This is a genomic window from Aeromicrobium wangtongii, from assembly GCF_024584515.1.
Lineage (GTDB): Bacteria > Actinomycetota > Actinomycetes > Propionibacteriales > Nocardioidaceae > Aeromicrobium > Aeromicrobium wangtongii.
Window position 1 is genome coordinate 1,458,432 of the sequence record NZ_CP102173.1, and the last position, 57,232, is coordinate 1,515,663.

Here is a 57,232-nt window from a genome sequence, read left to right on the forward strand (position 1 = left end):
AACAGCAGCACCACGGCCGCAGCGATCCAGTAGGCCGGGAGGATGCGGGTCGCCCGTTTGACGGCGTACGAGCCGAGCCCGGGCACACGGTCGCGATCACCGATGGCAGTCGCGATCCACGGCCTGAGCATCAGGAAGCCGGAGAGCGCGAAGAACAGCGCGACGCCGACGTCCATCCGGGCCACCAGGGCGCCGGTCATCGACGGACTGACCTCGCCGGTCAGGAACCCGACGTGGGTGAGCAGGACAGCGACCGCCGCGAGGGCGCGCACCCCGTCGAGGGCGGCGACGTGCCGGGGGCCGGGCGGATGGCTGCTCACGGCTCGAGCCGTCGGAGGAGGTGGTACGGGCCGGGCGACACTCGTTCACGGTACCGTGAGCGAAGCAACACGTCAGCCAATGCACCGGAGGCTCCCCATCGACGCATCTCAGCGTGTCCTGCGTGCCCGCGCACCCTTGAGGGTGAGCTTCGCGGGTGGTGGCACGGACGTGCCGCCGTTCCCGGAGCTCGAGGGCGGCGCGGTGCTCTCGGCGACGATCTCGAGCTTCGCCTACAGCACCCTGCGGCCCCGTCACGACAACCTGGTCACGGTGCAGTCTCTGGACTTCGGCCTGTCGGTCAACTTCGGCATCGACGATCCCGTCGTCTTCGACGGCGAGCTCGACCTGCCGAAGGCCGCGATCGCGCGAGTCATGGCGCATCCCGGCGCCCGCCGGTCGTCCGGCTTCGACCTGTTCCTGCACACCAACGCCCCTCCCGGTTCGGGCCTCGGCAGCTCGAGCGCGGTCGTCGTGTGCGTCGTCGGGGTGGTGGCGCAGCACTGCGGACTCGACCTGACCACCTACGAGATCGCCGAGATGGCATGTCTCCTGGAGCGTCAGGACCTCAACATCTCCGGTGGCCTCCAGGACCAGTACGCCGCGGCGTTCGGCGGGTTCAACTTCATGGAGTTCACGGCCGACGACGTCCTGGTCAACCCCCTGCGCGTGGCGGACTCGACGGTGCACGAGCTGGAGCACAACATGCTGCTGGCCTACACCGGCCGCACCCGGTTCAGCGACCACATCATCGAGGACCAGGTGGCGCGTTTCGTGGGAGGCGAGCCTGAAGCGGTCAAGGGCCTGCGGGCCCAGCGCGACCTCGCGGTGAGCATGAAGCGGCTCCTGCTGCGAGGCGAGGTCAACGAGTTCGGCGTGATGCTGGGTGAGGCCTGGCGCGAGAAGCGCCGGATGTCGGACCGCATCAGCACCCCCCTGATCGACGAGGCGGTCGAGGTCGCCCTCAACCACGGAGCCCTCGGCGGAAAAGTGACCGGTGCAGGCGGTGGCGGTTACATGCTGTTCTGCTGCGAGTTCGAGCGCCGGCACACCGTGGCCGAGCACCTGATCAAGCTCGGCCTGACCGTCTCGGAATTCAGTTTCAGCAAGGCCGGAGTGACAACATGGAGGGGACACGCGTGATGCGTTCGGGAGTGGTCCAGTCGATCCAGGAGTGGGCGGAGCTCACCCCGAGGCTGGTTGACGAGTCCTTGGTGAACGCGGTGGCGGCGGCCGGCGAGGCCATCGTGACGTCCCTGGCAGGCGGCGGACGGGTGCTGTTCGCGGGCAATGGCGGAAGTGCGTCGATCGCCTCCCACCTCGCTGCCGAGCTCGTCGGCCGATGCGTGCTGGACCGCCAGGCGCTGGCAGGGCTGGCGCTGGCCGACAGCGCGAGCACGCTCACCGCGCTGGGCAACGATCACGGCTACGACACGATCTTCGAGCGTGGTGTGAGCGCCTTCGGACGACCCGGAGACGTGCTCGTCGCGATGTCGACCAGTGGCTCGTCGCCGAACATCGTCCGGGCGGTGGCCCGGGCCCGCGAGACCGGGCTGGTGTCCATCGCGATGACCGGCGAGAGGGGCGATGCCTTCGCCGCATCGGCCGATCACGGACTCATGGTGCCGTCGGGATCGACCCAGCGCGTCCAGGAGGTGCACCTGATGTGGGGACATGCCTGGTGCGAGCAGGTCGACGTCCGCTGGCACGAGTCCGAGCGGCAGCACGCTCTCACGTCGTGACGCCTTGATGGGGCGGTCCGCCCGGATGGTGCTGCTCGATCGCGACGGCACGTTGAACGTCCGCAGGACGAGTCACGTCCATGACGTGCACGACCTCGAGCTGCTACCCGGCGTGGGTGAGGCGGTCGCCCTCGCCGCCGCGCTGGGTCGGGTGGTCCTGGTGACCAACCAGCAGTCGGTGGGTCGGGGTGACATCACGAGCGAGGGCCTGGACGCGGTCAACGCAGCACTGGTCCGACAGCTCTCCCTGACCCCGGGTGCCCGGGTCGACGCCATCTACGTGTGTCCCCATCTCGCCGGGACGTGCGACTGCCGCAAGCCCGGGACCGGTCTGTTCCTCCAAGCCCTGCGGGAGGCGCCGGACGTCCTGCCGGCGCACTGCGCTGTCATCGGCGACCAGCCGAGCGATGTCGAGCCGGGGCTGGCCCTGGGCATGCTGGCCTTCCATGTCGTCCACGAGGCGGAGTCGGCCGTCGCCACCCCCGCGGGCGCGTTCAGGGTCGGATCCGCGCTCGAGGCGATGACGATGCTCGCCGGACTGCCGGGCTGGGCGTCGTGAGAGGTCTGCGGGCGCGTGATGCACTGGTGGGCGTCACGGCCTTCGCGCTCGTCATGGCCGCGATGCTGTACGTGCTCGCCGAGCAGCGGTTCGCGGGGTCGTGGCCGACGGCCGACCGGACCGTCGTGGCGACGGCCGACGATGCGTCGTACCTGGACCTCGTGGACGGCACACAGCGGCAAGCAACCCTCAAGCGACAGCGCACCGTGCGCCGGACGTTCTCGACCGTTCCGGGAGCTGACGCCGTGCTGGTGTCCACGAACACCGTGACGGCAGACGGTGACGTCGTGAGCCGTCAGCGCTGGACGGCAGCGCAGCGACGGTTCACCGGCTCGGCGGTCGACTCGACCGCCAACGTCGAGAAGTTCGCCTCGTTCAACGAGTCGGGCGACGCGGTGGAGGAGGACCGGCAGCTTCGCGGCGTCCGGGGCATCCTCGTGCGGTTTCCCCGCGACACCCAACCGGTGACCTACCGCCGCTGGGACCCCGAGACGCGGCAGACCGGCGAGGCCGTCTTCCTGCGAACCGAACGCCTCCACGGCGCAGAGGTGCTGGTCTTCCGACAGGTCGAGAAGGCCTCGACCGACGCCGACGGCACCAGCACGCGGTCCGACACCACGCTGTGGGTGCGCCCCGAGGTCGGGGGAGTCGTCAAGACAGCCAGCCATGTCGTGGTTCGGGCGTCGGCCGACGGCCAGCCGACCCTGGACGCCCGGTTCGTCGACTCCGCGAGCTCGGTGCGCCAGGCCTCCCGCGACGTCGACCGCGAGATGGTCCGCCAGCGGGTGCGCAGCACCGTCCTGCCGGGAATGGCCGTTCTCGTCGGGATCCTCGCGGGTGTCGCGACCGTGATCATGGGACGCCCCGGTGGCTTCTCCTGGCGCCGGCGCCGGGCGCGGCAGTAGGGCGGTCGGCAACAATAGCGGGCAAAATGTGAGGGGCCTCACGTGTGACCCGAACGACTGTTACTCTCTGGTAATTCATGTCGTGGAGGGAGCCCACAGTGGCAAAAAAGTTGGGGACGGTTGCGCTGTTCCTGGGGACGTTCGTCCTGGTTCTGGCCGTGCTGTCAAAGTTCTACATGTACGACCGTCTTGCGGTCGTCCCGCTGAACCAGGACACCGTCAGTGAGGCCGCCACGGCCCCCGGCGCCGACGGGGAGTACCTCGACGTCGCAGCCGGCCTGAAGATCACGAACGGTCCGCTGAAGAACGTCAAGGCTGTCCGCGGTGACGTCGACGCGAGCAAGAAGGCCAGCAAGGAGCTCGGCAAGGACATCGCCGTCTGGGACATCTACGACTACACGGACAAGCCGACGTACGACCCCAACAGCGGCGAGAGCCCCTTGACCGGCACCAGCGACCGGATCGCCTTCGACCGCAACACCGGTGAGGCCGTCAAGTACGCCGACACCAAGTCCGAGGGTGACGGCAAGGTCGTCAAGCCCGCGGACATCAAGGGCCTGTACTTCAAGTTCCCGTTCGACGCCCAGAAGAAGACGTACCAGTTCTGGGACGGCACGCTGCGCAAGGCCACCCCGGCCAAGTACGTCGGCGAGGGCGAGGTCAAGGGCCTCAAGGTCTACAAGTACCGCCAGACGATCGAGCCGATCAAGACCGGCACGATCGACGTGCCCGGCGACCTCGTCGGCGAGACCGCGGCCACCGTCACGGCTGACCAGATCTACTCGAGCGTCACGAACTACAGCATCGAGCCGGTCACCGGCGTGGTCATCTGGGGCCAGACGGCCCAGGACAACTACCTCGAGCTGGACGGCGAGCGCGTCCTGACCACCACGAAGGCGACGCTGTCGTACACCGATGCCAACGTGACCAAGAACGTCGACGACTACAAGTCCAAGGCGATGCTGCTCACGGCCGTCAACACGTGGATCCCGATCGGCGGCGCCATCCTCGGTCTCCTCCTGATCGCTGTGGGCATCTTCGCCCGCCGCGACCGGTCGACCGACGGCACGCGTCGCTCGGACTCCAAGGACCTCGTCGGCGCGCGCTGACGAATCCGGCCACATCACCGCGGCACCGCAGCCCTTTGGGGTGCGGTGCCGCGGTGTTCTAGTCTGAGGAACCTGATGACCATCGCTTCCGCCGCTGATCTGTGCGCCTTCGTCGACCGCTCGCCGACTCCCTTCCACGTCTGCGCGACGGTGGCGGCCGAGCTCGACTCGGCCGGCTACCGCCGGCTCCTCGAGACCGAGTCCTGGCCGGCGGAGCCCGGGCGGTTCTACGTCGTGCGGGGCGGATCGCTGGTGGCCTGGTCGACCGAGTCCAGCAACGACCCGGCCGATCCCTTCCGGGTCGTCGGCGGGCACACCGACAGCCCGAACCTGCGGCTCAAGCAGCATCACGACCTGTCGCCCGAAGGGCTGGGCGTCGTCGCCCTGGAGCCCTACGGCGGTGCGTGGCTGCACTCGTGGCTCGACCGCGATCTCGGCATCGCCGGACGCCTGGCGATGCGCGACGGGAGCGAGGTGCTGGTGCACGTCGCGGAGCCGGTCCTGCGCGTGCCGCAGCTGGCGATCCACCTGTCGGCGGACCGCAAGGGTGTCGAGGTCGACCCGCAGCGGCACCTCAACGGCATCTGGTCGACGTCGGCCGGCTCGTTCCTGGACCTCGTCGCCGACCGTGCGCAGGTCTCGGTGGCCGATGTCCTGGGCTTCGAGCTGATGACCCACGACAGCCAGCCCGGCGCCCTGGTCGCCGGGGGAGAGCTGGTCAGCTCACCGCGCCTGGACAACCAGGTGACCTGCTTCGCGGGCACCCGGGCCCTGCTGGCGGCCCAGCCGGTGACCGGCGTGCGTCCGGTCCTGGTGCTGTTCGACCACGAGGAGGTCGGCAGCACCTCCGAGCGTGGCGCCCAGTCCGATCTGCTCGCGACGGTGCTGGAGCGCATCGTCATCGCCGCCGGCGGCACTCGTGACGACTACCACCGGGCCATTGCCGGGTCGGTCTGCGCATCCGGCGACATGGCCCACGCGACGCACCCCAACCACCCCGAGCGGCACGAGGTGCTGCACCACATCGCGATCGGCGGGGGACCGGTGCTCAAGCTGCACCCCAACCTCCGCTACGCCACCGACGCACCCGGCACGGCCCACTTCGCCCGCGCGTGCGAGCAGGCCGGCGTCCCGCTGCAGCGCTACGAGCACCGCGCCGACCTGCCGTGCGGCTCGACCATCGGCCCGCTCAGCGCGGCCCGTACCGGCATGCTGACCGTGGACGTGGGCGCTCCCCAGCTGGCCATGCACTCGGCCCGCGAGACGATGGGTGCGGCCGATGTCGATCCCTACGCCCGGGCGCTGGCGGCGTTCCTCGCTCCGGCGTGAGGTGATCCACACCCGAGACTGTGACCCGGCTATCGTGCCGGGGGCACAGTCGCGTAGGCTTGACAGTGCGCTGATGGCCTGTACGTACCTCGGACAGAGCAGGCCCGTGCTCGTGCTCCGCCAGGTGAATACTACCCGGCACTCCACGATCAAAGGGCTGTCAGACGTGCCCGACAATTCCACCCATCCATCGGAGCAACTCCTTTATGACAAGCAGCATCGCCCACGTGGCACCCCAGGTCGCAATCAACGACATCGGCTCTGAGGCAGACTTCCTCGCCGCCATCGACGCGACCATCAAGTACTTCAACGACGGTGACATCGTCGAAGGCGTCATCGTCAAGGTCGACCGTGACGAGGTCCTCCTCGACATCGGTTACAAGACCGAAGGTGTCATCCCCTCCCGCGAGCTGTCCATCAAGCACGACGTCGACCCCAACGAGGTCGTTTCCGTGGGTGACAGTGTCGAGGCCCTCGTCCTGCAGAAGGAGGACAAGGAAGGCCGTCTGATCCTGTCGAAGAAGCGTGCGCAGTACGAGCGTGCGTGGGGCGACATCGAGAAGATCAAGGCCGAGGACGGAGTTGTCGAAGGCACCGTCATCGAGGTCGTCAAGGGCGGCCTCATCATGGACATCGGTCTGCGCGGCTTCCTGCCGGCGTCGCTGGTCGAGATGCGCCGCGTGCGCGACCTCGACCCGTACATCGGTCAGAAGATCGAGGCCAAGATCATCGAGCTCGACAAGAACCGCAACAACGTGGTCCTGTCGCGCCGTGCCTGGCTCGAGCAGACGCAGTCGGCAGTTCGCCAGAACTTCCTCACCGAGCTGCAGAAGGGCCAGGTCCGCAAGGGCGTCATCTCCTCGATCGTCAACTTCGGTGCATTCGTGGACCTCGGCGGCGTCGACGGACTCGTCCACGTGTCCGAGCTGTCCTGGAAGCACATCGATCACCCGAACGAGGTCGTCCAGGTCGGCGACGAGGTCACCGTCGAGGTGCTCGACGTCGACATGGACCGCGAGCGCGTCTCGCTGTCGCTCAAGGCCACGCAGGAAGATCCCTGGCAGCACTTCGCCCGCACCCACCAGATCGGCCAGATCGTCCCGGGCAAGGCGACCAAGCTCGTCCCGTTCGGTGCGTTCGTCCGTGTCGAGGAGGGCATCGAGGGCCTGGTGCACATCTCCGAGCTCGCCGAGCGTCACGTCGAGATCCCCGAGCAGGTCGTCCAGATCGGCGACTCGGTCATGGTCAAGATCATCGACATCGACCTGGAGCGTCGTCGCATCTCGCTGTCGCTGAAGCAGGCGAACGAGACCGAGGCCTCGGCCACGGACGACTTCGACCCGACGCTGTACGGCATGACCTCCTCGTACGACGAGCAGGGCAACTACATCTACCCCGAAGGTTTCGATCCTGAGACCGGCGAGTGGCAGGAAGGCTTCGACGAGGCCCGCGCCGCATGGGAGAAGCAGTACGCCGAGGCGCACGAGCGCTGGGAGGCGCACAAGAAGCAGATCGCGGAGGCCGAGAAGGCCGGTCTCGAAGCTGCTGAGGCGTCCAACTACTCCTCGGACTCGACCGCTGGTTCGGACGAGGCTCCGCAGGAGGGCTCGCTGGCCTCCGACGAGGCCCTGCAGGCGCTGCGTGAGAAGCTCACCGGCGGCGAGGCGTAACAACCCCGTCCCCGTACAGGACCCCCGGCCACTGCGGCCGGGGGTTCTGTGTCTTCCGGGAGACAAGAGTCACTCCCGGTGGACGATGCGCAGACGCGCGTCCCGCGCCACGGTATGGTTCACTCGAACGCTGACAGACGTTGTCGATGCACTAGGTGGTACTTCGTGGCAGATCATCGCCACAGCAAGCACGCTGCGCCCCGCAGGCGCAGCCGCAGGTCCGTTTCTCTCCTCACCCGAGCCGTCCTCCCGACGGTCGGGGTGCTGAGCGTGGCCGTGGCCGGCGGAGCAGCGATCCTCCACGAAGGCAGCCCGGTCCGCACGGCCGCAGCCTCCACCAGCGCCAGTGGCGCAGCCTCGGTGGCCAAGCACAAGGACGTGTTCGCGGCGTCCGCCAGTCGCGGCCAGGTGCCGGCGACCGTCAGCCGCAGCGCCGAGCGCCCGCCGCTGCCCGATGTCGCCGCGGCCAAGAAGAAGATCGAGGGCCTGCGCTACGCGACAGGCGACATCAAGATCCACGCGGACGCCAAGACGTCCTCGCCCGTGCTCGCCACCGTCGAGGACGGTGACTCGGTCGACATCACCGGCGAGACCAACGGCAAGTGGGCCCAGATCGTGCACAACGGGGTCACGCGGTGGGTCGAGGCCAAGGCCCTCGCGGTCGAGGAGCCCATGGGCACCGCCCCGTGCCCGACCGGATCGGGTGTCGAGCGCGGTCTGCGTCCCGACACGATCAAGGTGTACCGCGCCGTCTGCGCCAAGTTCCCGTCGATCGTGAGCTACGGCGGCATGGCCGGTCGTGGCGAGCACGGCACCGGCCAGGCCCTGGACATCATGGTCTCCGGCGATCTGGGCAACGAGGTCGCCGCCTACCTGCAGGAGAATCGCGCCGAGCTCGGCATCGAGTACCTGATCTGGCGCCAGCGCATCTGGCGTCCGGCCACGTCGTCGGCCTGGCGCGGCATGAGCGACCGCGGCGGAGCGACCGCCAACCACATGGACCACGTGCACGTCACGACCTACGGCAGCTCCGCCACCCGCTAGGGGCAGATGTGTTGAGGGTCGGTCTCACCGGTGGTATCGGCGCGGGCAAGAGCACGGTCAGTGCCCTGCTCGCCGAGCGCGGCGCGGTCGTGATCGACTACGACCGGCTCGCGCGCGACGTCGTCGACCCCGGCACCCCCGCACTGGCCGAGATCGCGGCGCGGTTCGGCGACGGGGTCATCACCGCGGACGGGGCGCTGGACCGGCCTGCCCTGGGTGCCATCGTCTTCGGCGATCCGCAGGCGCTCGGCGACCTGAACGCCATCACGCATCCGGCGATCCGGGAGCTCGGGGCCGCGCGCGAGCGGGCCGCCGGTCCCGACGCGATCGTCGTGCACGACAACCCGCTGCTGGTCGAGATGAGGGCTGCGGCCTCGTGTGACGTCGTGATCGTGGTCGACGTGCCGGTCGACGTCCAGGTGGAGCGCCTGATGAGCAACCGGGGGATGAGCGAGGCCGACGCCCGGGCACGGATCGCCGCGCAGGCCTCCAGAGAGAAAAGGACCGGTGCCGCCGATCTGGTGATCGACAACACCGGTCCAGAGGACGAGCTCGCCCGCGCAGTCGGGGGCCTGTGGGACGAGCTCGTGTCCAGGGCCGCCGCCCGGTCAGTGCCGGGCGAGGGCTGATCTAGGCGGCCAGGTCCGGATCCGCGATCCGGCGCAGGGTGGCCAGTGCCTCGCGCTCGAGCTGGCGGACCCGCTCGGCCGAGATCCCGTGACGCTTGCCGATGTCGGCGAGCTTCTGCTGGCGTCCGTCGAGCAGACCGTAACGGGCCCGCACGATGTCGGCCTCACGCTCACCCAGGTTGTCGACCAGGTTGGCCACGAGGTGCCGTGACTCGTCGTCCAGCACCGCGAAGTCGGGGCCGGGTGCGGTCTCCCGGGCGATCAGGTCGCCCAGCGAGGTGTCGCCGTCGTCGTCGACGGGGGAGTCGAGGCTGACGTGATCGCGACCCCAGGACATCAGGTCGATGACGCGGTCGACGTCCATGCCCAGCTCGAGGGCGATCTCGGCGGGCTCGGGATCGTAGCCCAGTTGGCGCTCGAGGTTGCGGCGGGCGGCCGTGACCTGGTTGAGCTCCTCGACGACGTGCACGGGCAGGCGCACGACGCGGGCCTGCTGCGCGATGCCGCGGGTGATGGCCTGGCGGACCCACCACGTGGCGTAGGTCGAGAACTTGAAGCCCTTCGCGTAGTCGAACTTCTCGACGGCGCGGATCAGGCCGGTGTTGCCCTCCTGGACCAGGTCGAGCATCGGCATCGCGGAACGGCCGTACTTGCGGGCGATGGAGACCACCAGACGAAGATTGGCCTGGATGAACTCCTGGATCGCGCGGTCGCCCTCGTCGGCGAGCCACTGCAGCTCTTCCTCGGTGGCGTACTTCGGCGCGCCACCCTTCTTGCGGCCTACGCGGCCCTCCTCGAGCAGATGGCGAGCGAACAACCCAGCCTCCACCGTCTTGCTCAGCTCCACCTCACGGGCGGCGTCGAGCAACGGTGTGCGGGCGATCTCGGCGAGGTACATGCCCACGCTGTCCTTGCCCTCAACGTTGGTGTTGCCGGTTCTGGTGCTCACGGTGCGGCTCCCATCAGTGTGCTTGTACTGGTGACAACGCGCAGGTGAGCCCTAGGATTCCGCTCTCAGTCAAGTCTTAGGTCCCCCGTGCTATACGTCACGGGGGCACCGGGATCGGGCTACCGGGCGCCGGCCACGTCGATGATCCACGCCAGCTCCCAGGCGCGTTCCTTCCACGATGCGTAGCGTCCGCTGACGCCGCCGTGTCCGGCGTGCATCTCGGTCTTGAGCAGGAACGGTCCGCCGCCCGTCGCGGTGGTGCGCAGACGCGCGATCCACTTGGCCGGCTCGACGTACATGACGCGCGTGTCGTGCAGGCTCGTGACGGCCAGGATCGCCGGATAGTCGTGGGCGCCGACGTTCTCGTACGGCGAGTACGACTTCATGTAGGCGTAGACCTCGGGATCGTCCAGCGGGTTGCCCCACTCGTCCCACTCGATGACCGTCAGCGGCAGCGACGGATCGAGGATCGTGGTCAGGGCGTCGACGAACGGGACGGCCGCGACGATGCCGGCGAAGGCGTCCGGGGCGAGATTGGCGACGGCTCCCATCAGCAGCCCACCGGCGCTGCCGCCCTCGGCGACCAGCCGGTCGGTGGACGTCCAGCCCTCGTCGACCAGGTGACGGGCCGCCGCCACGAAGTCGGTGAAGGTGTTCTTCTTGTGCAGCTGCTTGCCGTCGTCGTACCAGTGCCGGCCGAGCTCGCCCCCGCCGCGCACATGGGCGATCGCGTAGACGAATCCACGGTCCAGCAGCGACAGCCGCATGACCGAGAACCCCGGGTCCATGCTCGCCTCGTAGGAGCCGTAGCCGTAGATCAGTGCCGGCGCCGTGCCGTCGCGGGGCGTGTCCTTGCGGCACACGATCGAGACCGGCACCCGCGTCCCGTCGTCGGCGACGGCCCAGCTGCGGTGCTGCTCGTACTGGTCGGCGTCGTAGCCGCCCAGGACGGGCGCCTGCTTGCGCAGGATGAGCTCCTTGGTCGCCGGGTCGAAGTCGTAGACCGAGGAGGGCGTCACGAACGAGCCCACCCCGACCCGGATGAGCGGCGGGTCCCACTCGGCGTTCGCGCCCACGCCGCTGGTGAACAGCTCCTCGCCGAAGTCGATCTCCTCCATCGCGCCGAGCCCGTCCGGGCCGACCGGCAGGATGCCGATGCGGGCCAGTGCGTCGCGGCGGTACGACACGACGATGTGCCGCGCAAAGACGTCCACGTCCTCGAGGCGGGTCGTGTCGCTGCCCGGGATGACGACCGTGGCAGCACCCAGATCGGGAAGGGGCAGCGTGTCGACCGGGACGGTGACCAGCTCGAAGTTGAGGGCGTCCTCGTTGTGCAGGATGACGAAGCGGTCCTGTCCGGCGATGACGGCGTGCTCGAGGGAGTACTCGATGCCGTCGCGACGGGGGAGCACGACCCGGAACTCGCCCTCGGGGTCGTCGGCCTCCAGCACGCGGTACTCGCTGGTGATCTTGGAGGACAGACCGATGACCAGGTACCGCTCGGAGTGGGTGCGTCCCACACCGATGAAGTAGCGCTCGTCGGCCTCCTCGTGGACGAGCACGTCGTCGGCCACCGTGCCGAGCCGGTGGCGCCACACGCGGTAGGGACGCCACGCCTCGTCGACCGTCGTGTAGAACAGGTGCGTCCCGTCGGCGGACCAGGTCGCGCCGCCGCTGGCGCCGGTGATCTCGTCGGGCAGCACCTCGCCGGTGCGCAGGTCCTTGACCCGGATCGTGTAGCGCTCGTCGCCCTGCACGTCGACCGACCAGGCCAGGAAGTTCTCGTCGTCGCTGATGCTGAACGCGCCCAGCGAGAAGAACTCGTGTCCCTCGGCCTCGACATTGGAGTCGAGCAGGATCTGCTCGCCGGGGATCGCGCTGCCGGCGTCCAGCTCGGGCGGGGTCCAGTCATCGGGATCGGTCACCGCGCACCGGCACCGGATCGCGTACTGCTGGCCCTCGACCGTGCGGGCGTAGTACCACCAGGCGCCGTGCCGGGTGGGCACCGACAGATCGGTCTCGAGCGTCCGGGACTTGATCTCGTCGAAGATCTGCTGGCGCAACGGCTCGAGGTGCTCGGTCGCGGCCTCGGTGTACGCGTTCTCGGCCTCGAGGTAGGCCAGCGTCGCCGGGTCGTCCTTGTCACGCAGCCACTCGTAGTCGTCGACGAAGTCGTCGCCGTGGTGGCTGCGGGTGACGGGCCGCCGTTCGGCGGAGGGGACGGGAACGGACGGTACGGACGCGGTCATGACTGAAACGTACCCGTGTGGCCCGCGCTCAACGCGGGGTCGTCCGTTCGGAAGGTGAGGACGGGGCCCGGAGGCGTCCACCGGGTCTCGAACCGGATCGTGACGCGTCCGAGCCCGGAACCCCACACCCAGCCGTCGCCATGGGTCTCGTGGTGGACGTCCATGCCGGGGTACCAGCGCGTCGGCCGGTCCTCCTGGACGTCCGCGGCGGCCTCGACGTCCTCGATGTCCTGCTCGTCGTCGTCGACCGAGAACAGGTCCTCCTGCACCCAGTCGGCCAGGCCGCTGACGCCGACGCCCAGCAGGCGCAGCCCGTTGCTGATGTCCTCCCCGGCCAGCAGGCCGCGGGCGATCGTGGCCAGCGTGCGGGCGTTGTCGGTCGGGTGGGGGAGCGTGGACGAGCGGGTGTGGGTCTGGAAGTCGTGGTGCCGCATCTTCAGCGTCACGGTCCGTCCGGACAGGCCGCTCTTGCGCAGCCGGCCCGAGACGTTGCGCGCCATGCGCTCGATGATCGTCTCGAGCTGGAGGCGGTCGGAGATGTCCTGCTCGAAGGTGTCCTCGACGCTGACCGACTTGCTCTCCCGCGACGCGACGACGGGCCGGTCGTCGTCAGCGCGGGCGAGACGGAACAGCGACCGGCCCGAGGCCTGGCCCAGCAGTCGCACGAGCTCGTCCTCGCTCTGGCGCCGCAACTCCTCGACCGTCGAGATGCCGACCCGGCGCAGTCGTTCGGCGGTCGCCGGGCCGACGCCGGGGATCGCGGTGGCCTGCATGGGGGCCAGCACGTCCGCCTCGGTGCCCGGCGCAATGACGAACACGCCGTCGGGCTTGTTGACCTCGCTGGCGATCTTGGCCATCAGCTTGGACGAGGCGACACCCACTGATGCGGTCAAGCCGCCGGTGAGCTCGGTGATGTCGGCGCGGATCTTCTCGACGATCCGCTCGACCTCGCCGGGATCGAAGTCGTCGCCGGCCGCGAGATCGACGAAGGCCTCGTCGAGCGACAGCGGCTCGATCAGGTCGGACTCCTGGCGCAGGCGCTCCATGACGATCCGGCTGGCCTCGCGGTAGGCGTCGAAGCGTCCACCCAGGAAGGCCGCGTGCGGGCACCGGGCGCGCGCCTCGGCGGTGCGCATCGCGGAGCGGACGCCGTGGACACGTGCCTCGTACGACGCGGTCGCCACGACACCGCGCGGGCCGATGCCGCCCACGATGACCGGCTTGCCGCGCAGGGAGGGCTTGTCGCGTTGCTCCACCGAGGCGAAGAAGGCGTCGAGGTCGAGGTGCATGATCGACGCGGTTGACCTCATGCCCCCCATTCTTGCGTGGGCGGCCGACACTGGCGTCGTGCACACCCGCCGGGCGGCCGCCGCTCGTCCACAACCCGTTGGTGGGGGACTGTCCGGGGTCCGGGGACGCGACGAGCGTGGGGCCATGACCCACACCCCGCCGCTGTACGTCGCGCACGACATCCCCGACCTGATCAACTCCTTGCCGACCCTGTTCGGCTTCCGCCCGCGCGAGTCGCTGGTCGCCGTGGCCACCAACGGTCCGCGGCACCGGCTCGGCTTCCGGCTGCGCCTGGACATCCCCGCACCCGAGGACGTCGACGGCGCGGCTGCCTTCGTTGTCGCGCACCTGGTCAATCAGGGTGCGGAGGGCGCCATCGTCATCGCCGTGACGCAGCACCAGGAGGTGGCACTGGACCTGCTGGACGCGGTGCACGACGAGCTCGACGTGGCGGGCGTCCGCCTCGTCATCCGCGCTCGCGCCGACGGGCAGCGCTACTGGACCGACGAGGTGGGCTCGTCCCCGCTGGGCACGGCGTACGAGACGTCAGGGCACCATCTCTCGATCGTGCAGGCCGTGGCCGCCGGTCAGCAGATCCTGCCCGACCGCGAGGCCCTCGTCGAACGGTTCGCAGCCGTCACGGGGGAGCGCCGCCACTGGCTCGAGCAGGCCGCGGCCACCATCGTGGCCGAGGTCGTGCCCGTCGTCGCCCGCACCGCACCGGACGACCTGCCGGCCGTCGGCATGGAGGTGGTCGGGCCGATCCTGGAGCGGGCGCTGGCGTCGCGGCGGGTGTCGGACGCCGATCTGCTGCGGGTCGCCGCCTGGGTCTCGAGCATCGGCGTGCGCGACGCCGTGTGGTCGCTGATCGACCGCGACAACGCCGAGGAGATGCTGCGGGTGCTGACGCTGGTGTCGGGCAGCGTCGTGCCGCCGTTCGAGCCGGCGGTGCTGAGCCTGACCGGTTTCGCCGCGTGGCTCACCGGCGACGGGGCGCAGGCGCTCATCGCGATCGAGCGCGCCCTGCGGGCCGATCCCGACTACTCGATGGCCCGGTTGTTCCTGGAGGTCATCGAGCGGGGCGTCTCGCCGAGCCACTGGCAGGGGTTCGACCTGGAGGAGCCGCGCCGGGCAGCACCCAGATAGCCTGTCGCTCCCACGAGTCGCCCGACCAGAGGACGCCCATGCCCGTCAGTCTCTCCAGCGCCATCTTCTTCCTGGTCGTCGCCGCCGCGATCACCGCCGGGTGGATCGGGCGCCGCAGGTCGACGGCACCGCGCAACGCCGCCGGTGCGCTGGTCACCCGATGGACCGGCTTCGGAGCGGCTGCCGCCGGGCTCCTCGGCGTGATCCTGCTCGCGACGTCGTGCGTCACGCAGGTCACGACCAAGAACGTCGGGGTCGTGACGTCCTTCGGCCGGCCCGTCGGGGCGCTGGGCAACGGGCTGCACCTCAAGGCCCCCTGGCACAAGGTCACCGAGTTCGACGCCGCGGTACAGACCGACTCGCACAAGGGCAGCGGGGGAGACGCCGACTCGACCTGCACCGACATCCGCATCGGCAACCAGTCGGTCGCCTGTGTCGACAACTCGGTGCGTTGGCGCATCGTGCAGGACTCGGCGGACGACCTGTACCGCGACTACCGCGAGTTCGACAACGTCCGGGACAGCCTCGTGACCCGGGAGCTGGACGCGGCCCTCAACGAGGTGTTCGCCGACTACGACCCGCTCGCGGGGGTCGACACCAACGGCGCGTCCACGGCACCCAGCCTGGACCAGCTGTCCGAGGAGGTGACGACCCGGTTGCGCGACAAGGTCGGTGACCAGGTCGAGGTCCTGAGCGTCATCATCCCGCTGGTGTCGTTCGACAAGACGACCCAGGACAAGATCAACGACTACCAGGCCGAGCTGGCCAACACCCGCATCGCACGGCAGAAGCAGCAGACGGCGGATGCGCAGGCCGAGGCCAACCGGAAGCTGTCGGGCTCGGTGTCGAAGGACCCGAACGTCCTGGTGTCGCGGTGCTTCGACATCCTCGCCGACATGGTGAACTCCAAGGAGCCCGTCCCGGCCGGCTTCACGTGCTGGCCCGGCGGCGGCACCGGCGTCGTCCTGCCGTCCGCCGGCGCCGCGGCATCGGCGGACACCCAGTAGCCGGCGGCGATCACGCGCGACTTCGCCGACGTCGCCCTAGGGTGTTGTCATGGGACAGGACGTCGACGCACGGGAGTTCAGCCGTGAGGACCGGACACGCTATCGCGCCAAGGTCCGGCGCTGCCTGGACGTCTTCGCACGGATGCTCGGCGAGCACGACTTCAGCGTCGAGCACACCCAGGTCGGCATCGAGATCGAGTTCAACCTCATCGACGCGAGCGGCGACCCGTCACTGAAGAACGCCGAGGCGCTCGACGCGATCGCCGACCCGGACTTCCAGACCGAGCTGGGCCTGTTCAACGTCGAGATCAACGTCCCGCCGGCGCGCATCGACGGTGACGGGCTCGATCTCGTGCAGGCATCGTTGAGGGACGGTCTGAACGCCGCACAGGCGAAGGCGGGCGGGGTCGACGCCCGGTTGCTGATGATCGGCATCCTGCCGACGCTGCAGCACGGCCACTTCGACCGGAGCTCGATCTCGGCCAATCCGCGGTACCACCTGCTGTCGGAGCAGATCCTGGCCGCGCGCGGCGAGGACATCGAGATCGTCATCGACGGTGTCGACCGGCTCGACACCACCGCCGACACGATCATCCCCGAGGCGGCGTGCACCAGCACCCAGCTGCACCTGCAGGTCGAGCCCGACGAGTTCGCACCGATGTGGAACGCGGCGCAGGCGATCGCCGCGGTGCAGGTCGCCGTCGGCGCGAACTCGCCGTTCCTGCTCGGGCAACAGCTGTGGCACGAGACCCGCATCGCACTGTTCGAGCAGGCCACCGACACCCGCAGCGAGGAGCTCAAGTCCCAGGGCGTCCGCCCGCGCGTGTTCTTCGGCGAGCGCTGGATCACCTCGGTCTTCGACCTGTTCGAGGAGAACGTCCGGTTCTTCCCGTCGCTGCTGCCGATCGTCGACGAGGAGGACCCGCTGGTGGAGCTGGAGGCCGGCCGGGTGCCGAGCCTGGGCGAGCTGCGGCTGCACAACGGGACCATCTACCGCTGGAACCGGCCGATCTACGACATCGCCGACGGACGGCCGCACCTGCGCATCGAGAACCGGCTCCTGCCCGCCGGGCCCACCGTGGTCGACACGATGGCGAATGCGGCGCTGTTCTACGGCCTGGTCAAGACACTCGGGGCCAGCGAGCGACCCGTGTGGTCGCAGCTGTCGTTCCGGGCGGCCGAGGAGAACTTCCATGCCGCGGCGCGCGCCGGCATCGAGGCGGAGATCTACTGGCCCGGGGTCGGCACGGTCTCGGTGCGCGAGCTGACCGTTCGTCAGCTGCTCCCGCTCGCGCACGCCGGCCTGGAGACGATGGGCGTCGACGCGCAGGTCCGTGACCGTCTCCTGGGCGTCATCGAGCAACGCTGCATCACCGGGCGCAACGGCGCCACCTGGCTCATCGACGAGTTCGCCCACCATCGCCGCTCCACCGACGACCGCACGGCCGCGATGCGGGCCACCACGCAGGAGTACGAACGGCACATGCACGCTGGAGACCCCGTGCACCTGTGGCCGTCGCGCTCCTGAGAGCACCCTGAGATGCCGCGTGTTGGATACTCGTGCCACACTGAATCCAGAGGTTGACCCCAGGCCTCATTGTTGCGCCCATCTACCGTTTGTGAGGTTGACGTGCCGGTGAATCCCGCATCAGGATCACGACTTCGGGCCGTCACGAAGCTCCTTCCAGGATCGTCCGCGGACGATGTCTCAGAAAATCCTGAGAAGGACGCAGACCTGGAGACGGACGTGCCGAAGGCTCGAAAGCCCAAGGCTGCTGCCAAGACCACATCCCCTGCGAAAACAGAAACGACCGTGACGAACACTTCACCGAGCACCGCCAAGAAGACCGCTGCCAAGAAGCCCGCGAAGAAGGCCGCCGCCAAGAAGAAGGGCGCCGACGCCGCAGAGGAGTCGATCGTCCCGGCCGGCGTCGACCTCGCCGACGCCTTGGAGGTTCCGGTCATCGCCGACGCGACCGTCCAGGTCGACGCCCAGGGCAAGAAGATCCTTCCGGACATCCCCGACGCGGAGTTCGAGAAGGACCTGGCGACCGATCCGACGCTGAAGGAGGACGAGAAGTCGTCCTACACGCTGTCGGCGGCCGATGAGTCCGATGAGCCCGTCCAGCAGGTCATGGTCGCCGGTGCGACGGCGGACCCGGTCAAGGACTACCTCAAGCAGATCGGCAAGGTCTCGCTGCTGACCGCCGCCCAGGAGGTCGAGCTGGCCAAGCGCATCGAGGCCGGCCTGTTCAGCGAGGAGAAGCTCGCCAAGGGCGGCCGCCTCTCGGAGAAGAGCCGCGAGGAGCTCGAGTGGATCGTCGTGGACGGTCGCCGCGCCAAGAACCACCTGCTCGAGGCCAACCTGCGTCTGGTCGTCTCGCTCGCCAAGCGCTACACCGGTCGCGGCATGCTGTTCCTGGACCTGATCCAGGAGGGCAACCTCGGCCTGATCCGCGCGGTCGAGAAGTTCGACTACACCAAGGGCTTCAAGTTCTCGACCTACGCGACGTGGTGGATCCGTCAGGCCATCACCCGCGCCATGGCCGACCAGGCCCGCACGATCCGCATCCCCGTGCACATGGTCGAGGTCATCAACAAGCTGGCCCGCGTCCAGCGCCAGATGCTGCAGGACCTGGGCCGCGAGCCCACGCCCGAGGAGCTGGCCCTCGAGCTGGACATGACGCCCGAGAAGGTCGTCGAGGTCCAGAAGTACGGCCGTGAGCCGATCAGCCTCCACACGCCCCTGGGCGAGGACGGCGACTCCGAGTTCGGCGACCTGATCGAGGACTCCGAGGCGATCGTCCCGGCGGACGCGGTCTCGTTCACCCTGCTGCAGGAGCAGCTGCACGCGGTGCTCGACACGCTCAGCGAGCGGGAGTCCGGCGTCGTGTCGATGCGCTTCGGCCTGACCGACGGTCAGCCCAAGACGCTCGACGAGATCGGCAAGGTCTACGGCGTGACGCGCGAGCGCATCCGCCAGATCGAGTCCAAGACGATGAGCAAGCTGCGCCACCCCTCGCGGTCGCAGGTCCTGCGCGACTACCTGGACTGACCAGCGTCGGAACACCGTCGTGGGCGGTCATTCCGACGTCCCCGTCGGGGCAGGCCTATTGAGTTAGACTGTCGCGACCAACCACGAACGGCTCGGAGAATAGACCTGTGCACAAAACTGGCGGATCACGGCGCGTCGCACGCGCTCTCGGGGTGGCTGTTCTGGCCGGCAGCGTGGTGCTGGGGCTGACCTCGGTCGCCTCCAACGCCGCGGACGTGCCCAGCACTCCCGCACCGTCGCCGGCATCGGAGGCCCCGGCCGTGACGTCCGGGACGCCCGAGGCATCGGTCAAGGCGCAGGCGGCACCGTACGGCGAGCAGTACCCGGTCACGCTGGAGGCCAACTTCTCCCGTCCGTACCGTGCCGTCACCAGCTCCAAGAACGGCGACTTCACGTTGCTGGACGATCTGGAGCGGCTGATCCGCGGCTCGTACCGTGATCCGAACAGTGGCAAGCAGCTGCCCAAGGCCACGCGCTACGCCAACACGGTGTTCGTCGCGACCTCGCAGATGCCCGGCTCCAAGCGCGTCGGGCGCGAGCTGGTCAAGGCCGCCAAGGCCGGTGTCCGGGTCCGCTTCATCCACGGTCGCGCGACCCAGTCGCCCTCCTCGCGTGCGCTGAAGAAGGCCCTGAACGCCAAGGGTCTGCGCGACTCGCACTTCAAGATCTGCGCCAAGGGCAAGAGCCTGGCCTGCCTGTCGGGCCTCAACGGCGCGATCATGCACTCCAAGCTCGTGATGGTCAGCAACACCTACACGCGTGACAACAAGCCTGCCCGCGGCGCGGTGTGGACCGGCTCGGCCAACCTCGGCGGACGCAGCGCCGAGCAGACCTACAACAACGGCCTGACGGTGTACAACGACGCCAAGCTGTGGGCGCAGATGTCCCAGCTCTGGAAGGACATGAGTGCCGAGCGCAACATCGGCAACGACTACCTGGGCTACGTCAAGAAGAACGCCGGCAAGTACGGCTACGCCACGGCCGATGCCCGGGCCGCGGGCTACACCGAGGGCGTGGCCAAGCACGGCATGTTCTACTCCAACCTGGCCAACGTGACGATCTACCCCACTCCGATCCGCGCGACGCCGACCAATGGCAAGGATCCGGTGCTCAACCTGCTCAAGCGGGTCGTCCCGGACGACCAGTGCCGCATCCGCCTGCAGCACAACCGCTTCAAGTACCGTCGCATCGCGATCGCCGAGAAGCTGGTCGAGCTGTCCAACGGTGGCTGCAAGATCAGCGCCGTGGCCTACGAGGACAACCTCAAGGTCAACCAGAAGCTGCACTGCCAGCAGCTGATCCGCATCTGCCGGCCCATCCTGGACGTCCTCAAGACGTCCAGCCAGCGCATCGAGGTCGCCTGGGCCAAGCCGCACGACAAGACGATGCTGATCGACGCCAAGCTGCGTCGCAACACCCTCAACCCCGAGGAGGTCGCGCCCGACGGCACGACCAACTGGCCCGCCGAGGGGGTCCGGGTGAAGCTGGTGCAGGCCGGCTCGGCCTCGCTGACCGGCTCGAACCTGGTCGTCAGCGACGAGATCACCACCGAGACGACCGATCCGTCCATCTACGAGGACTACCTCGAGCACTGGAAGGCGATCCTGAAGTCCCACGAGTACAAGGCGTTCCCGTACTGATCGCATCGTGACGCAAAGAACGCCGGCCAGGAGATCCTGGCCGGCGTTCTGTGTCTCTGGTGCTTGGGGCCTGCTCAGGCCTCGTCGCCGACGAGGTCGGCGGGGGAGCCGGAGAGACGATTGGTCTCGTCGTGGATGGATGCGGACATCTCGCGGAGCTTCTGCTCGTGCTGACGGGCGTGGTGGGCACAGAACATCAGCTCGCCACCTCCGCCGAGCGTGACGCGAACAAATGCCTGAGCACCGCAGCGGTCGCAGCGGTCGAGCGAGCTCAGCTTGGGGGCTGTCAGTGTTGTCACGGTGACCTTCTCTCTGAGCCTTCGGGCGTGTGCCTGAGTCAACATCCAACCACGGGGCGGTATTCCACATGCTGGCGGTGACCTATGACATCAATACTCCCCGGTGGCGACAAACCCGGGCAGGCGCGCACACCGCAGCGCGTGTCACCGCAGATCGCGAGGGACAGGCTCGATATCCTTGGAAGGACATCACCAGCCGAGAGGGCAGCGATCATCGACAAGACGTACGACGCGCGAAATCTCCTAGTGCTCGAGGGACTCGAGGCGGTCCGCAAGCGTCCGGGCATGTACGTGGGATCCACCGACACCCGTGGTCTCATGCACTGCCTGTGGGAGATCATCGACAACTCGGTCGACGAGGCCCTCGGTGGCCACGGCTCCCACATCCTGGTCGCGCTGCACGCCGACGGCTCGGTCGAGGTGCACGACCAGGGACGCGGTGTCCCGGTCGATGTCGAGAAGAAGACCGGTCTGACCGGCGTCGAGGTCGTCTACACCAAGCTGCACGCCGGCGGTAAGTTCGGCGGCGGTTCGTACGTCGCCACCGGCGGCCTGCACGGCGTGGGCGCGTCGGTCGTCAACGCGTTGTCGTCCCGCCTGGACGTCGAGGTCGACAAGGGCGGCGCGACCTGGGCGATGTCGTTCCGGCGCGGCGAGCCCGGCGTGTTCGCCGGGGACGGGCCCGATGCCGACTTCACCCCCACCAACGAGCTGCGCAAGATCGGCAAGGTCGCCAAGGCCAGGACCGGCACCCGCGTCCGTTACTGGGCCGATCCGCAGATCTTCATCAAGGGCGCCAAGTTCGCCTATGACGAGCTGGTGGCCCGCGCCCGGCAGACCTCCTTCCTGGTGCCCGGCCTCGAGCTGGTCATCCGCGACGACCGGGGCGAGATCCCGCACGAGGAGAAGTTCCGCCACGACGGTGGCATCGCGGAGTTCTGCGAGTTCCTGGCTCCCGACGAGCCGGTCTCGGACGTGCTCCGGCTGCAGGGTGAGGACGTCTTCACCGAGACGGTGCCGCTGCTGGACGAAAAGGGGCAGATGACCCCGCAGGACATCGAGCGCAATCTCGGCGTCGACATCGCGATGCGGTGGGGGACCGGCTACGACACGACGCTGAAGTCCTTCGTCAACATCATCGCCACGCCCAAGGGCGGCACCCATGTCAACGGCTTCGAGCGGGCTCTGACCAGGACGTTCAACGACGTCCTCAAGACCACGCGCCTGCTCAAGTCCGGCGATCCCGATGTCATCAAGGACGACGTGCTGGAGGGCGTGACCGCGGTCGTCACCGTCCGGCTCGCCGAGCCGCAGTTCGAGGGGCAGACCAAGGAGGTGCTCGGCACCCCCGCGGTCACCAAGATCGTCAACCAGGTCGTGTCACGCGAGCTCAAGAAGTTCCTGACCTCGTCCAAGGCCGCGGAGAAGGCCAAGGCGCGCATCGTGATGCAGAAGGTCGTGGACGCGTCGCGCACCCGGCTGGCGGCCCGCCAGCAGCGCGACACCCAGCGCCGCAAGAACGCCCTGGAGTCCAGCGCCCTGCCGGCCAAGCTGGCCGACTGCCGCAGCAGCGACGTCGAGCGCTCCGAGCTGTTCATCGTGGAGGGCGACTCGGCCCTCGGGACGGCCAAGTCCGCCCGCGACTCCGAGTTCCAGGCGCTGCTGCCGATCCGCGGCAAGATCCTGAACGTCCAGAAGGCCAGCATCGGCGACATGCTCAAGAACGCCGAGTGCTCCTCGATCATCCAGGTGGTGGGCGCCGGCTCCGGTCGCACGTTCGATCTCGACGCGGCGCGCTACGGGCGCATCATCTTCATGGCCGATGCCGACTCCGACGGCGCGCACATCCGCTGCCTGCTGGCGACCCTGTTCTTCCGCTACATGCGTCCGCTGGTGGATGCCGGGCGGGTGTACACCGCCGTGCCCCCGCTGCACCGCATCGAGCTGACCAACCCCAAGAAGGGGCAGGACAAGTACGTCTACACGTACTCCGATCCCGAGCTGCAGCGCAAGCTGGCCGAGCTGCGCCGCAAGGGGGTCAAGTGGAAGGACCCGGTCCAGCGTTACAAGGGCCTGGGTGAGATGGATGCCTCGCAGCTGTCCGAGACCACGATGGACCCCCGGCACAGGACGCTGCGGCGCCTGACGGTCGACGACGGCGAGGAGGCCGCGGAGGTCTTCGAGCTGTTGATGGGCAACGAGGTGCCGCCGCGCAAGGAGTTCATCGTGCAGGGTGCCTACGAGATCGACGCCGACATGATCGACGCGTGACGACGGATCACTCCGGGGACTTCGACGCACGGCGGATCGGCTGGTGGCAGCGACGTTCGGCCGCCCGTCAGATCCGCCGGGCGACCGGCATCACCGCGCTCGATCGTGACCTGCGGCTGCAGTCGGCCCGCGTCGCCCAGACCCGTGGCGAGCTCAATGCGCTGACGCGGGGGTTGTCGCCGGCACCGCAGGCGCTCGCCTCGGCCGTCCCCGCACGACCGACCATCCAGACGGACGCCACCCGAGCGCCCGCTGTCCCGGCACCTCCCGCCCAGCAGCCCGCGCGCCCGCGGTCGGGATCGATCGCCAGGACCGTGGCCCTTGGCGCGGTCGTGCTGGTCCTCGCCTGCGGCGGCAGCCTCGTCTCGTGCGTCAGCTCACTGGTCGACTCCGCGAGGGACTCCTCCGGCGGCAGCAAGTCGTCGCCGGAGACCCTGCCGGAGTCCCGTCGTGACTGGACGCAGATGGTGCGTGACATCGACGACGCGGTGGGAGCCGACCAGGTCTACTGGCTGGCGGCCCGCGGCAGCTCGGCGAGCATCATGGTGCGAGGCGATGACGGCGTGTTGCAGCAGTACTACTACCGCGACGGCGACGTGGAGGCCCGCACGGGCGAGATCGGGGGACTCGACGCCACGACCTTCGACCTGACTGCGATCGGTCCCCACGTGGTGCCCGAGGCCGTGGCGGCGGCGCGCAACCGGTCCGGCGTGTCGTCCACCGCCAATGTTGTGGTCGACATCCTCGACCACGGCGAGGGTCCCCGGATCCGGGTCTCCTTCCCCGGGGGGACCGTGGGCACCTACCAGCTGGTCGTGGACGCGGCCGGCAACCGGATCAGCGAGAACGCGGCGAACTAGCGGCGAATTCAGCGGTTGCGGGGGGTCAGCAGGCCGTCCTTCTTGAGCCGCTCCTCGACGTACGGGGTCAGCGTGCTCATGTACGTCTTGCTGATGTGGGTGCGGTCGCGGTAGACGTTGACGCCACCGATGACCGCCGGGCAGCTCGTGTCGGTGCAGTAGAAGCTGGTGAAGTCGTACAGGCGGCTGCCCTTGACCTTCTTGGTCGCGTCGATCAGCGGATCGTAGTTCGGAAACGCCTTGTCCCGGGGAAGCGCGCAGCTGTCGGCGGTGAGCCGGGTCTCCTGGGCGAGGCAGTCGTTGGTGTCGTCCGGCTGGTACGGGTTGTCGCGGATCGCGACGACCGGGATGCCGCGGTCGGTCATGGTGCGCCACGCCTCGGCGAAGCCGTTGACCTGGTCCTCGGGGCCGGTCGCGGGACGCGGGTGGGCGAGCGCACCCGTGACGATGACGTCGATGTCGTCGGCGTGCTGGTCGAGCCATCCCTTGAGGCTGTCGCGGAACTGGTAGCAGTCCTCCGAGATCGCGCGATCGGCGTTGGGGTGCGGATTGGTCGACCAGGTGCAGCCGCCCTTGACCTGGGCGGTCAGGAAGATCTTGCCCTGCTCGGCCAGCGTCACGAACGGCGGAAGCACGGCACGGGCGTGCGAGTCGCCGACGACCAGGACGTGCGGCAGCTTGGGATCGTCCGGATCGCCGAAGGTGCAGGTGTCCTTGGCCGTGCTGCCGGACTCGCAGCCGGGGTAGTTGGCGTTGTCCCGCTTGATCGCGGTCGTGTCCGGCACGAGCAGTCCGCGCAGATCGGGGTTGTCGCACGCCGGCCCCGGTGCCATCGAGGCGGCGCCGAAGCAGCGCGGCGCGGACGAGGCGACCTCGGCGGTCAGCTTCTCGGCCCGGTCGGCGGCCGCCTCGGCGGTGCGGATGCCGTTGAGGCAGGCGGCCGCCAGGACGGCCGCCGCGGCCGCGGTGAACGCGAACGTGACGGTGCTGCGCTGGATGCCGAGACGTCGTCCCGTGCGGACGGGGTCCTCCACGAAGCGCTTCGTCAGTGCGGCGGCGGCGAAGGTCCCGACCAGGATGGCCACCCGTGGGCCGAAGCCGAGCTGGTGGTCCAGGATGACGGGCAGCAGCACGATCGGTGGCCAGTGCCACAGGTACAGGGGGTACGAGATGTCGCCGGTCCACTGGACGAAGCGCAGCTCCACGAGCCGGCGCGGCGACAGGGGCGAGTCGGGCATGCCGGCGGCGATGACGGCCACCGTGGCCAGCACCGGCAGCAGGGCGGCGGTGCCGGGGAAGGGGGTGGAGCCGTCCAGCAGCAGACCGCAGGCGACCAGCGTCGCGATACCGGCCCACGACAGCACGGCGGCGAGGTGCGGGGACAGCCGCAGGCGGCGCTGCCGGTCGTCCGAGGCGGCGTGCAGGGTCACCAGCGCGAGCAGGGCGCCGGCGCCGAACTCCCATGCCCGGGTGAACGTCGAGAAGTAGGCGAACGAGGCGTTGTCGTAGGTCAGCCACAGCGAGTACGCGAAGCTCGCGGCCGTGGCGACGGAGATGATCACCGTCAGCGTCGGCAGGCGCCGCAGACCCAGCCTGGAGGCCAGGACCACTCCGCCCAGCACCAGCAGAGGCCAGGCGAGGTAGAACTGCTCCTCGACCGACAGGGTCCAGTAGTGCTGCGCGACGCTGGGCGCGTTCTCGGCGGCCAGGTAGTCGACCGCGTCGAAGGCCAGCCGCCAGTTCTGGAAGTACAGCGCCGAGGCCAGGATCTCGCGGAAGTTCTGCACCCAGCCCAGCTGCGGGACCCACACGAACACCGCGACGGCGGACGTCGCGAGCACCAGGTAGGCCGCGGGCAGGAGGCGGCGGGCCCGGCGGGCCCAGAACCTGCCGAGCCGCACGCGTCCGGTGCTGGCCGCCTCACGTGCCAGGTGGGATGTGATCAGGAAGCCGGAGATGACGAAGAAGACGTCGACGCCCATGAAGCCGCCGGGCAGGCGGTTCGGCCACAGGTGGTACAGCACGACCAGCAGGGCCGCGCCCGCGCGCAGGGCCTGGATCTCGGGCCGGAGCGGGCGGGCGGCGGGTCGTGCGACGGCGGGTGGAGCGGAGGTCGGTCTCTCCGGCATCAGACGACGCGCTCGAGCAGACCGGTGTCGACGTCGTAGAGGAAGCCACCGACGGAGACCTTGTCGCTGATCAGCGGGTGGGTCTGGACCCGCAGGACATCGCCCTCCACCGTGCGACGCTGGTCGACGATCGCGCCCAGCGACATCCACGAGGCGTCGCGTCCACCGTTGTCGGTGATCCGCTGCTTGAGCTCGTCCTCGGTGGAGCTGGCCATCGCGCACCGGGTGTGCTGGACCACCAGCACCCGGTCGACGTTGAGCAGGTTGGTCCCGAGCACGAGGGCGACCAGCGCCTGGTCGGTGACGCGTCCGCCGGGGTTGCGCAGGATCTTGGCATCGCCGGGGGACAGGCCGATCATCCCCAGCGGGTCGATGCGCGAGTCCATGCAGGTGACCATCGCGACGCCCGCTCGGGCGATGCCGTCGAACCCGGAGAGCTCGAAGCTGTCTGCGTAGGAGCGGTTGGCGTCGAGGAGGTCATCGAAGTCAGACATGGCTACTAGGGTAACCAGCGGGACCCCGCAGTCAGGCTGCAGGTCGCGACGTGTCGCGGGCCGCAGGTCGCAGCAGGACGGCCGCGAGCACAGCCGCCACGAGGGCACAGATCGCGGCACCGACGAACACGGCGTGCAGCTGGGTGATCGCGGCCTCGCGCGCGGCGTCCTTGTACGCCTGGCACAGGGTCGACTTGCCGTCGCAGAGCTCGACGATGGGTGGGATCTTCGCTGACGCGTTGTAGAAGGCACGCAGGCCGATCGTGGTCAGCGCCGAGATGCCCAGCAGCATCCCGACCATGCGGGCCACGATGAGCAGGGCCGATGCGACGCCGTGGACGGCATCGGCGGTGTGCGCCAGCAGCACCGCGTTGACCGGGGCGATGGCGAGCCCGAAGCCCAGGCCAGCCAGCACCAGCGAGAGGGTCTCGACCGGGTGGTCGAGCGCGGTGGCGTCCCACGTCGACATGTGCCAGAACGCGAGTGCGCTCATGACCATCGCGACCGCGGTCAGGACGTGGGCCGGCACCCGGCGCAGGAGCCAACCGCCCAGCAGTGCCCCGACCGGCAGGGCGACCAGGAACCGCAGCAGCACCAGGGCGGCGTCGAGCTGGGAGTCGCGGTGCACCGTGAGACGGGCGAAGAACGGGATGTCGACCAGGGCCGCGATGAGGGAGGCGCCGACGAAGAAGGACACCACGATCGCGCCCCACGCGGGCCGTTCGGTCAGGGCGCCCCGCGGGACGAGCGGACGCTGTGCCCGGCGCTGGCGCAGGGCGAATCCGGCGAAGGCCACGATGGCCAGCGGCACGAGCCACGGGGCGTCGGGGGAGACCGCCCCGCTCTCGGGCTCGGCCGATGCGAAGGTCACGATGACGGCGCCGAGCCCGAGGGTCAGCAGCGCGGCGCCCCACAGATCGGTCTCCCGGGCCAGGGCCGGCCAGGCGCGCCAGGCGATCAGCGGCCGGCGCGCCGTGGCCAGCCGCAGCACGAACAGGGCGAGCAGCGCGAAGGTCACGAGGGCCAAGGGGGTCAGCCAGCGCGACTCGCCCGTCACGGGGAGATAGGCCCGGCCCAGCTCGACGTCCTGGACCAGGCGGTCGGGTGCACCCATGACCAGCGCGATCCCGGCCAGCGCCAGGGTCGCCAGCACCACGCCGGCCCAGTCGAACCCCCCGCCCGTTGAGCGTGCGCCCGTTGAGCCTGTCGAAACGCCCGTTGAGCCTGTCGAAACGTCGCCGCCCGTTGAGCCTGTCGAAACGTCGTCGCCCGTTGAGCCTGTCGAAACGTCGCCGCCGCCCGTTGAGCCTGTCGAAACGTCGCTCCCTTTCGACAAGCTCAAGGGGCGAGGAGGGCTCAAGGGGCGAGGGGGGCGCAGGGGCAGGATCGCAGCCACCAGGACCAGCCCGATCGCGCAGTTGAGCCAGAAGATCGTCCGCCAGTCGCCGACGGCCAGCACCACGGCGCCGTACAGCGGCCCCAGGACGCTGCCCAGCTCCTGCACCGCGCCGACGATGCCGAGCGGCAGGCCCCGGCGGTTCGGCGGCCACAGATCGGCCACGAGGGCCAGGGTCGGCGGGATCAGGCCGCCGCCGCCGATGCCCTGGATCAGCCGGCCGGCCACGACGGTCTCGAGGTTGTACGCGACGGCGGTGACCAGCGACCCGACCGCGAACACCACCAGCGAGCCCAGCAGGACAGGCACGCGGCCGCGCAGGTCCGATATCCGGCCGATCAGCGGCAGCACACCGACGTAGCCGAGCAGGAACCCCGACACGATCGGCGCGGCGCGCTGCAGCTCCTCGGTGGGGATGCCCACCGACGTCATCATGTCCGGCAGCGCGAGCACGACGACATACGTGTCGGCGGCGGCGAACGAGATCGCGACCGCCGCCAGCGCGAGCAGGATCCGGGAGGCGGGCCCGATCCGGCCCTGCGTGGTCATGGGTGCGTCAGGGGGCTTCGATGGTGACCGGGGTCTTCGACGTCGACAGCACCACGGTGTAGGTGACCTCGTCGACGCCCGGGTAGAACGGACCGGTCAGGGTCACGTCCCGCAGGTTGTCGTCGTCATCGACCCGGTAGGCGACCGTGAACGGCTTGCCGGCGTTGGCGGACGGGATGATCGTCCGCACCACGCTGCCGGGCAGCGTCCCGGTGATCGTGGTCAGGACGTCCTTGCCGTCGCGCGACTTGTCGCCCTGCTTCAGGTCCTGCGTCTTGACCAGGATCTGGGTGATGCCGTTGTCGCGGTCGAGCAGCATCGCCGGATCGGGCGCCTTGAGCGACGCGGGGTCGATCGGGGAGAACGTGGGCAGGAACCCGGTCTTCGCGTAGACCTTGCCGGCCGTGGCGATGACGTCCGCGGCCAGACTCGCGCCGCCGGTGACCACGGTGACCTTGCCGGTGAAGGCGGGGGAGTGATTGCCCTTGCCCTCGGCCGACAGCAGGCCCGTGATGCCGTCGGGGACGCGCTTGGTCGCCAGCTTGATCGAGATCGTCTCGGCGTCGTCGAGGGCGGTCTTGGCCTCGGCCAGACGACCCGACAGACCGTCCCCGCCCTTCTGGGCGTCGTCGGGGCTGTCCGAGCCTCCCGAACAGGCGCCGAGCAGCAGGCCGGTCGCGACAAGAGCGGGAATCAGGTGTCGGGTGCGCACGGTGTCAGTCTCCCACGGGAGGGGTCGACGCCTGCGCGACGCCGAGCTGGGCCCCGGGCGCTCCCGAGATCGCGGCGATGGGCTGTGCGGCGGGAACACCCGAGCCGTCACGACGGTCGCTGACCGGCGGCAGGTCGACCGGCGAGCCGCTGGTCGCGCAGGCCATCGGGACGCCGTCGCCGACCCAGGCCGTCAGCAACCCGTCCTCGCCCTTGAGCAGGCGCTGGCAGCGGACGCCGCCGGTGGCCCGACCCTTCGGCGGGTAGATCGACAGCGGGCTGACCTTGACCGCACCGGTCTGCGTGCCGGGCAGTGCGTCGCTGGACCCGGCGACCGTGACGACGTACGCGCCCTCGACATCGGCGACCGCGCCGAAGGCCACCACGGACTGGCCGGTGGCGAGCTTGATGCCGGCCACGCCGCCGCCCGAGCGGCCCTGCGGCCGGACCAAGGAGGCCGCGAAGTACAACAGCTGCGCATCGCTGGTGACGAAGGCCAGCTGCTCCTCGCCGGTGGCCAGCGCCGTCGCCCCGACGACCGAGTCGCCGTCGGCCAGCGAGATCAGCTCCCACTCGTCGCGGCTCAGGTGATCGGGCTTGACCCGCTTGACGACGCCCTGCTTGGTGCCCAGCGCGATGCCGGGCCCGTCCTCGTCGAAGGCCATGAGAGCCAGCGGCGCGGAGTCCAGGTCGGCGATCTCGGTCAGCGGGATACCGCCCTGCAGATTCGGCGACTGGGCCGTGGGCGGGAGGACAGGAAGATCGAGCACGTTGATGCGGCGGACCCGGCCGGATGCCGTGATGACACCGATCTCGCCGCGCGCCGTGGTGCGGACCGTCGACAGGATCGTGTCGTGCTTGACCCGCCGGTCGACATCGCCCAACGGGGAGTCGTCGGTCGTGCGCGCCAGCAGGCCGGTGGCCGACAGCAACACCCAGCACGGGTCGTCGCTGACCTCGACCGAGGTGGTCGCGGTCTTGGTCTGGCCGGAGGACTCCAGCAGGACGGTCCGCCGCGGGGTGCCGAACGTCTTGGCCATCTCGGCCAGCTCGTCGCCCACGACGGTGCGCAACAGCTGCTCGTCGGCCAGGATCGCGTCGAGCTCCTCGATCGTGCGACGCAGCTCGGCGATCTCCTTCTCGACCTCGATGCGGTCGTAGCGCGTGAGGCGGCCGAGGGTCAGGTCCAGGATGTAGGTGGCCTGGATCTCGGACAGGTCGAAGACGCTCATGAGCCGCTCGCGGGCGTCCGTGCGGTTGTCGCTGGCCCGGATCAGCTGGATGACCTCGTCGATGTCGACCAGGGCCAGCATCAGGCCGTCGAGCAGGTGCAGGCGGTCGGCGGCCTTGCCGCGCCGGAAGGTCGTGCGCCGGCGGACGACGTCGATGCGGTGCGCGAGGTAGACCTCCAGCATCTCCTTGAGGCCGAGCGTGCGGGGCTGCCCGTCGACCAGAGCCACCGCGTTGATGCCGAACGAGCTCTCCATCGGGGTGCTCTTGAACAGCTGCTCGAGGATCGCCTCGGGGATGAAGCCGTTCTTGATCTCGATGACCAGCTGCAGTCCCTTGTGCCGGTCGGTGAGGTTCTTCAGGTCCGAGATGCCCTGCAGCTTCTTGGCCTGGACGAGCTTCTTGATCGCCTCCATGACCTTCTCGGGCCCCACGTTGTAGGGCAGCTCGGTGACGATGATGCCCTTCTTGCGGGGCGTGACGTTCTCGATGCGGGTCGAGGCCCGCATCCGGAACGTGCCGTTGCCGGTCGCATAGGCGTCGCGGATGCCCTCCAGGCCGACGATCTTGCCGCCGGTGGGCAGATCGGGGCCGGGGATGAAGCGCATGAGGTCGTCGAGATCGGCCTTGGGGTGCTTGATCAGGTGCCGCAGCGCCTGGACGACCTCGATCAGGTTGTGCGGTGCGATGTTGGTGGCCATGCCGACCGCGATGCCGCTGGCGCCGTTGACCAGCAGGTTGGGCAGCGACGCGGGCAGGACGACCGGCTCGGTCTCGCGCCCGTCGTAGTTGGGCCGGAAGTCGACGGTGTCCTCATTGATCGAGGCGGTCATGGCCTCGGCGGCGGCGTGCATCCGGATCTCGGTGTACCGCATCGCGGCGGGCGGATCGTCCTGCGAGCCGAAGTTCCCGTGGCCGTCGGCCAGCGGCAGCCGCAGGGACCACGGCTGGACGAGTCGCACCAGCGCGTCGTAGATCGCGCTGTCGCCGTGCGGGTGCAGCCGGCCCATGACCTCACCGACCGGACGCGCGCTCTTGACGTGACCGCGATCGGAGCGCAGCCCCATGTCGTCCATCGTGTAGAGCAGGCGCCTCTGGACGGGCTTCAGCCCGTCGCGGGCGTCCGGCAGCGCGCGCGAGTAGATGACCGAGTAGGCGTACTCGAGAAAGCTCGATCGCATCTCGTCGCCGACGTCGGTGTCGAGGATGTGCTCCTCGAACTCCTCCTCTGGTGCTGGCTTGCTGCTGCGGGCCATGCCTGCCTCTCGGATTTCGACGGTGCTCGACGGTCCATTTTCCTTGCCGCCGCGCGTGGACGCCCACCGCCACGCCGGGAGTGGACCCGATAGGTTGTGAACGTGACCAGCGAGGCGCATTTCGAGCACTGGGAGGCCGACGTCCTGCTCAAGGACGGACGTGTCGCCCAGCTCAGGCCGATCCAGGAGACCGACGCCGATCGGTTCATCGAGTTCTACTCACGGGTGTCCGACGAGTCGAAGTACTTTCGATTCTTCGCGCCCTACCCGACATTGTCCGCCAAGGACGTCAAGCGGTTCACATCGGTCGACCATGACCGCCGGGTCGCCTTCGTCGTCACGATGCACTCCGCGATCATCGGGGTGGGCCGTTATGACGCGGTCAGCGACGAGGAGGCCGAGGTCGCCTTCCTGGTCGAGGACGCCCAGCAGGGCCGGGGAGTGGGCCAGCTGCTGCTGGAGCACCTGGCCCAGGCCGGCCGCGAGCGCGGCATCCGGCGGTTCGTGGCCGACGTCCTGCCCGCCAACGCCCGCATGCAGCAGATCTTCCGCGAGATGGGCTACCAGATCCAGGGCATGATCGAGGACGGCGTGCAGCGCCTGACCTTCGAGCTGGAGTCCACCGACACCGCGATGAGCGTCATGCAGGCCCGCGAGCAGCGGGCGGAGGCGGCCTCGATCGAGCGCATCTTCAAGGCCCGCAGCATCGCGGTGATCGGCGCGAGCCGGCGCCAGGACTCCATCGGCCAGGCCATGGTGCGCAACCTGGTGCTCGGCGACTTCGGCGGCAGTGTCTACGCGGTCAACTCCCAGGCCGAGGCCGTCTCGGGCCTGCCGGCCTACAAGCGGGTGCAGGACATCCCCGGCGAGGTCGACGTCGCGATCGTGGCGGTCCCGGCCGAGTCGGTCAACGACGTCGTGCTCGACTGCGCGGCCAAGGGCGTCCATGGCCTCATCGTGATCTCCGCCGGCTTCGCCGAGGAGGGACCCGAGGGCCGCCAGCGTCAGCGCGCCCTGCTCGGGCTCAGCCGCTCCTACGGACTGCGTCTCGTCGGGCCCAACTGCCTGGGCATCATCAACACCGCGCCCGATCTGCAGCTCAACGCATCCCTGTCGCCGGCGATGCCGCCGCAGGGCCGCGTCGGCTTCTTCTGCCAGTCCGGTGCCCTCGGCACCGCGATCCTGGAGTCGGTGTCACGACGTGGTCTGGGGTTGTCGACCTTCGTCTCGGCGGGCAACCGCGCCGATGTCTCGGGCAACGACCTGCTGCAGTACTGGCAGGAGGACGACGCGACCGAGGTCATCCTGCTGTACCTGGAGTCGATCGGTAACCCGCGCAAGTTCTCCCGCATCGCCCGGCGGGTGTCGGCCACCAAGCCGATCGTGGCGGTCAAGTCCGGGCGCTCGACGCAGGGCGTGCCGGTCGGGCACACGGTCGCGCGGACGTCCGCGCCCCAGTCGGCGGTCGACGCGATGTTCCGGCAGGCCGGTGTCATCCAGGTCGACACGCTCGACGAGATGTTCGACGTCGCCCAGCTCCTGGCGCACCAGCCGCTCCCGCGTGGCAACCGGATCGCGATCGTCGGCAACTCCGACGCCGTGACGCTGATCGTGGCCGACGCCGCCGCGGCCGCCGGCCTGCAGGTGGCCGAGCCGGTGTCGCTGGGTGCCACCGCAGGCGCCGACGACTTCGAGATCGCGATCGAGGCCGCGATCGCCGATCCGGACACCGACGCGCTCGTCGCGGTGTACATCCCGCCGTTGAACACCTCCGGCGAGGAGGTCGCCAACGTGCTGGCGGCCGTGGGGGAGCAGTCCGACAAGCCCATCGTGTCGACGTTCCTGGGCAGCGAGGGCGTCCCGGTGCTGCTGCGGGTGCCCGATCTGCTCGGTGGGTCGGCGGGACGCGGCTCGGTGCCGTCGTACGCCGCGCCCGAGTCGGCGGTCCGGGCGCTGGCGCGCGTCGTCAACTACTCGGAGTGGGCCGCGCGCGACCACGGCGAGTTCCACCTCGCATTCGACCACCGCACGGGCGATGCCCGCGACCTGGTCCGTGAGGTGCTCAAGCAGGCACCCCGCGGCGCGATCCTGTCCACCGAGCAGGTCCACGACCTGCTGGCCTGCTACGGCATCGACATGCTGCCGTGGATCAACGTGCACAACCGTGACGAGGCGATCGCGGCCGGCGAGAAGCTGGGCTGGGACGTCGTGCTGAAGGCCGGCAGCGAGCACCTGCGCAGCCGCCCCGACATCGCCCACGTCTGGAGGGGCATCCACAGCGCCGCGGGCATGGGCGCTGCGTGGGACGAGATGACCGGGTGGGCCGGCATGCGCAAGGACACCAAGTTCTTCGTGCAGCGGTCGGCCCCGGAGGGCATCCCGGTCTCGTTCAGCGTGACCGAGGACCCGCTGTTCGGCCCGCTGGTCTCCTTCGGGCTGGCCGGGGCGCCCAGCGAGCTGCTCGACGACCGCTCGTACGGCATCCCGCCGCTGACCGACCTGGACGCGGAGGCGATGATCCGCAACCTGCGCTCGGCGCCGCTGCTGTACGGCTACCGCGGTTCCGACCCGGTCGACGTCGACGGTCTGCAGGACATCATCGTGCGCCTCGCCGCGATGAAGGACGACCTGCCGGAGATCGCCGAGCTCGACCTCGAGCCGGTCTCGGTGCACCCCGACGGGTTCACGGTGCTGAGCGCGCGGGCCAAGGTGACACCGTCCGCCGACCGCCGTGGCGAGTGGTACGTCCGACGCCTGAGTCAGCCCGCACCCTCGGGCGATACGCTCGCCTGATGACCACCGACCACACCACCGCGCTGTTCGACGAGGTCTCGCGCAGTGGCTACTACCCCGAGATCGTGGCCGAGGGCCTGCGCGATGCGCTCGCCGGCGAGGTCGTCGCGGGATACGTGCTGCACCACGAGCCGACCTTCGACCGCGACGAGATCCGGCGCCACATGACGGTGCTGGCCCTGACGCCGAGCCGGCTGATCCTCGTCCACACCGACGAGCACCCCGGCGACGACCTGCTGCCCCAGGCCTACACCTCGACGACGTCCGAGGCGGTGGCGCTGAGCCAGGTGCGCTCGGTCGTCGTGACCCGGATGGTGACGTCCAACTCCAAGCAGCTGGAGGAGGCGCTCCTGACGATCGGTTGGGGCTCGGTCTCGCGCGTCGAGCTCGAGCCCGCCCGCTGCTCCGATCCTGAGTGCGAGGCCGATCACGGCTACTCGGGCAGCGTGGCCGGCGACGACTTCTCGCTGCGGCTCGCGGCGGCCGGCGACGGCGGTGCCGCGGTCGAGCGGCTGCTCGCCTTCGCCCGCACCCTCTCGGCCGCGACGAGCGGCCGCATCGCATGACGCCGGGCCTCGGCGGACGGCGCAGGATCGACCACATCATGCCCTCCGTGGCAGCGGCGATGGGTGTCGACGGGTTCACCAACACCCTCGGTCTGCCCGAGGCGCCGCGGTACGTCGTGTTCCTCGTCGACGGGCTCGGGCTCGAGCTGCTGCGCGAGCATGCCGGTGCCGCGCCGTTCCTGTCGTCCCTGACCAATGTCGAGGACGTGGTCTGCGGGGTGCCGTCGACGACGGTCACGAGCCTGACCTCGCTCGGCACCGGCCTCCAGGGCGGCCAGCACGGCATGGTCGGGTACACCGCCCGGGTCCCCGAGACCGGCCGCAGGATGAACTCCCTGAAGTGGGACCAGCCCATCGACCCGACCGTGTGGCAGCCCTTCCCGACCGTCCTGCAGCAGCTGCGCGAGGCCGGGATCTCTGCCTCGTCGGTCAACGACGCCAAGTTCGAGGGCACAGGCCTGACGGTGTGCAGCCAGCGCGGCGTCCCGTTCCACGGCATCAACTCGGTGTACGAGCGCCTCGACGTCGTGGTCGACGTCATCGAGTCCGCCCCGCGGGCCGTCACGTATGCGTACGAGTCGCGCCTGGACCACACGGGCCACTCGATGGGGTGCACCTCGGCGGAGTGGCGCGAGATGCTCACCACGATCGACACCGAGCTGGCCGAGCTGCGCGACGAGCTGCCGCGTGACACGGTCCTGATCGTCACCGCCGACCACGGCATGCTCGACCTGCCCTTCGACCAGCGCTTTGACGTCGACCTGGTGCCCCGGCTGCTGGACGACGTGACCCTGCTGGCGGGCGAGGCCCGGTTCCGCCACGTGTACACCCGTCCCGGCGCCGCCGACGAGGTCGCCGCCCGCTGGCGCTCCGAGCTGGGCGATCGTGCCGTCGTCCGCACCCAGGACGGCATCGAGGACTGGTTCGGCCCGATCTCGGACGATGTCCGTGGACGCATCGGCGACGTCGTGGTGGCCTCGCTGGGCGACTTCGCGGTGTTCTCGTCGCGGGAGTTCGGTGTCGAGCTGAAGATGACAGGCTTCCACGGCTCGATCACCGAGGCCGAGCTGCGCATCCCGGTGCTCGTCGCCACCTGAGCCAGGGGTTTTCCGGCCGGTTCAGTCGAAGGGGAGCAGCTCGGTGTTGGCCAGACGCCCGGTGGCGCGGGCCCGCGCCGCGGTGAGCGCGAGCCGGTGGTGCTGGCGGCACAGCACCTCGTAGGCGACCTCCGGCGGCTCGTCCGCCGCGTCGAGCTCCTCGACATCGCCCACCACGACGACCTCGCCCTCGGTGACCATGACGCCGTTCTCGGTGCGCGCGTTGTGGGTGGCGCGCTTGCCGCACCAGCACAGCGCCTCGACCTGCAGCACCTCGGTGCGATCGGCGAGCTCCACGAGGCGGGCGGCGCCCGGGAACAGCCGGGTGCGGAAGTCGGTCAGGATCCCGAAGCAGAACACGTCGATGCGCAGCTCGTCGACGATCTTGGCCAGCTGCTCGACCTGCAGGGGGGAGTAGAACTGGGCCTCGTCGCACACCAGGTAGTCGACCTTGGAGCCCTGCGTGAGCCTGCCGACGATGAACGCCCAGAAGTCGAAGTCCGGACCGACCTCGACGGCGGGGTGCGAGAGGCCGAGGCGGCTGGTCAGCACCGCCGACCCGGTGCGGTCATTGCTGACGAAGATGATCCCGGCGCGGCCCCGGGCGGCATGGTTGTGATTGGTCTGCAGCGCGAGGGTCGACTTGCCGGCGTCCATCGTGCCTGTCCAGAACGTCAGTGCCGCCACGGGAGCATTCTGTCATCCGCCGCACGGACCACGCCGGTCAGTCCGACTTGTCGCCGAACATGATCTCGTCCCAGCTGGGCACGCGGCGTCGTTCATGGCGTTTCTTGCGGGGACCCATGGTGTCGGGCACCGCGACGTTCTCGTCCAGTGCCTCCTCGAAGCCGTGGCCGACCTCGGGGGCGGGGAGCGGCTCGGGCTGGTCCAGATCGCCCAGCGCCAGCTGTTCGAGGGCCCGGCGATCGCGGGCCGCCTTGAGCGAGGAGACGCCGCTGAGGGTCTCCTCCTCGGCGGGCTCGATGGGTTCGGGGATCTCGACGGCGGGGGGCGCGACGGGCGCGGCGGCCTCCGGCTCGGCCGGGGGAGTCGTGGCGCGGACCGCGTCGGCGATGGCCATGTCGGTCGAGTCCGGCAGCGCCACGTCGCCGACCAGCTCGTGGGCGGCCTCGTCCTCGGGCAGGACGTAGCGGCTCTTCGCATCGAACACGAAGGTTGCGACCTCGGTGGCGCCGTGCGGCGTCACCACGACGGTCCACCGGCCGTCCTCGCGTCGCCAGGAGTCCCAGGCGGCCTCCTCGGGCACGCCGCCGGAGGAGACGAGGTGCTCGGTGACCAGGGTGCCCATCAGCACACCGGCACCGCTGACGTGCTTGCGGCGCACCGCGGTCTTGCGAGCCTGCTCGCAGATGAACTCGCGCTCGGCCAGGACCGGGCCGGCGAATCCCTCGATCTGGGCCAGCGGGACACCGGCGGAGTCGGCGACCGACTGCGGTGACTCACCACGTCGGATGCGGGTCTGGATGTCACGTGGGCTGAGTGTGCTGGGCATGCGGATCTCCATCTGGCCGGAGGTGCTTCCGTTGCGGGAGGGCGTGCCGATCAGGGACGTGAGGCGGTGATCAGCGGGGATGCGGTACTGGGCGCCGGTGGTGACGTCGCGCGCGATGAGGAATCGTCCGTCCTCGCTCAATCGGTCAAGACTGAGATCTCGCATTCCATCGCCTCCGACTGTCACGACTTCGGGTGGGCGTTCACCCGGACCGTGTCCCCATCCTAGGCGGGCGAGGAGGTAGATGTTCGCGGCGCGCCGACAGGCGATAGCGTCGTCGAGTGTCATCCACCCTCCTGCTGATCCTCGAGCTGTTCGGGATCGCCGTGTTCGCCTCCACCGGCGCCCTGGTGGGCGTGCGCAAGGAGCTGGACGTCTTCGGGGTCGCTGTCCTGGCACTCATGACGGGGCTGGGCGGCGGCGTGCTGCGCGATCTGCTGATCGGCAGCGTGCCACCCAATGCGCTGGAGGACTGGCGCTACCTGGTGGTGCCGTTCGTGACCGCGCTGGTGGTGTTCATGTTCCACCCCGTGTTCGGCCGGCTCGAGCGGGAGATCATGCTGCTGGACGCGTTGGGGCTGTCGTTGTTCTGTGTCACGGGTGCGGTGACCGCCGGGGCGGCCGGTCTCAACGTCCTGTCGGCATCTGCGCTGGGCATGCTGACCGGCGTCGGTGGCGGCATGATGCGCGATGTCGCGTCGGGGCGCGTCCCGGTGATCTTCCGCGGCGATCTCTACGCGACCCCGGCCTTCGCCGGTGCGCTCATCGCCTCGGTCGTGCACGCGATGGACGGGTCCCCGTGGTGGTACGCCGTCGCAGGCGCGACCTGCCTGGTCTGGCGGGTGCTGGCCCTGCTGCGCGGCTGGTCGGCGCCGCTGCCACCGGGCACCCTGCGCGGCTGAACCGCCGCGCCGGCTCAGCGCCTCGGCAGGACCCGGTCGAACTCGGCGTCGTGGTTGCCGAAGCGGTGGTTGGTGATCGAGATGGCCTGCTCCTGCAGGAAGGGCAGCGCCTCGATCCGTCCGGACGGAGTGACCGGGCCGGCGTGGATCGCGACATCGGGATCTCCGTCGAGGACGGTCGCCAGCTCGACGGGGTCGGTGCCGATCAGGCGGATGCGAGCGGGTCGCTCGGCCGCCGCGCGTGCCAGCCACTGCTCGTGGCTCTCGACCCGGGCGTCCGGCGCGATCGTCCCCGGCAGCGGGGAACGGGTGCTGACCGTGACGGATGCGCCGGCGCGTGCCGCGGCCAGCAGGACGCGGACCAGCTCGGGCAGCGAGCCGTCGAACCGGATCGCCACCGGCACGGGCACGTACCGGAACACGTTGCGCTCGACCTCCAGCCCTGAGACGTCCCGGGCGATGCCGTACTCGCCGGTCCATGCGATCTGGTCGGAGCGCGCCGCGGCCAGCGCCTGGTCGCGGTCGGTGGGCGACAGGTGGGGCTCGGCTGCTGCCAGGAGGGCCTCGACCGCCGGCGACAGCGTCACCTGCTCCGACCTGGGCTGCAGCGGCTGCGGGTGCCAGGTGCCGAGCCGGGTCAGGTAGTTGGGGCCGCCGGCCTTCGCGGTGGTGCCCACCGACGATCGCTTCCAGCCGCCGAACGGCTGGCGTCGGACGATCGCGCCGGTGGTGCCCCGGTTGACGTACAGGTTGCCGGCCTCGACGGCGTCGAGCCAGGTGTTGACCTCGTCGGCGTCCAGCGAGTGCAGACCGGCGGTCAGCCCGTAGTCGGTCGCGTTCTGCCACGCGATGGCCTCGGCGAGGTCCGCGGCGTGCATGATGCCCAGCACGGGCCCGAAGTACTCGGTCGTGTGGAACCGGCTTCCGGGCTGCACCCCGGTGCGGATGCCGGGGGACCAGACCCGGCGGTCGGTCCCGATCTGCCGGGGCTCCAGCAGCCAGCCCTGGCCCGGCTCGAGGGTGGTCAGGCCCTCCTCGAGCTTGCCGGTGGGCGGCTCGATGACCGGCCCCATCGTGACCTCCGGATCGTCCGGGTGCCCGATCTTGAGTGATGACACGGCATCGACGAGCTGGCGCCGGAAACGCTCCGACTCGGCGACCGAGCCGACCAGGATCGCCAGGCTCGCCGCGGAGCACTTCTGCCCTGCGTGCCCGAAGGCGCTCTTGACCAGGTCGGCGACGGCCAGGTCGATGTCGGCGCTCGGGGTGATGACGATCGAGTTCTTGCCGCTGGTCTCGGCCAGCAGCGGCAGGTCGGGGCGCCAGGAACGGAACAGCTGTGCGGTCTCCCACCCGCCGGTGAGGATGACCCGGTCGACCTCGGGGTGGGCGACCAGCGACTGGCTGAGTGCGCCCTCGTCGAGCGTCACGTACCGCAGGACGTCGCGTGGAACGCCGGCCTGCCAGAGCGCCTCGACCATGACCGCCGCGCACCGGCGGGTCTGCGGCGCGGCCTTGATGATGACGGCGCTGCCGACCGCCAGCGCTGCCAGGACGGAGCCGGCCGGGATCGCGACGGGGAAGTTCCACGGGGGGATGACCACGGTCAGCCGGTCGGGCACGAGCTCCGCCCCGTCGACGACGTCCAGGGCCAGCGCGGACTCGGCGTAGTAGTTGGCGAAGTCGATCGCCTCGCTGACCTCGACATCGGCCTCGGCGATGGTCTTGCCGGCCTCCGCGGCCATGATCGAGACGAGGTCGCCCCGGCGGGCACCGAGGGCGGCTGCAGCCTCGTGCAGGATGCGGGCGCGGTCCGCCGCTCCACGGGCGTGCCACGGCTGCGCGGCGGCGCGGGCGTCCTGCACGATCGCCTCGAGCTCGACCGGTCCTGGGACGACGCCTGCGCCGACTGTCTCCGCGCCGACCTCGGTGGACGCGGCGCGGGCCAGGACGAGCCGTCCCCACTCGCGGTTGGCTGCGGTCGAGGGGTCGGTGTCAGGCGTGTTGGCGAACGGGCCGGGCGACGCCGTGGGTGTGTCGGTCAGTCGGTCCTGGACGCGGTGGGGCCGTGGCACGGAGCTGTCCAGGGCCTCCACCGATCGCACGAACCGCTCGACCTCGCGGGCCTGCAGCGACGGGTTGCTGGCCAGCTCGAAGGCCGCCGACATGAAGTTGTCGCTGCTGGCGTTCTCCTCCAGCCGCCGCACGAGATACGAGATCGCCACGTCGAACTCGCTGGGGTGCACGACCGGGGTGTAGAGCAGGAGCTGGCCGATGTCGCCGCGCACGGCGTCGACCGGACCGGTGTCCATGCCCAGCAGCATCTCGAAGTCGACCGACTGGCGGACGCCGCGATCACCGGCGAGCAGCCAGGCGTACGCCACGTCGAACAGGTTCTGGCCGGCGACCCCGATGCGCACGGCATCGACCCGCTCCGGGGTCAGCGCCCAGTGCAGCACCCGCTTGTAGTTGGTGTCGGTCTTCGGCTTGCTCGACCAGGTCGCCAGCGGCCAGCCGTGCATCGCCGCGTCGACCCGCTCCATGGCCAGGTTGGCGCCCTTGACGATGCGCACCTTGATGGGCGCTCCGCCGGCGGCGCGGCGCTCCGCGGCCCAGTCCTGGAGCCGCTGCATGGCACCCAGCGCGTCGGGCAGGTAGGCCTGCAGCACGATGCCGGCCTCGAGATCGGGGAAGGACTGCAGGATCGTCGTGAACACCGCGACCGTCAGGTCGAGGTCCTTGTACTCCTCCATGTCCAGGTTGATGAAGGTCGGCTCGCCGCTGGCCGCCTGCTCGTACAGCGGCGTGAGCTGCTTGACGACGCGCTGCACCGATTCGTCGAAGGCCCACATCGACAGCTGGCTCGCGACGGCGGACACCTTGATCGACACATAGTCCACGTCCTCGCGGCGCAGCAGCTCCAGCGTGCCGTCACGGCGGCGAGCCGCCTCCCCGTCGCCCAGGACGGCCTCGCCCAGGAGGTTCAGGTTGAGCCGGTCGCCGCCGGCCCGCAACTTCTTGATCGTCCGGTCGAGCCGGCGCGGGCGGGCGTCGACCACGAGGTGGCCGACCATGCCGCGCAGGGTGCGCCGTGCGATCGCGACGACCAGGCCCGGCAGCGCCAGCGACACGACGGCGCCGGTCCTCAGCAGCGCCTTCTGCGTCCACGGCAGGAACGCCGGCAGGTCGCGCACGAGATGACGCAGGTTGCGTGCCGCGACGTGATGGTCGTCGGGGCGGACGACCCGGTCGACGAACCCGATCGTGAACTGCAGGCCGTGCGGATCCTTGAGCAGAGTCGCGAGGCGGCCGGCTGCCGCGTCACGGCGGCGTCCCCTGGGTCGCTCCGCCTCGGTCCAGGTGCGGACGAGCTCGATGCTGCGTTCTGCGAGTGTGATCTGGGTCATCGTGCACTCAACTTTAGTGACTGTCGGCGCTCCCGCTCACCTGCGCTTCGCGGGTTCTCGTGGGGACCGCCCAGGCGACGGCGGTGCCTGCCAGCCCGGCGACCAGCGGCACCAGGAAGCCGGCTGAGGCTCCGTGGGAGTCGATCAGGGAGCCGGCCACGGCGGCGCCGGGGGCGACGCCCACCGCCATGCCCGTGGTGGTCCAGGTGAGCGCCTCGGTCAGCCGTGAGGCGGGCACCTGCGTCTCCACCAGGTGGACCATCGCGATGAGCGCCGGGGAGATCATGAAGCCGCCCAGGAACATCATCACGGCCAGCAGGGGGATGTCCGACACGAGCGCCATCGGGCCGAACACCACGCTCAGCAGCAGGATCGAGACGCGCAGGCGCCGCACGGGATCCACCGCCTGGGGGAGGGCGCCGACCGCGACACCGGCCAGCAGGCTGCCGGCGGCCCAGACGGCCAGCACCACCCCGGCCGCATCCTTGTGGCCCTGCTCGTCGACGAATGCGGCGATGATGACCTCGGCCGATCCGAAGACGATCCCCAGTGCCACCGCGACGGCGACCAGGGGCCACAGGCCGCGCCAGTTCAGCGGCGGGGCATGGCTCGTGCGGCGTCCTGCCGGCGGTGGGGCGGAGCCGCGCTGGAGGGCCAGCGCCCAGCTGCCCAGCAGTGCGGCCGCTGCCGCGCAGAGGAGTCCTGAGTACTCCGAGACCTGGTAGGTCAGGAAGGTGACCAGCACCGGCCCGACGATGAACACGGCCTCGTCGAGCACCGCCTCGATGGAGAAGGCGGTGTTGAGCCGGGTGCGGTCGCCGATGACGTGGATCCAGCGTGCCCGCACCATGCTGCCGGTCTGCGGCGTCGCGAGGCCGGCCAGCACCGCGCACGCGTGCGGCCACGGCGCCGACCAATTCTCCTCGATCGAGTACAGGAAGGCTGCGATGCCCACGGCGTAGACCAGGCCGACGACCCACAGCACCCGCCCCTGGCCGAAACGATCGGCCAGACGTCCCTGGAGCGGACCGAACGCGGCCGCGGACAGGACGTACGCCGCCGACATGACCCCGGCCTGGCGGAACGAGTCCGTGCGCCCCTCCACCAGCAGGACGATGCCCAGCCCCGCCATCGACAGCGGCAGCCTGGACCACAGGGCGGTGAACGAGAACAGCGCGGCACCCGGGTACGCCAGGGCCTCGCGGTACTTCCTCAGCATGGTTTCCTCTCGCTCGGGGCCGGACCGGCCAGCAAGGCAGAGTATCGGCTCCGGTGAGAGGATGAGGCCATGGATGTTCGCCCGTTCGACGCACTGCTGCTGGTCTCTTTCGGAGGCCCCGAGCGCCCCGAGGATGTTGTCCCGTTCCTGGAGAACGTGACGGCCGGGCGCGGGATCCCGCGCGAACGGCTCGAGGAGGTCGGGCAGCACTACTTCCTGTTCGGGGGCAGGTCGCCCATCAACGACCTGAACCGCGAGCTGCTCGATGCGCTGCGCGAGGACTTCGCCGCCAATGGCGTCGACCTGCCGATCTACTGGGGCAACCGCAACTGGGATCCGTACCTGCGCGACGCTGCCGCCCAGATGGCCGCCGACGGCGTGCAGCGCGCCGCCTGCTTCGTCACCAGCGCGTACTCCTCGTACTCCGGGTGCCGGCAGTACCGCGAGGACCTGTACGACGCGACGACCGGCGTCCAGGTCGAGCTCAGCCGACTGCGCCACTACTTCAACCACCCCGGCTTCGTCGGCCCCTTCACGGAGGCCACGAGCGAGGCGCTCGCGACCGCGCCGGCCGGCACCCACGTCGTGTTCGTGACCCACTCGATCCCCACCTCGATGAACGAGGCCAGCGGCGGACCGGGCCGCGAGGCCTACCAGCGCCAGCACGAGAGCGTCGCCGCGATGGTCGCCGACGGTGCGGGCGCCGAGCAGTGGTCGCTGGCGTACTGCTCGCGGTCCGGGTCGCCACACATGCCGTGGCTCGAGCCCGACATCAACGACCACCTGCGTGAGCTGCACCGGCAGGGGACCGAGTCGGTCGTCGTCGTTCCCATCGGGTTCATCTCCGACCACATGGAGGTCATCTTCGACCTCGACACCGAGGCCCGCGCCACCGCCGAGGAGCTCGGCCTGCGGTTCGAGCGGGTCGAGACACCGGGCGCGCACCCCGACTTCGTCGCGATGATCCGGGAGCTGCTGGGCGAGCGTGCCGCCGTCGAGCGCGGCGAGCCCGTCGAGCGGGTGGCGCTGGGCGACATCCCGGCCTGGCCCGATCTGTGCCCCACCGACTGCTGCCTGAACCCGCGGTCGTCGAAGCCCACGATCGGGTCCGCCGACTTCGCCATCGGCCCCGCATGAGCCACGACCTGTACGAGCTGGCTCGGCAGGTGGGCCTGGAGGCTTCGGCGTTCGTGCGCACCAACCGCCCGTCCGGCCGGGTCGACGTCGCCGCCACCAAGAGCAGCGCCACCGATGTGGTGACCGAGCTCGATCGGGCGTGCGAGCGGCTCATCCGCGAGCGCATCTTCGCGGCCCGGCCGGACGACGGCTTCATCGGCGAGGAGGGCGACGACATCGTGGGGACGACCGGCGTCGACTGGGTCGTCGACCCGATCGACGGCACCGTGAACTTCGTGCACGGCATCCCGTCCTACGCCGTGTCGATCGCTGCCCGGCGCGACGGCGCCGTGGTGGCCGGGCACGTCGTCAACATCGCGACCGGCCTCGAATGGGGTGCGGTCCTCGGTGCCGGGTCGTGGCGGCACGAGGGCGACCAGAAGGTGCGGCTGGCCGCCCCGCAGCCGCCACCGCTGGCGCAGGCGATCATCGCGACCGGCTTCAACTACGTGCCCGAGATCCGCGCGCGGCAGTCCGCTGCCGTCGCCAAGCTGCTGCCGCACATCGCGGACATCCGCCGGATCGGCTCCGCCGCACTGGAGCTGTGCGCCCTCGCCGAGGGCCAGTACGACGCCTACGTCGAGCAGGGCCTGCACGTGTGGGACCGCGCCGCGGCGGGGCTCGTCGCGACCGAGGCGGGGTTCATCGTGACCGGTCTGGACGGTGAGCCGGACGAGCGCATGGTGATGGCCGCTCATCCTGACGCGACAGCGGAATATTTCGACCTCGTGCGCGCTTGTGGATTCTGACTGTGAGGGCCACAGGATCGTGTGGCACAATCACGCCGGTTGTTCTGGACTAAGGGAGATGTGATGGCTACCGACTACGACGCACCGCGCAAGACTGAGGAAGAGCAGTCCGAGGACAGCATCGAGGAGCTCAAGGCGCGTCGGCACGAGAAGAACTCGGGCAAGGTCGACGAGGACGAGACCGAGGCTGCAGAGTCCTTCGAGCTGCCTGGAGCTGACCTCTCCCACGAGGAGCTGGCCGTCCAGGTGGTGCCCAAGCAGGTCGACGAGTTCACCTGCTCGTCCTGCTTCCTGGTGCACCACCGCAGCCAGCTGGCCTCGGACAAGAACGGTGTTCTCGTCTGCCGCGACTGCGCTGACTGACAGCTCGCCGTGGGCGAGTAATGTGAGACCGATGCGGGAGCCGGTTCCCTACAGGACCGGCTCCTTTTTCGTTCCCGCTGCCTTCGCCGCCGCCAGAGGCTTCATGCCCGGCGGCAGCTGGCCGGTCGACTTGACCCAGTAGGTCGCGGCGCTGCGGCGCACGCCCACCTTGACCAGCTCGATGATGCCGCCGCCCACGACGGCCCAGGTCACGGCCTCGCGGGTGCTGACCTCGGGGTGCCGCCCGCTGGTCGGCGGCTTGTGGCCGGTGACGACCCGCCACGCGACGGCGGACGCTCGTGCGGCCAGGAGGCCACCGACGAGCGACGACCCGCGGTCCATGACCTTCCAGGCGCCCTTGCTGGGTGCCTTCCGGTTCGGGGTGGCGGCGGCCTGCTCGATCAGCGAAGCCCCCTTCTTGCCCTTCTTAGCCTTCTTCGCCACGGGGTGCGTCTCCATTCGTGTCGTGCGGTGCTGTGGGGGAGCCGGTGCCACCGGCCGACAGGGCCGCCGCGAGATCCGCGGGATGCCGGCTGGACACCAGCCAGTACGGGGTCGGGTCGGCCGGGTCGTCGATGTCGACGAGGACACCATGGTCGAGGTACGGCCGGGTCACCAGGTGCGCGCGGGCGTTCGCTCCTGTTCCCAGCTGGGTCCGGTACGCGGCGCGATCCAGCGCCGTGACGTTGCCGACGTGGGTGGCCTCGACGAAGGCCCGGCCGACGCGCAGCCCCTCGGGGCCGACGGTGATGAGCACCGAGCCGTAGCGCCAGACGGCGTAGAACCCAGCCGCTGCCAGCAGGACGGTGACCACGATCGCGGCGATCCACGTCGTGGCGACCAGGAAGAGCCATCCCCACACCACGGCGAATCCGAGCGCGGCGAACCACCAGGACAAAGGGGCGGTCAGGCGCTCGCGGTAGGTCGTCACGGTTCCAACCTTGCCTCATGCCGATCTGGTGTGCGACGCAGGTAGTCTCGACGGCATGCTCGACGTGACCGTGACGCGGCTCGATCCCGGCGTCCCCCTCCCGGCCTACGCCCACCCCGGTGATGCCGGGGCGGATCTGGTCACGACGATCGACGTCGAGATCGCCCCCGGCGAACGGGTCCTCGTGCCGACGGGGATCGCGATCGCCCTGCCTGACGGGCTGGCCGCGTTCGTGCACCCCCGATCCGGCCTCGCGCTGCGGCTGGGCCTGTCGATCGTGAACACCCCCGGGACGATCGACGCCGGCTACCGCGGCGAGATCAAGGTGCTGCTGGTCAACCACGACCCGACCGAGCGCATCACGCTGACCCGCGGCGACCGCATCGCCCAGCTGGTCATCCAGAAGGTCGAGCACGTGACCTTCGTCGAGTCCCCGCTGCTGCCCGACTCGGTGCGTGGTGCGGGGGGCTACGGTTCTACCGGCGGTCACGCGACCGCCCCGGTCCACGAAGAGAGCACCTGATGGCACTGCGACGCAACAAGCGAACGTCCGACGACCAGCCGGTCCCCGCCCCTGTGGAGGTCGAGGGCGTGCGCCACGCCGGTCCATGGGACTCCACGGAGCGGACGCCCGACGAGGACGGCACGTACCTGGACCTCGGCTCGCTGCTGGTGCGCGTGCGCCCCGGTCTGGACGTCCAGCTGCCCACCGACGGCGCCGAGGGCGAGATCGGCGCCGTGATGCTGGTGGCGGAGTCCTCCGCGCTCGAGCTGCGTGCCTTCGCCGCGACGCGCTCGGGAGGTCTGTGGGACGAGGTGCGCGACGACCTGATCCTGGAGGTGGCTCGCCTCGACGGCGAGTGCGAGCAGGTCGACGGGCCGTTCGGCGCCGAGCTGCACGTCAAGGTCCCCGCCGAGCTGCCGGACGGCGAGCAGGGATTCCAGCCCAGCCGCATCGTCGGCATCGAGGGTCCCCGCTGGCTGCTGCGGGCCACCTTCCTGGGCGATGCGGCCCTCAACCCGTCCGACGACGACGTGCTGATGCAGACCCTGCGCGATGTCATCGTGCAGCGTGGTCCCGAGCCGCGGATCCCGCGGGAGTCGTTGCTGCTGACGCTGCCGCCGAACGCCACGCTGGTCGCCGACGACGAGTAGGCTTTTGGTATGGGACGCTTCAGCAGGACCCTCGAACGGCTCTCCACGGAGAACCAGGAGGCCGGAGAGCTCAAGAACGACGCCGCCAGGGCCGGTTGTCAGCTCATCTCGTCGCAGGCCGACCGCTGCATGGCCACGATCCACGGGGTTCTCCGCTCGGTCACGCTGCGTCCGGTCGACGGGATCACGGCCCTCGAGGCCGAGCTGTACGACGGGTCCGACAGCGTGACCCTCATCTGGCTGGGGCGTCGCAAGATCGAGGGCATCAGCGCCGGACGTCAGCTCACGGCGCACGGCCGGATCGGGATGCGCGGCACGACCCGCATCATCTACAACCCGCGATACGAGCTCGACGCGTGACCTCTGCCCAGGCCACGGTCGAGCAAGTCGTCCGTGCCCAGCTGGCCAAGGCGCTGGGCGGGCCGCGGGGCATCGTGGAGAGCGCGGTTCCCACCGCCCTGTTCACGATCTGCTTCCTGGTCTCCGACGACATCCGGATGTCGCTGATCGCCAGCATCGCGGTCACCGCAGCCCTGCTGGTCGTCCGCCTTCTGCAGAGGTCGTCGACCCAGTTCGTCCTGAACGCGCTGGTCGGCATCGGCATCGGCGCGCTGTTCGCCTATCGCGCCTCGCAGTCGGGCGGGTCCGAGGAGGACGTGGCCCGCGCGGTGTTCACCCCCGGGCTGATCTACAACGGCGCCTACGCCGTCGTCATCGTGTTCACGATCCTGATCGGGTGGCCCATCGTCGGGTTCATGGTCGGCTCGGTGATGGGCGATGCCACGGCGTGGCACGAGGACAAGGCGATGGTGCGGCTGTGCTCGCGCCTGACCTGGGTCCTGGCTGTCCCGTGCGTGATCCGCGTGGTGGTGCAGCTGCCGCTGTGGCTCGACCACCAGATAGGCCTGCTGGGTGCGTCCAAGATCATCCTCGGCTGGCCGCTGCAGCTGGCGGCCTTCGCCGTCATGGCCTGGCTGCTGACCCGCAACCGCACACCCATCGACCTCGGACCTGATCCGCGCCGTCCCTGACGCGGGCTCAGTGCTTGGGGGAGAGCAGCTCGCCGAGGCTGTCCTCGGCGTCCTCGGGTGTGACGAACAGCAGCTCGTCGCCGGCCTCCAGCGACCGATCGGCATCCGGCGTCTCGATCGAGCTGCCGCGCAGGATCGCGACGAGCACGACGTCGGTGGGCCATGGGACCTCGCTGACCCGCTTGCCGACGAACGGCGAGTTGGCCGGCATCGTGAGCTCGACCAGATTGGCCTCGCTCTGCCGGAACGTGAACAGCCGGACCAGGTCGCCGACCGTGACGGCTTCCTCGACCAGCGCCGACATCAGCCGGGGGGTGGAGACGGACACGTCGACGCCCCAGGACTCGCTGAACAGCCACTCGTTGCTCGGGTGGTTGACCCGGCCGACGGTGCGGGGGACGGAGAACTCGGTCTTGGCCAGCAGCGAGATGACCAGGTTGGCCTTGTCGTCGCCGGTCGCCGAGATGACGACGTCGCACGACTCGAGCTGGGCCTCCTCGAGGGATGACAGCTCGCACGCATCGGCCAGCAGCCACTGGGCATCCGGGACGAGCTCGGCCCGGATGGAGGCAGGAGACTTGTCGATCAGCAGGATCGAGTGCCCGTTGCCGATGAGCTCCTGGGCGACAGAACGCCCCACCGCGCCGGCGCCGGCGATCACGACACGCATCAGCTGTCCTCCGGTCCGGCCTCGATGGCCGCATGTGAGCTCTTGGCGGTCGACTCCAGCAGGAACAGGCTGAGGTAGTCGCCTTCCTGGATCACGGTGTCGGGTCGGGCGATGACGCCCGTGCCGAGTCGGCGGATGAAGGCGACCCGTACGTCGGCGGCCATCTCGAGGTCGGCGACGCGGTGACCGATCCACGAGAACGGTGCGTAGACCTGGTCGAGGCGGACCTGGCCGGTCTGGTCGCGCCAAGCGGGCTCGGCGTCCTCCGGCACCAGGCGCCGCAGCACCTGGTCGGCGGCCCACGGCACCGTGGCGACGGTGGGCACACCGAGCCGCTCGTAGACCTCGGCGCGGCCCGGGTCGTAGATGCGCGCCACGACGTTCTCGACCTTGAACTGCTCGCGGGCGACCCGCGCGGAGATGATGTTGGAGTTGTCGCCGCTGGAGACGGCGGCGAAGGCGTCCGCGGTCTCGATGCCGGCCTTGATCAGGACCTCGCGGTCGAAGCCCATGCCGGTCACCGTGATGCCGGTGAAACCGGGGCCGAGGCGCCGGAACGCGTCCGGATTGGAGTCGATGACGGCAGTCGTGTGCCCCCGCTGCTCGAGGCTGCGGGAGAGGGTCGAACCGACACGGCCACAGCCCATGATCACGATGTGCACGAGCCGACGCTACACCGGCGCGGGTCCGGGTGCGCACGTCTCTGGGTACGATGCCCCTGTGAGGTCTAGCATCGAACCTCGTGGGAGTCACCGAGGTCGCCAAGCGTGCGCTGGTCGGGCGCAAGCTGCGCAGCGAGCAGCTGGGGGAAACCCTTCTTCCCAAGCGGATCGCGCTGCCGGTGTTCGCGAGCGATGCGCTGTCGTCCGTCGCCTACGCCCCTGACGAGATCTTCCTGACCCTGTCGATCGGTGGTCTGTCGGCGTACAGCTTCAACTGGAAGATCGGCATCGCGGTGACGCTGGTGCTCCTCACGGTCGTCGCGTCGTACCGGCAGAACGTGCACGCCTATCCCAGTGGTGGCGGCGACTACGAGGTCGCGACGGTCAACCTCGGCCCCACGGCGGGTCTGACGGTGGGCAGCGCACTGCTGGTCGACTACGTCCTGACCGTGGCGGTGTCGATCTCGTCAGGTGTGCAGAACGCGACGTCTGCCCTGCCGTGGCTGAACGGGCACGAGGCGACAGCTGCGTCCGTGCTGGTGCTCCTGCTGATGGCGATCAACCTGCGCGGCACCAAGGAGTCGGGCAAGGCATTCGCGGTACCGACCTATCTCTTCATGGTCTCGATCCTGCTGATGGGGTTGTGGGGATATGCCCGCTACCTGTTCGGTGATCTTCCCCAGGCGCCGAGCGCGGCCTACGACATCGCGCCCGAGGGCGAGTTCGAGCAGGGCTTCACCGGGTTCGCGATGGTGTTCCTGCTGGCGCGGGCCTTCTCGTCCGGCTGCGCCGCCCTGACCGGCGTCGAGGCGATCAGCAACGGCGTGCCGGCGTTCCAGAAGCCCAAGAGCAAGAACGCCGCGACGACCCTGCTGCTGCTGGGCACCCTGGCGATCACGATGCTGATGAGCATCATCGTGCTGGCCGACCTGATGAAGCTGCGCTTCGTCGAGGACCCGGCGACGCAGCTGCTGCGGGACGGCCGCCCGGTGGGCGACAGCTACACGCAGGACACCGTGATCGGCCAGCTCGCCAAGACGCTCTACAGCGACTTCACGCCGCTGTTCTACTTCACGATCGCGTGCACCGGAATCATCCTGGTGCTCGCCGCGAACACGGCCTTCAACGGATTCCCGGTGCTCGGCTCGATCCTGGCGCGGGACGGATACCTGCCCCGCCAGCTCGACACCCGCGGCGACCGCCTGACGTTCAGCAACGGCATCATCCTGCTCGCGCTGGCCGCGGTCGTCCTGATCCAGGCCTTCGACGCCGAGGTCACCAAGCTCATCCAGCTGTACATCGTGGGTGTGTTCGTGTCGTTCAACCTCAGTCAGCTGGGGATGATCAAGCACTGGAACCGGCACCTGCGCTCCGAGACCGATCCGCAGGCCCGCGCCCGGATGAAGCGCTCCCGCGCGGTCAACACGATCGGCCTGGCCATGACTGCGACGGTGCTGGTCATCGTGCTGGTCACCAAGTTCCTGGCCGGCGCGTGGATCGCGATCGCGGCGATGATCGTGATCTTCCTGCTGATGCGCAGCATCGGGCGCCACTACGCGCGGGTGGCCAAGGAGCTGGAGATCGACGACTCCGACGTCACGCTGCCGGCCCGGGTGCACGCGATCGTCCTGGTCAGCCGCCTGCACAAGCCGACGATGCGGGCCTTGGCCTACGCTCGGGTGTCGCGTCCCAACTCCATCGAGGCGCTGACCGTCGAGTTCGACCAGGCCAGCACCGTCCAGCTGATGAAGCAGTGGGACGAGCTGTCCATCCCGATCCCGCTGAAGGTCATCAACTCGCCGTATCGTGAGTTGGTGCGTCCCGTCGTCCGCTACGTCAAGCAGCTCCGCAAGGAAGGGTCCCGCGACATCATCACGGTCTACATCCCCGAGTACGTCGTCGGCAGGTGGTGGGAGCAGCTGCTCCACAACCAGACCGCACTGAGGCTGAAGGGCAGGCTGCTGTTCGTGCCCGGTGTCATGGTCACGAGCGTCCCGTACCAGCTGAGCTCGGCCAGCCGGGCCAAGGCCAAGCTGGCCAAGGAACGTCCTGCACCCGGTGACGTCCGCCGCGGATTCCGGGACCAGTCATGACGATCGTCGAGGTGGGTCCCGTCGCCCACGGCGGCCACTGCGTCGCCCGGCTGGACGGTCAGGTCGTGTTCGTCCGTCATGCGCTGCCGGGGGAGCGGGTGCGGATCGAGATCACCGAGCGCACCAAGAGCTTCCTGCGTGCCGATGCCGTCGAGGTCATCGAGGCGGCGCCGGGACGTGTCGAGCCGCCGTGCCCGTGGTCCGGGCCGGGCAGGTGCGGTGGCTGCGACTTCCAGCACGTCGACCCGGCGGTGCAGCGCGGACTGCTCGGCGACGTCGTCCGCGAGCAGCTGCGGCGCCTCGCCGGCATCACCTGGGACGGCGAGGTCGAGGCGGTCCAGCCCGATGCGCTGGACTGGCGCACGCGCGTCCACTTCGCTGTCGATGCGGACGGGCGGCCGGGACTGCGCAAGCACCGCTCGCACGAGATCGTCCCGGTCGACCGTTGCCTCATCGCCCATCCGGACCTGCCGCAGGTGCTGGGACGCACGTGGGACGACGACACCGTCGAGGCGATCGTGTCGTCGACCGGGGACCGGCTGCTCGTCACCGACGCGTCGATCAGCGATGAGGTCGAGGCTGAGGTGGACGGTGTCGTCGCGACCGACGGCACGGTGCGCGGGGGACGCGGAGCGGTGACCGAGCAGGTCAAGGACGCGCGGTTCCGCGTCTCGGGATCGGGGTTCTGGCAGGTGCACCCGCAGGCCGCCTCCACGCTGGTCGATGCCGTCCTGGCCGGGGCCGAGGCCCGACCCGGGGACACCGTCCTGGACCTGTACGCCGGTGTCGGCCTGTTCACCACCTTCCTCGCCAACGAGGTGGGGGAGAGCGGCACGGTGCTGAGCGTCGAGTCCGATCCCGGTGGATCCCGCGACGCCCGGCGCAACCTGCACGACTTCCCCCAGGTCACGCTGGTCGCCGAGACGGTCGAGCGCGCGCTGCGACAGGGCGCGCTCGGTGAGAACGCGGACGTCATCGTGCTCGACCCGCCGCGCACCGGCGCCAAGAAGGCCGTGCAGGGGATCGTCGACCTCGCTCCGCGCCGCATCGTCTACGTGGCGTGCGACCCGGCGGCGCTGGCCCGCGACCTGGCCTCGTTCGCCGCCCGCGGCTACGACCTCGTCGGCCTGCGGGCGTTCGCGCTGTTCCCGATGACGCACCACGTTGAGTGCGTCGCGGTGCTGACGAAGTCGGGCTCTGACCTGCGCTGATGTCTTCTGGCAGTTCCCGGCTGAACCCCGAAACGGCCACCCTTGGGGGTCTGCGGTTTGCCACCGGAGAGGAGTTTGGCGGGCTTCTTCTCGCTCTCGGCGCCTCCACGGCCGCACCAGCGGGCGGGAGCTCAGGAGTAGACATCCTCGTGGGCGGCGCGCAGGGACTTCTTGTCCACCTTGCCCACTCCGGTGCGGGGGAGGCTCGCCACGATCAGGATCTGGTCGGGCAACTGCCACCTGGCGAAGCGCTTGGCCAGGTGGGCGCGCAACTCCTGCTCGTCCGGGTCCTGCCCGGGGGCCGGCACGACCAGGGCCAGCGGCCGTTCCTGCCACTGCGCGTGGGGCGCACCGATGACGGCGGCCTCGTGGACCTGGGGATGCTCGAGGAGGAGGTTCTCCAGGTCGATGGAGGAGATCCACTCACCTCCGCTCTTGATCACGTCCTTGAGGCGGTCGGTGATCTTGAGGTAACCCTCAGGGCTGATCGCCCCGATGTCGCCACTTCGCCAGTAGCCGCGGTGGAACTGGTCGGGGTTCGGGTCCACCTTCCAATAGCTCTCGGTGATCCAGGGCCCGCGTATGCAGACCTCGCCGACACAGGCACCGTCGTGGGGGAGGAACTCCCCGTCCGGGCCGAGGAGGCGCAGATCCACCCCGGCAACGGGCAGCCCTTGGGAACGTTTCAGGTCCCACAGGCCCTCCTCGTCGAGGACGCCGTCCAGGGAAGGCTTGACCCGGTTGCTGGTGACCAACGGAGTGGTCTCGGTGGCTCCGTACCCGTGGATGATCCGGGCACCGGTGAGTTCCTCGTATCCACGCATCAGGCTCAGTGGCGGCTCGGTGCTGCCCGAGATCATCCGGAGCCGGGAGAGATCGGGCGCCTCGTCGAGCGACCGCAGGTGGTCCAGCATGGGGGCGAAGATGGCGGGTGCACCGTTGGTCACCGTCACGTCGAACTGGACCATGGCATCGGCCAGGATGTGGATCTCCTCGGCAGAATATCGACCCGGGAGGACGATGCGGCTGCGGGCCTGAACCCCGACCTGAGGCAGTCCCCAGCACTGGGCGTGGAACATGGGAGTCGTCAGCAACACGGTGTCGCGGTCGGTCACGGACTGGTCCGCGGCCCACATCATGGTGTGCAGGACGATGCCGCGGTGGGAGTAGAAGACGCCCTTCGGTCGGCCGGTGGTCCCGGTCGTATAGCAGGCGCTGTAGGCGGACGTCTCGCTGATCACAGGCCACGCGAAGGTGTCCGCAGACTCGGCCAGCAACGCCTCGTGCTCCACCGGGTCCGGGAGGGTGGTGCTGATCTCGGACAGAGGGCGGTCGCTCATCACCACCCAGCGACGCACCCGTGGGCAGCGCTCGACGAGTTCCTCGGCCTGGCTGAGCAGGCTCTCGTCAACGCAGACCACGGCCGCACCGGAGTGCTCGACGACGTACGCGAGGTCGTCGATGCCCAGGCGGAGGTTCATCTGGAGCATCACGGCACCGGTGCCCGGGATCGCCCAGTACAGCTCGAAGTGGCGCAGGTGGTTCCAGTCGAGGATGCCGACGACGTCTCCCGGACGGACGCCGAGGCCGACCAGGACGTTGGCGGTGCGGTTGATCCGGGCCCAAGTCTCGGCGTACGTGGTCGAGTGCCAGGTCCCGGCTGCGTCACGGTGGGCGATCTCCTGCTCGCCGTGCGTCGTGACGGCCTGCCGGTAGATGTTGGTGGTGTTGAGCTGATAGGAGTCGCCGTGGGTCGAGGGGTGGCCTTGGACGTGCTCTGCCATGAATGCTCCTTCGCAGTCTTCGTGGATCGGGTCAGCGGGCGCCCATGCGCATGGCTGCGTCGAGGCGGATGGTCTCACCGTTGAGCATCGGGTTCTCCACGATGTGCTCGACCAGTGCGGCGAACTCATCTGGACTGCCCGCACGGTTCGGGTGGGGAACCTGGTCGAGGAGCGATGCCTGGACCTCTTCGGGCTGCAGGTCCACCAGTGGTGTCCTGAAGAAGCCCGGCGCGATCGTGTTGACCCGGATCAGATGGCGGGCGAGGTCACGGGCCAATGGGAGTGTCATGCCGGCGATCCCGGCCTTCGAGGCCGAATAGGCGGCCTGGCCGATCTGTCCGTCGAATGCGGCAGCGGAGGCTGTGTTGACCACAACGCCACGTTCTCCGTCCTCTTCCGGTCCGTCGGCCATCGCTTGGGCAGCGAGGCGGAGCACGTTGAAGGTGCCGAGCAGGTTGACGCGGACCACGTGTTCGAAGGAGTCGAGGGGGAACGGCCCACTGCGCCCCACCACACGCCGTGCCAGACCGATGCCGGCACAGTTCACCACGATTCCCAGCGGGCCGAGGGCGACAGCACTGTCCACCGCGACCTGGACGGCCTCGGGGTCGGTCACGTCGCCGGCGACGAACCGGTTGTCCTTGCCGAGCTCCCCGACGAGCTGCTGTCCTGCGGAAGAGGGCAGGTCCAGCACCACCACGGTGGCGCCGGCTGCCTGCAGGCGGACGACTGTGGCGCGGCCCAGGCCAGAGGCGCCGCCCGCGACCAGTGCCACCTTGGAGGAAATCCTCATCTGTCGTGGTTCCCTTCGCCATCATGCGCGCGGACGCTCGTCCACGACGCGGTATCCCTTGCACACGGTCGACGGCACATAACCAAACATAAGGTTGGTTACGAGGATGGCGGCAAGGCTCTGGATGGTTCTGTTCTCACAACTCCGGGCTGCGCCCATCAGCTGCTCGCGTCGCCTTCGTCGGGTGCAGAAGGGGCCACCTCGACGTCGCCGAGGTAGGCACGCTGCACCTCACTGGACGCGGCGACGTCGGCTGCGGTCCCGGAGAGGACGACCCGACCCCGCTCCATGACGTAGGCCCGGTCCGAGAGTGCCAGTGCGCGGTCAACCATTTGCTCGATGAGCAGGATCCCCACGGGGAGGGACTCCCGGATCTTGGCGATCGTCTCGAACAGCTGGGTGGTCAGCGTCGGACTCAGGCCCAGCGAGGGCTCGTCGAGCAGGAGGTAACGCGGCCGGCCGGCGAGTGCCCGGGCCAGGGCGACCTGTTGCTGCTCTCCGCCCGAGAGCAGACCAGCACGCTGGTGCTCACGCTCGCGGATGATCGGGAAGATGTCACCGAGGACCTCGGCCGGGTCCGGGTCCGAGGAGCGCTTGCCCACGGCGGACCGGCCGAGGTTTATGTTCTCGCGCACGGTGAGCCCGGCGAAGAGGCGCCGCCCCTCGGGAACCATGATCAGCCCTCCCTTGGCCCGGGCGTTCGACGACTTCGATCCGATCTCCTCGTCGGCGAGCCGTAATTGTCCAGACCTGAGCGGCAGCAGGCCGGCGAGGGTGCGAGCGAGCGTGCTCTTGCCCGCGCCGTTGGCGCCAACCACGGCGACGACCTCGTCGCGCGACAGAGTCACGTCCACACCGTGCAGGACGTTGACGGAACCGTAGCCACTGACGATGTTGATTGCCTCAAGCATTCCGGCTCCCCTTGCCCTGGATGGTGACGTGTCCGTCCCCGAGGTAGGCGGCAAGAACTCGTTGGTCCTGCTGCAGTCCGGCTGCGTCGCCGTGATAGATCCTGGCGCCGCGCTCCATGCAGGTGACCTCGTCCGCCACGCGGATGACCAGGCTCATGTCGTGCTCCACCAGCAAGATCGCGACGCCCGTGGCGGCGATCGCCTCCAAGGTGGTCCCCAGTTGGTATGTCTCAGACGGGTTGAGCCCGGCTGCCGGCTCGTCGAGGATCAGAATCTTGGGGTCACTTGCCAGGGCGCGGGCCAGCTCGACGGAGCGCTGGAGCCCATAGGGCAGCTCGCCTGCCGGGGTCCCAGCGTGCTCCTCGATCCC

General features: G+C 69.6%; 51 protein-coding genes (2 of these 51 only partly in view). 29 read left to right on the forward strand and 22 right to left on the reverse strand.

Annotated features, from left to right (window positions below; genetic code table 11):
- Positions 1–320: the beginning of an acyltransferase family protein gene (locus NQV15_RS07315; protein WP_232399164.1), read on the reverse strand. Its footprint begins 892 nt before the window's first position; only the first 320 of its 1,212 coding nucleotides appear in the window; its start codon is at positions 318–320; its stop codon lies off the left edge, out of view.
- 142 nt (positions 321–462) lie between these two features.
- Between NQV15_RS07315 and NQV15_RS07320 the strand changes: the two genes are divergently transcribed.
- The 9 genes from NQV15_RS07320 to coaE all read left to right on the forward strand — a co-directional run bounded on the left by NQV15_RS07320 (position 463) and on the right by coaE (position 9,305).
- A complete protein-coding gene (locus NQV15_RS07320; RefSeq protein WP_232399165.1) occupies positions 463–1,461 on the forward strand; it encodes a GHMP family kinase ATP-binding protein in 999 nt (332 codons plus the stop codon).
- Positions 1,461–2,060 (forward strand): D-sedoheptulose-7-phosphate isomerase, encoded by a 600-nt coding sequence (locus tag NQV15_RS07325; protein ID WP_232399802.1) that lies wholly within the window; start codon positions 1,461–1,463, stop codon positions 2,058–2,060. Before NQV15_RS07320 ends, NQV15_RS07325 begins: the two co-directional genes overlap by 1 nt.
- A 25-nt stretch (positions 2,061–2,085) precedes the next feature.
- On the forward strand, positions 2,086–2,619 hold the full coding sequence (locus NQV15_RS07330) for a D-glycero-alpha-D-manno-heptose-1,7-bisphosphate 7-phosphatase (RefSeq protein ID WP_232399166.1): 534 nt from the start codon (positions 2,086–2,088) through the stop codon (positions 2,617–2,619).
- The gene (locus NQV15_RS07335; RefSeq protein WP_232399167.1) at positions 2,616–3,524 is read left to right on the forward strand and encodes a porin PorA family protein; all 909 of its coding nucleotides are present in this window, start codon (positions 2,616–2,618) and stop codon (positions 3,522–3,524) included. Before NQV15_RS07330 ends, NQV15_RS07335 begins: the two co-directional genes overlap by 4 nt.
- A gap of 98 nt (positions 3,525–3,622) precedes the next feature.
- A complete protein-coding gene (locus NQV15_RS07340) occupies positions 3,623–4,633 on the forward strand; it encodes a DUF3068 domain-containing protein (RefSeq protein ID WP_232399168.1) in 1,011 nt (336 codons plus the stop codon).
- 75 nt (positions 4,634–4,708) lie between these two features.
- Positions 4,709–5,962 carry a M18 family aminopeptidase gene (locus NQV15_RS07345; RefSeq protein ID WP_232399169.1) on the forward strand — a complete coding sequence of 418 codons (1,254 nt, stop codon included), beginning with the start codon at positions 4,709–4,711 and terminating at the stop codon, positions 5,960–5,962.
- Positions 5,963–6,168: 206 nt separating this feature from the next.
- Complete coding sequence (gene rpsA / locus NQV15_RS07350; RefSeq protein ID WP_232399170.1) at positions 6,169–7,632, forward strand: 30S ribosomal protein S1; 1,464 nt, start codon at positions 6,169–6,171, stop codon at positions 7,630–7,632.
- Between the two features lie 165 nt (positions 7,633–7,797).
- Complete coding sequence (locus NQV15_RS07355) at positions 7,798–8,676, forward strand: SH3 domain-containing protein (RefSeq protein WP_232399171.1); 879 nt, start codon at positions 7,798–7,800, stop codon at positions 8,674–8,676.
- 8 nt (positions 8,677–8,684) lie between these two features.
- Positions 8,685–9,305 carry a dephospho-CoA kinase gene (coaE, locus tag NQV15_RS07360; protein WP_306459363.1) on the forward strand — a complete coding sequence of 207 codons (621 nt, stop codon included), beginning with the start codon at positions 8,685–8,687 and terminating at the stop codon, positions 9,303–9,305.
- A 1-nt stretch (position 9,306) separates the two neighbouring features.
- On the opposite strand, the gene NQV15_RS07365 is transcribed toward coaE, so the two are convergent.
- From NQV15_RS07365 to NQV15_RS07375, 3 genes are all read right to left on the reverse strand, one after another.
- Positions 9,307–10,203 (reverse strand): sigma-70 family RNA polymerase sigma factor, encoded by an 897-nt coding sequence (locus NQV15_RS07365; RefSeq protein WP_232399803.1) that lies wholly within the window; start codon positions 10,201–10,203, stop codon positions 9,307–9,309.
- 170 nt (positions 10,204–10,373) lie between these two features.
- On the reverse strand, positions 10,374–12,503 hold the full coding sequence (locus NQV15_RS07370) for a S9 family peptidase (protein WP_232399173.1): 2,130 nt from the start codon (positions 12,501–12,503) through the stop codon (positions 10,374–10,376).
- Positions 12,500–13,813, reverse strand: a complete 1,314-nt coding sequence (locus tag NQV15_RS07375; RefSeq protein WP_232399174.1) for a DNA polymerase IV — start codon at positions 13,811–13,813, stop codon at positions 12,500–12,502. The genes NQV15_RS07370 and NQV15_RS07375 overlap by 4 nt, the downstream gene beginning before the upstream one ends.
- Before the next feature lie 124 nt (positions 13,814–13,937).
- Here NQV15_RS07375 and NQV15_RS07380 point away from each other — a divergent pair, with 124 nt between their 5' ends.
- From NQV15_RS07380 to NQV15_RS07400, 5 genes are all read left to right on the forward strand, one after another.
- Positions 13,938–14,939, forward strand: a complete 1,002-nt coding sequence (locus NQV15_RS07380; RefSeq protein ID WP_232399175.1) for a DUF4192 domain-containing protein — start codon at positions 13,938–13,940, stop codon at positions 14,937–14,939.
- 38 nt (positions 14,940–14,977) lie between these two features.
- Positions 14,978–15,946, forward strand: a complete 969-nt coding sequence (locus NQV15_RS07385; RefSeq protein ID WP_232399176.1) for an SPFH domain-containing protein — start codon at positions 14,978–14,980, stop codon at positions 15,944–15,946.
- 49 nt (positions 15,947–15,995) lie between these two features.
- On the forward strand, positions 15,996–17,474 hold the full coding sequence (locus NQV15_RS07390; protein WP_232399177.1) for a glutamate-cysteine ligase family protein: 1,479 nt from the start codon (positions 15,996–15,998) through the stop codon (positions 17,472–17,474).
- A 207-nt stretch (positions 17,475–17,681) separates the two neighbouring features.
- On the forward strand, positions 17,682–19,001 hold the full coding sequence (locus tag NQV15_RS07395) for an RNA polymerase sigma factor (RefSeq protein WP_232399804.1): 1,320 nt from the start codon (positions 17,682–17,684) through the stop codon (positions 18,999–19,001).
- A gap of 152 nt (positions 19,002–19,153) precedes the next feature.
- On the forward strand, positions 19,154–20,641 hold the full coding sequence (locus NQV15_RS07400; protein WP_232399178.1) for a phospholipase D-like domain-containing protein: 1,488 nt from the start codon (positions 19,154–19,156) through the stop codon (positions 20,639–20,641).
- Between the two features lie 74 nt (positions 20,642–20,715).
- Here the strand turns inward: NQV15_RS07400 and NQV15_RS07405 are convergent, their stop codons facing one another.
- Positions 20,716–20,985: a DUF7455 domain-containing protein gene (locus NQV15_RS07405; RefSeq protein ID WP_232399179.1), complete on the reverse strand. Its 270-nt coding sequence runs from the start codon at positions 20,983–20,985 to the stop codon at positions 20,716–20,718.
- Positions 20,986–21,114: 129 nt separating this feature from the next.
- On the opposite strand from NQV15_RS07405, the gene NQV15_RS07410 reads away from it, so the two are divergent.
- A complete protein-coding gene (locus NQV15_RS07410) occupies positions 21,115–23,211 on the forward strand; it encodes a DNA gyrase/topoisomerase IV subunit B (protein ID WP_257125120.1) in 2,097 nt (698 codons plus the stop codon).
- Positions 23,208–24,071: a hypothetical protein gene (locus NQV15_RS07415; RefSeq protein WP_232399181.1), complete on the forward strand. Its 864-nt coding sequence runs from the start codon at positions 23,208–23,210 to the stop codon at positions 24,069–24,071. Before NQV15_RS07410 ends, NQV15_RS07415 begins: the two co-directional genes overlap by 4 nt.
- A gap of 8 nt (positions 24,072–24,079) precedes the next feature.
- On the opposite strand, the gene NQV15_RS07420 is transcribed toward NQV15_RS07415, so the two are convergent.
- From NQV15_RS07420 to NQV15_RS07440, 5 genes are read right to left on the reverse strand one after another with little or no spacing between them, the layout of a single operon-like run.
- Positions 24,080–26,200, reverse strand: a complete 2,121-nt coding sequence (locus NQV15_RS07420; RefSeq protein WP_232399182.1) for an acyltransferase family protein — start codon at positions 26,198–26,200, stop codon at positions 24,080–24,082.
- Positions 26,200–26,694 (reverse strand): beta-class carbonic anhydrase, encoded by a 495-nt coding sequence (locus NQV15_RS07425; RefSeq protein WP_232399183.1) that lies wholly within the window; start codon positions 26,692–26,694, stop codon positions 26,200–26,202. The genes NQV15_RS07420 and NQV15_RS07425 overlap by 1 nt, the downstream gene beginning before the upstream one ends.
- A gap of 31 nt (positions 26,695–26,725) precedes the next feature.
- Positions 26,726–28,639 carry an MFS transporter gene (locus tag NQV15_RS07430; RefSeq protein WP_232399184.1) on the reverse strand — a complete coding sequence of 638 codons (1,914 nt, stop codon included), beginning with the start codon at positions 28,637–28,639 and terminating at the stop codon, positions 26,726–26,728.
- A gap of 7 nt (positions 28,640–28,646) precedes the next feature.
- The gene (locus NQV15_RS07435; RefSeq protein WP_232399185.1) at positions 28,647–29,351 is read right to left on the reverse strand and encodes an LppX_LprAFG lipoprotein; all 705 of its coding nucleotides are present in this window, start codon (positions 29,349–29,351) and stop codon (positions 28,647–28,649) included.
- Between the two features lie 4 nt (positions 29,352–29,355).
- Complete coding sequence (locus tag NQV15_RS07440; protein ID WP_232399186.1) at positions 29,356–31,836, reverse strand: DNA gyrase/topoisomerase IV subunit A; 2,481 nt, start codon at positions 31,834–31,836, stop codon at positions 29,356–29,358.
- 102 nt (positions 31,837–31,938) lie between these two features.
- Between NQV15_RS07440 and NQV15_RS07445 the strand changes: the two genes are divergently transcribed.
- Genes NQV15_RS07445 through NQV15_RS07455 form a run of 3 tightly spaced genes read left to right on the forward strand, consistent with a single transcriptional unit; the run spans position 31,939 to position 36,292 of the window.
- Positions 31,939–34,629: a bifunctional acetate--CoA ligase family protein/GNAT family N-acetyltransferase gene (locus NQV15_RS07445; RefSeq protein ID WP_232399187.1), complete on the forward strand. Its 2,691-nt coding sequence runs from the start codon at positions 31,939–31,941 to the stop codon at positions 34,627–34,629.
- Positions 34,629–35,195, forward strand: a complete 567-nt coding sequence (locus tag NQV15_RS07450) for a DUF5998 family protein (RefSeq protein WP_232399188.1) — start codon at positions 34,629–34,631, stop codon at positions 35,193–35,195. The genes NQV15_RS07445 and NQV15_RS07450 overlap by 1 nt, the downstream gene beginning before the upstream one ends.
- Before the next feature lie 38 nt (positions 35,196–35,233).
- Positions 35,234–36,292 (forward strand): alkaline phosphatase family protein, encoded by a 1,059-nt coding sequence (locus tag NQV15_RS07455; RefSeq protein WP_232399189.1) that lies wholly within the window; start codon positions 35,234–35,236, stop codon positions 36,290–36,292.
- Between the two features lie 21 nt (positions 36,293–36,313).
- Here the strand turns inward: NQV15_RS07455 and NQV15_RS07460 are convergent, their stop codons facing one another.
- Entirely contained in the window at positions 36,314–36,979 is a 666-nt protein-coding gene (locus NQV15_RS07460) for a thymidine kinase (protein ID WP_232399190.1), read from the reverse strand.
- Between the two features lie 37 nt (positions 36,980–37,016).
- The gene (gene sepH, locus NQV15_RS07465; protein ID WP_306459364.1) at positions 37,017–38,093 is read right to left on the reverse strand and encodes a septation protein SepH; all 1,077 of its coding nucleotides are present in this window, start codon (positions 38,091–38,093) and stop codon (positions 37,017–37,019) included.
- Here sepH and NQV15_RS07470 point away from each other — a divergent pair.
- Positions 38,087–38,707 (forward strand): trimeric intracellular cation channel family protein, encoded by a 621-nt coding sequence (locus NQV15_RS07470; RefSeq protein WP_232399192.1) that lies wholly within the window; start codon positions 38,087–38,089, stop codon positions 38,705–38,707. The two genes, sepH and NQV15_RS07470, sit on opposite strands and share 7 nt — an antisense overlap.
- A gap of 14 nt (positions 38,708–38,721) precedes the next feature.
- Here NQV15_RS07470 and NQV15_RS07475 read toward each other — a convergent pair whose 3' ends face one another.
- Both NQV15_RS07475 and NQV15_RS07480 read right to left on the reverse strand, forming a co-directional pair.
- Positions 38,722–42,114, reverse strand: coding sequence for a proline dehydrogenase family protein (locus tag NQV15_RS07475; RefSeq protein ID WP_232399193.1), 3,393 nt, complete (start codon positions 42,112–42,114; stop codon positions 38,722–38,724).
- 13 nt (positions 42,115–42,127) lie between these two features.
- The gene (locus tag NQV15_RS07480) at positions 42,128–43,333 is read right to left on the reverse strand and encodes an MFS transporter (RefSeq protein WP_232399194.1); all 1,206 of its coding nucleotides are present in this window, start codon (positions 43,331–43,333) and stop codon (positions 42,128–42,130) included.
- A gap of 69 nt (positions 43,334–43,402) precedes the next feature.
- On the opposite strand from NQV15_RS07480, the gene NQV15_RS07485 reads away from it, so the two are divergent.
- The 3 genes from NQV15_RS07485 to NQV15_RS07495 all read left to right on the forward strand — a co-directional run bounded on the left by NQV15_RS07485 (position 43,403) and on the right by NQV15_RS07495 (position 45,621).
- Entirely contained in the window at positions 43,403–44,470 is a 1,068-nt protein-coding gene (locus tag NQV15_RS07485; protein WP_232399195.1) for a ferrochelatase, read from the forward strand.
- Positions 44,467–45,258, forward strand: a complete 792-nt coding sequence (locus NQV15_RS07490) for an inositol monophosphatase family protein (RefSeq protein WP_232399196.1) — start codon at positions 44,467–44,469, stop codon at positions 45,256–45,258. Before NQV15_RS07485 ends, NQV15_RS07490 begins: the two co-directional genes overlap by 4 nt.
- Before the next feature lie 63 nt (positions 45,259–45,321).
- Positions 45,322–45,621 carry a DUF4193 domain-containing protein gene (locus tag NQV15_RS07495; protein WP_232399197.1) on the forward strand — a complete coding sequence of 100 codons (300 nt, stop codon included), beginning with the start codon at positions 45,322–45,324 and terminating at the stop codon, positions 45,619–45,621.
- A 48-nt stretch (positions 45,622–45,669) separates the two neighbouring features.
- Here NQV15_RS07495 and NQV15_RS07500 read toward each other — a convergent pair whose 3' ends face one another.
- Positions 45,670–46,065 carry a DUF4235 domain-containing protein gene (locus NQV15_RS07500; protein WP_232399198.1) on the reverse strand — a complete coding sequence of 132 codons (396 nt, stop codon included), beginning with the start codon at positions 46,063–46,065 and terminating at the stop codon, positions 45,670–45,672.
- Complete coding sequence (locus NQV15_RS07505; RefSeq protein WP_232399199.1) at positions 46,049–46,552, reverse strand: DUF3093 domain-containing protein; 504 nt, start codon at positions 46,550–46,552, stop codon at positions 46,049–46,051. Before NQV15_RS07505 ends, NQV15_RS07500 begins: the two co-directional genes overlap by 17 nt.
- Before the next feature lie 55 nt (positions 46,553–46,607).
- On the opposite strand from NQV15_RS07505, the gene dut reads away from it, so the two are divergent.
- From dut to NQV15_RS07525, 4 genes are read left to right on the forward strand one after another with little or no spacing between them, the layout of a single operon-like run.
- The gene (gene dut / locus NQV15_RS07510) at positions 46,608–47,075 is read left to right on the forward strand and encodes a dUTP diphosphatase (protein ID WP_232399200.1); all 468 of its coding nucleotides are present in this window, start codon (positions 46,608–46,610) and stop codon (positions 47,073–47,075) included.
- A complete protein-coding gene (locus tag NQV15_RS07515) occupies positions 47,075–47,707 on the forward strand; it encodes a DUF3710 domain-containing protein (protein WP_232399201.1) in 633 nt (210 codons plus the stop codon). Before dut ends, NQV15_RS07515 begins: the two co-directional genes overlap by 1 nt.
- Before the next feature lie 9 nt (positions 47,708–47,716).
- Positions 47,717–48,067, forward strand: a complete 351-nt coding sequence (locus NQV15_RS07520; RefSeq protein ID WP_232399202.1) for an OB-fold nucleic acid binding domain-containing protein — start codon at positions 47,717–47,719, stop codon at positions 48,065–48,067.
- A complete protein-coding gene (locus NQV15_RS07525; protein WP_232399203.1) occupies positions 48,064–48,738 on the forward strand; it encodes a DUF3159 domain-containing protein in 675 nt (224 codons plus the stop codon). The genes NQV15_RS07520 and NQV15_RS07525 overlap by 4 nt, the downstream gene beginning before the upstream one ends.
- Positions 48,739–48,745: 7 nt before the next feature.
- On the opposite strand, the gene NQV15_RS07530 is transcribed toward NQV15_RS07525, so the two are convergent.
- Both NQV15_RS07530 and NQV15_RS07535 read right to left on the reverse strand, forming a co-directional pair.
- A complete protein-coding gene (locus NQV15_RS07530; RefSeq protein WP_232399204.1) occupies positions 48,746–49,408 on the reverse strand; it encodes a potassium channel family protein in 663 nt (220 codons plus the stop codon).
- On the reverse strand, positions 49,408–50,070 hold the full coding sequence (locus NQV15_RS07535; protein WP_232399205.1) for a potassium channel family protein: 663 nt from the start codon (positions 50,068–50,070) through the stop codon (positions 49,408–49,410). The genes NQV15_RS07530 and NQV15_RS07535 overlap by 1 nt, the downstream gene beginning before the upstream one ends.
- An 80-nt stretch (positions 50,071–50,150) precedes the next feature.
- Between NQV15_RS07535 and NQV15_RS07540 the strand changes: the two genes are divergently transcribed.
- Both NQV15_RS07540 and NQV15_RS07545 read left to right on the forward strand, forming a co-directional pair.
- Positions 50,151–52,163, forward strand: a complete 2,013-nt coding sequence (locus tag NQV15_RS07540; protein WP_232399206.1) for an APC family permease — start codon at positions 50,151–50,153, stop codon at positions 52,161–52,163.
- Positions 52,160–53,374, forward strand: coding sequence for a class I SAM-dependent RNA methyltransferase (locus NQV15_RS07545; protein WP_232399207.1), 1,215 nt, complete (start codon positions 52,160–52,162; stop codon positions 53,372–53,374). Before NQV15_RS07540 ends, NQV15_RS07545 begins: the two co-directional genes overlap by 4 nt.
- Before the next feature lie 131 nt (positions 53,375–53,505).
- Here NQV15_RS07545 and NQV15_RS07550 read toward each other — a convergent pair whose 3' ends face one another.
- From NQV15_RS07550 to NQV15_RS07565, 4 genes are all read right to left on the reverse strand, one after another.
- Positions 53,506–55,158 (reverse strand): long-chain-fatty-acid--CoA ligase, encoded by a 1,653-nt coding sequence (locus NQV15_RS07550; protein ID WP_232399208.1) that lies wholly within the window; start codon positions 55,156–55,158, stop codon positions 53,506–53,508.
- Between the two features lie 31 nt (positions 55,159–55,189).
- Positions 55,190–55,933, reverse strand: a complete 744-nt coding sequence (locus tag NQV15_RS07555) for an SDR family NAD(P)-dependent oxidoreductase (RefSeq protein ID WP_306459365.1) — start codon at positions 55,931–55,933, stop codon at positions 55,190–55,192.
- Positions 55,934–56,109: 176 nt separating this feature from the next.
- Positions 56,110–56,862, reverse strand: coding sequence for an ABC transporter ATP-binding protein (locus tag NQV15_RS07560; protein WP_232399210.1), 753 nt, complete (start codon positions 56,860–56,862; stop codon positions 56,110–56,112).
- Positions 56,855–57,232: the 3' portion of a branched-chain amino acid ABC transporter ATP-binding protein/permease gene (locus NQV15_RS07565; RefSeq protein WP_232399211.1), read on the reverse strand. The gene runs 1,596 nt beyond the window's last position; the window shows 378 of its 1,974 coding nt (coding positions 1,597–1,974); its start codon lies off the right edge, out of view; the stop codon is at positions 56,855–56,857. Before NQV15_RS07565 ends, NQV15_RS07560 begins: the two co-directional genes overlap by 8 nt.

Excerpts from the sequence above, each read along its gene's own strand:
- NQV15_RS07325 (WP_232399802.1), top strand. The coding sequence starts at position 1,461 with ATGCGTTCGGGAGTGGTCCAGTCGATCCAGGAGTGGGCGGAGCTCACC.
- NQV15_RS07330 (WP_232399166.1), top strand. The coding sequence starts at position 2,086 with ATGGTGCTGCTCGATCGCGACGGCACGTTGAACGTCCGCAGGACGAGT.
- NQV15_RS07345 (WP_232399169.1), top strand. The coding sequence starts at position 4,709 with ATGACCATCGCTTCCGCCGCTGATCTGTGCGCCTTCGTCGACCGCTCG.
- rpsA (WP_232399170.1), top strand. The coding sequence starts at position 6,169 with ATGACAAGCAGCATCGCCCACGTGGCACCCCAGGTCGCAATCAACGAC.
- NQV15_RS07365 (WP_232399803.1), bottom strand. The coding sequence starts at position 10,203 with ATGTACCTCGCCGAGATCGCCCGCACACCGTTGCTCGACGCCGCCCGT.
- NQV15_RS07370 (WP_232399173.1), bottom strand. The coding sequence starts at position 12,503 with ATGACCGCGTCCGTACCGTCCGTTCCCGTCCCCTCCGCCGAACGGCGG.
- NQV15_RS07375 (WP_232399174.1), bottom strand. The coding sequence starts at position 13,813 with ATGAGGTCAACCGCGTCGATCATGCACCTCGACCTCGACGCCTTCTTC.
- NQV15_RS07380 (WP_232399175.1), top strand. The coding sequence starts at position 13,938 with ATGACCCACACCCCGCCGCTGTACGTCGCGCACGACATCCCCGACCTG.
- NQV15_RS07385 (WP_232399176.1), top strand. The coding sequence starts at position 14,978 with ATGCCCGTCAGTCTCTCCAGCGCCATCTTCTTCCTGGTCGTCGCCGCC.
- NQV15_RS07390 (WP_232399177.1), top strand. The coding sequence starts at position 15,996 with ATGGGACAGGACGTCGACGCACGGGAGTTCAGCCGTGAGGACCGGACA.
- NQV15_RS07405 (WP_232399179.1), bottom strand. The coding sequence starts at position 20,985 with ATGTTGACTCAGGCACACGCCCGAAGGCTCAGAGAGAAGGTCACCGTG.
- NQV15_RS07420 (WP_232399182.1), bottom strand. The coding sequence starts at position 26,200 with ATGCCGGAGAGACCGACCTCCGCTCCACCCGCCGTCGCACGACCCGCC.
- NQV15_RS07425 (WP_232399183.1), bottom strand. The coding sequence starts at position 26,694 with ATGTCTGACTTCGATGACCTCCTCGACGCCAACCGCTCCTACGCAGAC.
- NQV15_RS07430 (WP_232399184.1), bottom strand. The coding sequence starts at position 28,639 with ATGACCACGCAGGGCCGGATCGGGCCCGCCTCCCGGATCCTGCTCGCG.
- NQV15_RS07440 (WP_232399186.1), bottom strand. The coding sequence starts at position 31,836 with ATGGCCCGCAGCAGCAAGCCAGCACCAGAGGAGGAGTTCGAGGAGCAC.
- NQV15_RS07450 (WP_232399188.1), top strand. The coding sequence starts at position 34,629 with ATGACCACCGACCACACCACCGCGCTGTTCGACGAGGTCTCGCGCAGT.
- NQV15_RS07455 (WP_232399189.1), top strand. The coding sequence starts at position 35,234 with ATGCCCTCCGTGGCAGCGGCGATGGGTGTCGACGGGTTCACCAACACC.
- sepH (WP_306459364.1), bottom strand. The coding sequence starts at position 38,093 with ATGACACTCGACGACGCTATCGCCTGTCGGCGCGCCGCGAACATCTAC.
- NQV15_RS07475 (WP_232399193.1), bottom strand. The coding sequence starts at position 42,114 with ATGACCCAGATCACACTCGCAGAACGCAGCATCGAGCTCGTCCGCACC.
- NQV15_RS07480 (WP_232399194.1), bottom strand. The coding sequence starts at position 43,333 with ATGCTGAGGAAGTACCGCGAGGCCCTGGCGTACCCGGGTGCCGCGCTG.
- NQV15_RS07485 (WP_232399195.1), top strand. The coding sequence starts at position 43,403 with ATGGATGTTCGCCCGTTCGACGCACTGCTGCTGGTCTCTTTCGGAGGC.
- NQV15_RS07490 (WP_232399196.1), top strand. The coding sequence starts at position 44,467 with ATGAGCCACGACCTGTACGAGCTGGCTCGGCAGGTGGGCCTGGAGGCT.
- NQV15_RS07495 (WP_232399197.1), top strand. The coding sequence starts at position 45,322 with ATGGCTACCGACTACGACGCACCGCGCAAGACTGAGGAAGAGCAGTCC.
- dut (WP_232399200.1), top strand. The coding sequence starts at position 46,608 with ATGCTCGACGTGACCGTGACGCGGCTCGATCCCGGCGTCCCCCTCCCG.
- NQV15_RS07515 (WP_232399201.1), top strand. The coding sequence starts at position 47,075 with ATGGCACTGCGACGCAACAAGCGAACGTCCGACGACCAGCCGGTCCCC.
- NQV15_RS07520 (WP_232399202.1), top strand. The coding sequence starts at position 47,717 with ATGGGACGCTTCAGCAGGACCCTCGAACGGCTCTCCACGGAGAACCAG.
- NQV15_RS07530 (WP_232399204.1), bottom strand. The coding sequence starts at position 49,408 with ATGCGTGTCGTGATCGCCGGCGCCGGCGCGGTGGGGCGTTCTGTCGCC.
- NQV15_RS07545 (WP_232399207.1), top strand. The coding sequence starts at position 52,160 with ATGACGATCGTCGAGGTGGGTCCCGTCGCCCACGGCGGCCACTGCGTC.
- NQV15_RS07550 (WP_232399208.1), bottom strand. The coding sequence starts at position 55,158 with ATGGCAGAGCACGTCCAAGGCCACCCCTCGACCCACGGCGACTCCTAT.
- NQV15_RS07560 (WP_232399210.1), bottom strand. The coding sequence starts at position 56,862 with ATGCTTGAGGCAATCAACATCGTCAGTGGCTACGGTTCCGTCAACGTC.